Genomic DNA, 52,160 nt, shown 5'->3' with positions numbered 1-52,160 from the left:
GGCCTAAGATGTTGCTGATGACCACCTTCTTGCCGGCAGCGTTAGCGATGGTTACTTGGCCTTCGCCTGCGATAACGGCTACTTCAGATACCTCCACGCCTTCGTTTGCGGTAGGAGCTTCTACAGAAGTCAATTTGATCAACTGGCTGCCTGTTTTAGCAGAAGTCAAGCAAAGAACATCGTTGTAAGTAGCCAGATAACCGGCTGCATTTTCTACGATATATTCACCGTCAGTATTTGTGTACTGGATTTTGAACTGGAACTGGTCGATACCAGGTTGTTTGCCCTTGTAACCTACGCTATCTTCCTTAGTAAATTCTTCATTCTGATAGTTTACCAACAGAGAATCGCTTGTAGCAAAGCGTTTTGCAGGAACAAATGCCAGACGGATCAGACCGTTTGCAGCTTTGTAGCCTTCTACATCAATAGAGTCAGACATCACACGCAAGAAGTTTCCTTCCAATACAGAAGTTCCTTCTTCTGCTTTAGCACCAGACAAGATGAAGTAAGAAGGTTCAATTGCATGAATTTTAGCAGTATCGATAAACAGAGCGAAATCAGCTTTTTCGTAAGCAGCTTTCAATTCGCCCTCTTTGCGGAACATACCGAAACCTTCTGCATCAGCAGCCAACATATCGCCACGCAGGTTTTCGATGTTGTAGTGGCCCTTAGCATCCAATACATATTCAGGAGCCGGTTCAACCAGGATATCGAATGCGTTGTTAGCAACAGCAGAACCCACTTTAACAGGTCTTACGGCACCGGACTTGATGTCGATGATCAATTCTTTGGAATCAGCCAAAGCAGCAACAGAGTCGATCAGAGAATAAGTATTTGCACCTACGTTTCTGAACAGGAACTTAACAGGTTCAGCCGTTTCAGACAACTTATAGCCAGTCTTGGCATCGTTGTAAGCAATGAACTTCTTACCTTCTCTATCAGAGATGTAATAAGCGCTTCTTACCAATGTATCAGCACCAAAGCCTTTTTCAATTGCAGGAACAGGAGACAGTTTGAAATATACGCTTTCATCAGATGCTTTCAATACAGAGTCAGCCGTATTGACATAAGTCGTGATGTCGTTATAATCTGTGAAGCTGATAGAGTAAGCATTATTACGATAATCTTCTTCTTCCAGGTTCAGGTAACCCAGATATTTGTCGTTTGCCTGAGCAGGAACTTTGATAAATGACAATGTATCTGCACTTCCAACAGCAACTACATCGCCTTCACCAGTGTAGAAAATAGAACCATTAGTTGCATCAACGCCTGTTAATGTAGCACCAGTTTCACGGTTTTTCACTGTATAATAACCTGTCGCAATTTCTTTTACTGTCCACTGTGTAGCCGGCAGATAGTAAGCAGAGTCGGCATACTGTGCATCTCCATAGAAGCTATTTCCGTAGAACTTGCCGTTAGCCACGTTGGCAGCCTTGTTGGCACGCTGGATATAATAGCTTGCGCCATCTTCGAAAGAAGCAACGCCACCGCCCGGCGTGATATCGCCGAAAGTGTATTTAGCAGTTTTAGAAACTTCTGCAACAGGAACTACTGTAAGTTCTTTTGCTGTAGAGAATTGTTTGATAGCTAGAACTTTACCTGTAGCAGCATTTGTAGCAATCGTTACAGTTGCAGAATCAGACCAGCTTGCAGGATCAGCTGCTTTAGCCAATGTAAACTTCGGATAGATGGAAACAGAGTCAGCTGCATAATCGTAAGCAATGCCGAAAGCATAAGACTGCATAACGGCTTTAGGAGCGGCAACAATGTCATTACCGTCTTTCGTCAGGGTATCCAATTTCAGTTTGAAATAGTCACCACCGGCATATTTAGCAGTATCTACACGCAAATACAAAGCACGACCTTGGGCGTCTTTTGCTTTGGCACGAAGGACATCAATGGTTGTAGCAGTTGAAGATGTACCAGCAACAGTGCTACTATTTGCAGTTTCATACGCTTTTACCGTTAACTGAACATATTCAAACTCATTAGCAGCCAAAACATTTGTTCCGGAAGACTCCAAGCCTGTAAATTTGAAGCTTGTGAACTTTTTCGGAGCGATAACGTTTGCTAAAGTTCCAGGAGTTGAACCTTGTGTTGCTGTCAAAGCCATTGTATAATCAGGTATAAAAGGCTGAACAGTCAAACCATCATTGGCACCACTTACATTCAATACGATTTTCGTACCGGCAGCAACTGTTACTTTCTTATCTGCTGTAATAGCACCAGTAATAGCAGCATTGGCTGTTGTTGCAGAAATAATACCGGAAATAGTCTTATCAGCAGTAATCACAGTCGTATTATCCCAAGCACCAACAACAACTGAACCTTTAAATTTAACCAGCTGCAAAGATTTAGTACCTTTGTTGTCTAAATCCAGCTCATCCAGCGTTACAGTTCCTGCACCACCTGCTGCACCTTTTTCTTCATACTTTTCATTCAAAGTAATAACCTGACGGAACTCATAATGTTCCCCCTTCGTCAAATCCAGACCTTGAGTAGATTTCAGGATCGTTGCAGCAACAGCATCCGCAGGATTATTAGCAGCCGGTACACCAGCAATCCATTCAAACGCATTGACAGAACCATCAGCTAATAATGTTCCTGTGTACTTGTTCTCAAATGTCCAATGGCTCAATGCGCCTGTAGCCGGATTTTTAACCTCAACCACTTTCCATAAAGCACGGTCTGTAGCTTCAGAAGTTGTCAAGTCAGCATCGTCTACCACAGCCAAAGAATCCACGATGACTTTGCCTTTCAGATAAGTCAGATACTCAACACCACCTGTAATACCAGCTTTCGTCCCTTTCAAATAATAATATTCGCCCAGAACAAATGTAGCAGCAGCGCCAGTGTTACTGTCTCCGCCTTTCGCCACAGTACCAGCCCCCAGCAGGGCGGTAGCACTTGCAGACAAACTACCGGCTACCAGAGCGGCAGCCAAAAGAGTAGAAAATCTCTTGTTCATAATCATTAAAAATTAATTGTTAATAAAATAGTGTTTAAAAATCCAACAACTAATTTTACGAAGGGGAAAAACAACTCCCCGCGAATGATTATGAACGGGCATAAAAAAACGCGGGTCAATTGTCTATTATCAAACATGAGGCATCTGGAAAAGCCCGCTTAGCAATAATAGAACAAAAGCCCGCGCCTTATACGATATAACAATCCTCCCATAAAAATGGTAGACAAAATTATACGTAACCAGCGCAAGCATTTACTGTCCATTATTCCGCTAAACTCAAAAATTTTCCAGATTTTCATGTTAGGAATAATCTCCGTAAAATGCTTACAATATGTAATTGACCCCGCGCCCTGTGAGCCGCCGCCCACTACGGAATCGTTGCAAAGGTAAATAGGTTTTCCGAATCGACAAGAAAAAACACTCGTAATTTTCCAAAATATGTAGGTTACAGGACAAAACAATATCCTTTGGACAACATATTCACCTGGTTTAGGGATAAAATACAAGTACCTGATATACTTTGAATGAAGTAAAAAAACGGATCCCAAGACAGCGTGTTGATTAATATTGATAATCAACCTATTACAGTTTCCCTCTGAAGGGAACGGAAATTTCCCTTGCAGGGAACCAGAGTTTCCTATGCTGGAAACGCAAGTTTCCTCGGTAGGAAACGGGAGTTTCCCAGTAAGGAAACTTCATGAAAGTAAAAGGGCAATGGTTAGAAAGACCTAAGCGGACGGGCGTCAAGCGAAGGACGTAGACGAAGCGGCAGGAGCCTGCACTGTTTGGGCGAAGCGAGTTTCGCAGACGAGAGCGGAGTCTTTGTCCGATAAAAGAGGCGGAAGGTATCTATATATAGATAATTATTGCTATTTTTGCAGATAAGTAGCAACAAATAAATAATAATGGAACAAGCGGAGCATACTACAAACAGCGACATCTTGCTGCTTTTGGCAAAGCGGTTGAAGGATTACAGGCTGGCCGCACGCATGAGCCAAAAGGAACTGGCGGAAAAGTCAGGCGTGAGTCAGGCGACTATCAGCCATTTCGAGCAAGGCGTGAACCGAAACCTGACATTGGGAAACTTTATCTCCCTGCTGCGTGTCCTCGGACTGGAGCAACGTATCGGGGAGGTTATGCCTGAACTGCCGATGCCGCCTATGGCACTCCGGAAAATCGAGAAACTGATACCTAAAAGAGTACGGAGGAGCAAATTATGATTGAGAGCATGGATGGCAAGGTATAAAGGGACAGCACATGCGGTTTCCCACCCGAAAGTCCGGTATTATATAGATACGCTTCCCGCTGCTTTTGGAACAATACCGGCTACCCGTTTCAATCTGAGGTGGTGATACAAGTGTGACACAGGAGTGATACATGAATCCGGCATGTATCACTCCTTGTACATCCTATTTATCAACGCCTATAAAGCAAAGTGTGATAGAGTGACAGAGAATCCTGCAAAACCGTAAAGGGAAGCCTATCGTCTTTAATACCGTTCCAGGCTGAATATTCCGTGCTAATCCGCACGCGGATTGTGCGGATTAGCACCCTGTTCCCATAACTTGATTTCCCTATTCACATCAGTACCAAGCTTTTACAAGAATGGCATATTATTTGCTTCATTCTTGTCATGAAACACACGATATACATAGCGATACTCCTTCTGTTCCCCTTCCAGCTCCGGGCGCAGAAAACACTTACGCTGACATTGAGCGAAGCGATCGAAATGGCGCGTCGCAATTCTCCTGAAGCGATTGCCGCCCGTCACGCCTTCAGGGCTTCTTACTGGAACTGGCGCTCGTTCCGGGCAAAACAGCTACCGAGCCTGACACTCACATCCGATCCGAGCCTGAACCGTTCCATCCAGTCGGTCACATTGGAAGACGGCAGCGACAAATTCGTGCACCGGAACCAGCTCTCGGTCGATGCCGGACTTGAAATCCAACAGAACATTGCCCTTACAGGTGGCAAGGTCTTATTGAAAACCGGACTTGAAAGGCTGGATATGTTCACCGACAATGTCTCGTCCTACAAGAGTACTCCGGTCGTCGTAGGATACGAACAAGACTTATTCGGCTTCAACGACCTCAAATGGGAACGCCGCATCGAACCGATCAAATACGAAGAGGCCAAAAAGAGCTACGTCGAGACGCTCGAACTGGTTGCCGCCTATACGACCAACCGCTTCTTCAACCTGGCAACGGCGCAGACCTCGCTGGAAATCGCAAACTATAATTTCGCATACGCCGACACGCTTTACCGGTATGCGCAAGGACGTTACAATATCGGAACGATCACCGAAAACGAAATGCTCCAACTGGAACTCAACAAACTGACCGAACAGACAAACCGCCTCAACGCACAAATCGAGGTCGACGATTATATCCAGTCGCTCCGCAGCTATCTGGGTATTTCCGAGAATATCACCCTGGTCGTGATTCCCGACGACAGCATCCCTCACTTCACGGTCGATGTAAACGAAGCCATGCAACTCGCTTTCCAGAACAACCCCGATATCAGCGCTTTCGAACGCCGCCGGCTGCAAAGTGAAAGCAACGTCGCCGAGGCAAAGGCCAACCGGGGTTTTAAAGCCGCCTTATACGCACAGTTCGGTCTGACGCAAAGCAACGAAAAGCTGAAAGAGTCCTACCGCGACCCGATGGACCAGCAATTGGTGACATTGGGCATCCGCATACCGATACTGGACTGGGGCGTAGGAAAAGGCCGGGTGAAAGTGGCCAAAAGCAACCGCGACAAGGTCTACACCGAACTGGAGCAGGAACGGATGGACTTCGAACTGAACGTAGCGAAGATCGTCAAACAGTTCAACATTCAGGCCGGAAAAGTCGCCATAGCCTATAAAACAGACCAAACGGCCCAACGCCGTAACGATGTGGCACGCAGGCTTTACCTGTTGGGCAAATCGACGATTCTCGACCTCAATGCCGCCATAGCCGAAAAAGACAACTCCCGACGTGCTTACATCGCGGCTTTATATAATTATTGGAATCTCTATTACGGCCTCCGCAGCCTGACCGGTTACGATTTCGAGAAGCTGATCCCGATCACGGAAGACTACGAACTCCTTTTAAACAATTGACAATTCATAAATTATAAATCATACATCATACATGGACAAGCCCATTGCAAAGAAACCCGTTTATTACCGTTACCGCTGGCATATCGCCGGGGGAATCGCATTCATAGCCCTTCTCGTATATGTCGGGATCGCCGCCTCCGGTGGCAGGAAACTCCGTACCGAGGCCGAAAACCTGATCATAGGTGAGGCGACAAGCGACAAATTCCTGGAATATGTAGACGTCGAAGGAGTCGTGCAACCGATCCTCACCATCCAGATCAACGCCCGTGAAGCCGGTAGCGTGGACCGGATCATAGCAGAAGAAGGGACCATGATGGACAAAGGCGATACCATCTTGACACTCAGCAATCCCGATCTTCTTCGCACCATCGAGGACCAGCAGGATGAATGGGAAAAGCAGTTGATCTCTTACCAAGAGAAAGAGATCGAGATGGAACAGAAAAGCATCGACCTGCAACAGGAAACCCTGCAGACAACTTACGAACTGAACCGGCTCAAAAAAAGCTATGCACTCGACGAAGAGGAATTCAACATGGGTGTCAAAAGCAAAGCACAGCTCGAAGTGGCCCGGGACGAATTCGACTACAAGACCCGAAGCACAGCCTTGCAACTGGAAGGTCTGCGCCATGACAGTGCAGCCACGATCCTGCGCCGGGAGTTGATGAAAAACGATCTTGAACGGGAACGTAAGAAGTTCGAACGCGCCCGGGAACGCATGGAGGATCTGGTCGTTCGCGCACCTCTCTCCGGCCAGCTCAGTTTTGTCAAAGTAACTCCCGGACAACAGGTACAGAGCACCGAAGCGATCGCCGAGATCAAAGTCCTCGACCAGTTCAAGATCCATACTTCCCTCAGCGAATACTACATCGACCGGATCACCACCGGCCTGCCCGCCACCATCACCTGGCAAAACAAGAAGTTCCCGCTCCGGATCACCAAAGTCGTCCCGGAAGTCAAAGACCGTAACTTCGACGTCGACCTGGTCTTCACGGAAGCAAGCCCGGAAAACGTACGCATCGGCAAAAGCTTCCGTGTCCAGATCGAACTCGGACAGCCGGAAGAGGCGCTCGTCATCCCGCGTGGCGACTTCTTCCAGACCACCGGCGGCCAATGGATCTATAAACTGAACGAATCCGGCACGAAAGCCCGGAAAACACCGATCAGCATCGGCCGTCAAAACCCGCAGCAATACGAAATAACCGGTGGCCTCCAACCGGGCGACAAGGTGATTGTCACAGGATATAGTACCTTTGGGGATGCGGAAGAGTTGATTTTAAAATAAAAGGAAAATAAGCCTGACAAGGCAACATGAATATGAAAATAATACGATTAGCGATACGATCACTGACACGTTTCAGGCTCTACAGCGCCATCAGCATCATGGGGTTGGGGCTGAGTCTGGCGTGCGTCATCACACTATCCCGATATCTCTATCAGGAAACTACGGAAGACCATTTCCACACACACTTGGACCGTCTCTATTTCACGACCATCCAATACCGGAATTCTCCCATGATACGCTTTTCAGGCAGTTTCAATCTGAATCACGAACCCGACTACAGGGAACCGTTGGAAGACAGGGCAGTAGAACGAAGCACCACATTCATCCCCATGCAGGATCAGGACACCTATTATGGGAATAAAAAGTTCACGGCAAATCTGTTTGCCGTAGACACCTGTTTTCTGCGAATGTTGGATTTCCCCATCCTCATTGGCAACCGGAATACGTTGCTTCTAAAACCGGGAAGTGCGGTAATTACACAGGAGTTCTCAAAAAAACTGTTCGGGAATGAGAATCCGGTCGGCAAAACCCTTTCTTTCACATTCGGGCAACCGGTGACGATCGAAGGCATTATAGGAAATCCGGGGGGTAAGAGTTCCTTGCACTTCGACATCCTGATCTCCACGTCTATGCAGAAAAAATGGTCAAGAATGCCTCAAAGCATTGCATTGCTTTATCCGGAAAGCGACCTGAAACAGGTAAACAAGCGATTGGACTATTACATGTACATGAAAGCGGGAGATCGCTATCAACGATATCAATTCTTTCCCATGAAAGACATTTATTTCGACCGTACAATCCACGACTTCAATTTATTTCATAAAGGAAATAAGACAAACGTCCGGATATTGACAGTCGTGACTTTTCTAATCCTGATCATCGGACTTTTCAATTTCACCAATATCTATACCGTACTTGTACAAAAACGAGCCCGGGAATTCGGTATGAAAAAAGTATTCGGGGCAAAACGACTGCATCTGTTCGGGCAGATCTATATAGAAAATATATTCATTATCGCTTGTGCCCTGTTTATCGGATGGGTATTTGTTGAACTAACACAAGATTATCTGAGCGATCGCCGGGATATCTCCCAATCAAACGACTGGCATTTGAACCTTATGCTCGCGCTCATATTGTTGGTCTTCTTGCCTGTGTTGACCTCTTCCTATCCTTTTTTCAAATATCAATATGCGACACCGATTCATACATTGCAATCCATAAACAGAGGGGGAAATTCCGTCGCTTCAAGAAATATATTCCTGGTTATCCAGTACGGCATATCGATCGCCCTTATCATCGTATCGCTGTTTTTCATCAAACAACTGCATTTCATGTTGAACTACGACAACGGATACCGTACGAAAGACATCATCAAAGTCCAATTTCTCCGTAGCGATTATGCATTAGACGATACATACGAGCAATCAATGGCTAAAAGCAAGAAACAAAAACAACTCGACCATATTATTACGACAAGGATGAACGAATCTCCCCTATTCACGGATTGGGCTTACGGAGAAAGCCCGTACGAATATGGAGAGCCACATATACAATTTGAATTCCAAGGGAAAAAACAATTGGTTATTTATAACAATACAGACGAAAAGTACATGAATATATACAATCTTCAAATAATAGAAGGACGCAATTGGAACGACTCGATCGACCATTTCGGGACATACAACTTGATTATCAATGAAACGGCAAAAAAAATATTCGGCATCACCGATATTACAACAGCTAAGTTACAACCCGAAAGTAGATTATGGTGGAGTTCCGACATGCCTAATATGGACAAAAACCCTGCTTACAACATCGTTGGCATAGTCAAAGACTTTCAAACAGGACATTTGTCTCAGGCAACGCTTCCACTCGTTTTCGCTTATGACATAGGATACCGCTATGAACGTTTGACAGCTCACATCGTTCCGGGCAAACGCCAAGAAGCAATCCGTTTCCTACAAAAGTTACATGAAGAAACCGTTGGAGGAGAATTCATCTATTCTTTTGTGGAAGATGAGATAAAAGCCATTTACAAAGAAGACCAAAAGGTGTCCAGTATCTATACGGTTTTTGCACTGATAGCGATCCTGATCTCCTCATTAGGTCTGTTCGGGCTATCCCTGTTCGACGTACAGCAGCGCTACCGCGAAATAGCCATCCGCAAAGTCAACGGAGCGACCACTTCCGTCATCATGCAAATGCTATTACGAAAATATTACGAACTGCTCGCAATCGCATTTGTCGTGGCGACTCCCGTCACCTGGCTTACGATCCACAAATATCTGGAAGATTTCGCCCACAAGACCGACATCTCCTGGTGGTTATTTGCCATCGCTTTATCACTTACGGGAGCAATCTCTTTGCTGACTTTGATTTGGCAAATACGCAAGGCCGCCCGGACCAATCCGGCGGAAGCAATCAAATCGGAATAAAAATATCTTTGAACAAAATTTCAGAACAAACAAACAGATCATGTTATCGCATTATATCAAAGTTTCTTTCCGGGAACTACTGAAATACCGGACTCAATCGATCATCAGCATTATCGGTCTGGCCATAGGATTTACAGCCTTCATCTTAGGTGGTTACTGGCTATGGTGGGAGACACATTTCGATAAATTCCATCCGGAAGCAGACCGGCTTTACTGCCTGACGACGGAGGGACTTGTCAAGCGTGCCAACGGGACACAAGCCGATCTGGACCAGTTACACATTAACGACCGGGAAGAATTGTTCAAGCTGCTCCCCGAAATCGAAGTCTCCTGTTCATTCAACCTCCTCAACTTTACATTGAAACAGGACAACGAGGCGATCCAACTGCATGGGATGGAAAGCGGGCAGTCCTTCTTCGACCTTTTCCGGGCGGATTTTATCGAAGGGACTCACAAAGGGGTCGTCCCCGACGGCAGTTCTGTCATTTTAACGGAACGGACAGCCCGCAAACTGTTCGGGACAACCAACTGCATCGGCAAGGAAGTCGTATTGGATGACAAGCTCCGTCCCTCGGTAGCCGGTATCATCCGTGACTATCCGGATAATACAGATCTGTTGTTCGACTTCCTGTTGATCCGGACACCCCAGCCCAATCATGTCAAACGCATGACGACCTACGTGCGACTCCAAAAGAACGCAAACGCGGCAAACGTACGGAACAAACTGGCGCACTATAAAAGCCATGCCGAAGACAAAAGGAATCGCGAACAGGTAAAAAACTGGAAAATAAACCTGCTGACAGCCTCCGAGGTACATCTCCGGTGCCATCCGGAATTGACAGACCGCATCCGCAATATTCATATACTGGCTTTGGCCGGGGGAATGGCTTTCCTTAGCGCCCTGATCAACCTGCTTGTCCTTTTTATCGGTCAACAGCAACGGAAACAACAGAAAAACCGGACTTACCTCTGTGTAGGAGCTTCAACCACAAGCATGATCATGAAAGGTTGTACCGAACTGGCACTCCCTTTGACGATTGCCTTCCTGATCGCTTTCTGCCTGATCGAAAGCCTCTATCCTTACTATGAGAGCTATACGACCTGGAACCGGTACGGTATCTATGAGAACGTCAGTCGCCACCTTTCACGGACTTCGCTTTTCGGCAATACGCTGTCGCTCGCCGGAATCAGTATCCTGGCGTTCTTGCTTATCTGTTATTATCCGATACGCAATTTTTTGGAGCATAAAATACGGAAACCGGCTCTTTTCAAACAGGGCTTGATAGTCGTCCAGATATTTATCGGTTCGTTGTTCTTTATCATCTCTCTGGGATTATTCCGGCAGTTGCATTTCATCCTTTCAAAAGACAAAGGGATCGATTACGAACGAGTCATACAGGTCGATTTAGGATACGATACGGCTTTTCAGACGGATTTGAGCGTCTTGAAACCGGAAATGGCCAATCATCCGTATGTAGAAGGAGTCACATACACCTGCGGGAACGCTCCGGTCTTTACGGAACAGGGGGATTGGTACGGTTCCTTTTACTCGCAGTTCTGTTTCGATCCGAATGAAGCCGAACCCAATAGTTACAGTCCGGTAGTCGTTGCCGACAAAGACTTCTTTTCGTTCTTCAGGCTGCAACTGATATCGGGCAACTGGCCGACGGATGCAAACCCATATAGCTATATGGTAAATGAAACTTGCCTGCAAACATTAGGATACACGGACCTGCTTGAACGGCCTATATACAAGAAAGGACAGGCAAGCCAGGCCAAAGTCTGCTGTGTCATAAAAGACTATCTCTATGCTCCGATGCAATATCCTATATTGCCGCTGTTCTTTACCACCTACGATAATCCGATGGTAAAAGACTTCGAGCGTCCTTACCTTATTTATGTACGCTATGCAAAAGGACATAAAAAGGAAGTGATGGAGCATCTTCGTGAGATCACATCACATATTCAGAATGACAATGTCAACCGGAATAAAATGTTTACGGAGCTATCCGACCTGGTCGATATTTTCAACCGTCCGGAAAAAGTGATTTTTACCATCTTTAGCATCCTTTCTCTGGTTTGTATCCTGATCTCCACTTTCGGTATCTACTCGCTGGTCAGTCTCGCCACCGAACAGCGGCGGAAAGAGATTGCCATCCGCAAAGTGAACGGGGCGACGTTTTATCACATCCTCCAACTGTTCTTCCGGGAGTATTTCATGTTAGTGGCAGTAGGCAACGCTTTTGCCCTTCCGGTCGGCTATTTAGTAACGAACCGTTGGCTCGAAACGTACGCCAATCACACCACATTGCCGGTATGGTTGTTCCTGTTGGTTTTCCTGATCACCAGCGGAATCGTACTGCTCTCTATTTTCCGCCAGGTTAAAAGAGCTGCCGCTACCAATCCGGCGGAAGTAATCAAAACAGAATAAAAACACGATACGATAGTATAAAGAAAACAATAAAAAAGAAAAGCAAAAACTAATTAAGTCAACACATCCCAAAAACAATTAACATTTTAAATTGATAAGACAAATTACACTAATTATATCATATAGCACCATAAGTTGTTTTATATTCGCTCTATAAATTATTTACATTAATATTTCACGAATTTTATGCTTGAGGAATGGGAACCGGCCTATATAGCCATGTTGACCGGCTTCGTCAACAAGAATCAGGACGATTATGTAGGAAAAGGGAAACACACGCAGGTTGACTTTTGGACAAGCTGGTGCGGACCGTGCCGGGCTGAAACGCCGCAACCTGAGAGGTGAAGAGTTAAAAGCAAGAGTCAAAAAGGTGATGCAATAATATAACATGCACAAACAGCTACTTATAGTGATGTTGATTTGTCTGAAAGGCGCCGATTATATATCTGCACAGCAGTGGACAAAAAAGGATTCAGTCTGGCTCCAGAACGTTCTGTCCGGCAAAGAAAAGCTGGAACTGAATCCTGAGACGATGAAAGCGATTCAATCAGGTTCTTTTCTAAACCTGGATGAACCGGCTTCCGATATGAAGATGTCGCCGGTAACCCCGTTGCCCATCCTCAAAGATTTTACCGAATACATACAAACGGATTCGGTCCATCGTAAAAAGGCATTAAAGGACCTGCCTCCCGGCGTTTTCTGGTTGTACACTCCTCCTCCCGGTAAATTTTTACCGGTCTACAAGAATATGCTCGAAGCATGGAAAAGCGATCCTATGAACCGTTCTCATAACACAGGCTTCGTCACTTTCGACTTCGCAGAAATGACCAGCAGAAAGAGTTATATACACAAACGTAATGCCAAAAGAGACGGGACATGGAAGAATTACAACAATCTGCCAACCCCCGACATCATCAAAAAGAAGAAGAAATTCGCTAAAGATAATCCGGATATAGCCGGACAGGATACGCTTTTATTGCGCAAGGACTCGTTACAGTTAAAAGACACGACGCACGTAACCGCCTCTGCTCCGATGAACTAAACAGCCCATAGCATAACTTTATTAAAAAAAGTCGTATTATTTTGCAACAATTCAGTGTCAAATAACGTCTTATAGTTATACAAGAAACATTAATCGAAAACAGATTATGACAAAAATACAACTATTAGCTACGCTGTTGGCATTTTTCATCATTGCCATGCTGGGAGCATGCAATAATGAAGACTATTCGGAGCCGGATGTTTTCAAGGTAACACCTGACCTCCGCACCCGCATCAACGCAGGGGTAAAAATGGCTTCCCGCACGGAAAAGAGACTGTTCAATGAGAAATTCAATTCCTTCCTCACCAAGTGCGATGAAATGGGATTGGAAAATACTCCCTATCAGTATATGGAAACGGAAGAGTACGCCGACTTGAAAAATCAAGTCTTGTCATCCTCTCCCGCTACCTGCTATCTGTTAATGGACCGCTATCTAAAGCGGAATCCACCTTTCTTCTCTTTCATCCTGAACGATCTGATCGAAACAGCCTATCCCAATACGGCAGACGAGATTGCCAACCGGATGAAATCATCGACCACCGTACAGGAAACAATGGAGCTGTTTCCTCAGGTTTGCCTGGAGATCTGGCTGGATGAGATAGAGAACCGTTAGGCTACTCCCACTCCGGCGGCTCCTGCCCCAACAAGTTCTTGACGAAGAAATCGTGCATTTTGTGCATTTCGAACGGGCCGCCGAGGCTGTGTGTCTTGCCCGGCAGGTAAAGCTGTTCGAAGTTCTTGTTCGCTTTCATCAAGGCGCTGACAACCTGCAAGGTGGAAGCCGGATCGACGTTGTCGTCCAGTTCGCCGTTGATCAGGAGCAACTTGCCTTTCAGGCAGTGAGCATTGTCGACATTGGAGGAGGCGCTATAAGAGGCGTCGATCGGATAGCCCATCCACTGTTCGTTCCACCAGATTTTATCCATCCGGTTGTCATGGCAACCGCAAAGGGCGACCGCAACCTTATAGAAATCGTTATGGAACAGCAGAGCCGCCATCGCATTCTGACCTCCGGCCGACCAGCCATAGATGCCGGCACGATCCAGATCCATGTACTTGTACTTCGCACCTGCCGCTTTCATCCAGGCGATACGATCCGGGAAACCGGCATCTTTCAGGTTCTTCCAGCATACATCATGGAAAGCCTTCGAGCGGTTGGATGTCCCCATCCCGTCGATCGAAACAACGATGAAGCCGAGTTCCACCAGTTTGGAGACCAGATGATGGGCCGGCTTGAAATCCTTATCCACATGCGAATCGTGCGGGCCGGCATAGATAAACTCTACGACCGGATAGGATTTGGAAGCATCGAAGTGCATCGGGCGATAAATGTTCCCCCAGATATCCGTCTGTCCGTCCCGGCCTTTCGCACAGAACACTTCCGGTATCTGCCAGCCTTCCGCCTGCAACGCACTCACATCGCACTTCTGCAATCCGGCAACCACAGACGCATCCGAAGTCCGCTTCAACTGGCTGACAGGCGGCAGGTCGGGACGGGAATAGACATCGGTAAAATAAGAACGGTCGGCAGAGAAGGTCACACGGTGATTCCCGTTCTCAGGAGTCATATCGGTAAAGCCCGTTCCGTCCAGGTTAACCCGGCAGTAATGCAGGTTGTAAGGATCTTCGCCTTTGTTGAAACCCGAAGCGGTGAAGTAGACAACCCGGTTCGCCTCATCCACGTGATCGACCTGGCGAACCACCCATTCGCCCTTCGTCACCTGTCGTTTCACCTGCCCGTTCGTGCCGTCTATCAGGTAAAGATGACGCCATCCGTCCCGCTCGGAGATCCAGAGCAGTTCTTTTCCGTCGTCGAGGTCGTATCGGTAGTTGTTATAATAATAGATAAAAGTCTTTGTCTGCTCGTCCACCAGATGGCGGATAGAACCGTCGGCCGCACTCACTTCGCCAATCACATAACGCTGATGGCCGCGCTGGTTGAACTCGAACGTAAAAGCGCGGCTGTCTTCACGCCAACCGGTCAGGTTCAGATAGAACTGGTTTTCATAAGGAGCGACATTCAGTGCCACCTGTTTGCGTGCCTCTACGTCAAAAAGGACAGGCAGGTAAACAGGCAATACATCCCCCGGCTTCGCGTAATCGCGCCATTGCAGGATCGGTTGCTTTTGGCTGGACGGACTGGATTCGACCAGCGGAATACGGCGTTCCTGTACGTCGCGCACCTTCACCGTCGCCAGCTTGCGGGAGTCGGGCGACCAGATGATCGACCAGGCATCATAGCGCAGGTTAGTCGTGCCGTCCATCGTCAGGGCAATCTCTTCTTTCGGCTTATCCTTCTCTTTCTCATCCCGGACAGGAGAGATATAGAGGTTGTTGTCTTTCACATACGCTTCCCATTTCTTATCAGGCGAAACGACAGGAGCCGGAGCTTCTCCGCGGCGGCGCCAGCGGTCCGGCCTCTTCTCTTCCTCTTTCAGCAGGGATTCGACCAAATTCTTTTGCTTTTTGGAGAAAAATGCCGCCAATCCTTTCTTATCTGCGGCACGTTGCTTCTTTCCGCTCTCCGCATTGACAAGATAGTAGAAATCTCCCTCCTTCTCATGGTTCTTATACCAGAAATAGTGGGAGCTGTCTATCCATTCGGGACGGATAGCGGGAGAATAGACCCGGTCGGAACATTTCAGGATCGTGTCGGCACGCTCATAATCGGCACGCGTCACCTGCGAAGCGGCGCTTTCTGCACCGAACGCCATCGCCAACAGGCACAGGCAAGAGATAAACAAAGTCGTTCGTTTCATAATAAACAGTGATTTATGATTTAATCCCAATTTTTTAATTCTTAATTTTTAATTCTTAATTTTCCAACCACCAGTCAATCATCCTCCGCGCCAAGCTCAGTTTGCGCGGTATCTCCGGCAGGTTGTCTTTCGAGAAGAACGAACCGGAGCTCAACTCCTCATCCTGCAATTTGATCTCCCCGCTGACATAATCGGCAATAAAACCGATCATCAGGTTGCTCGGATAAGGCCAGGGCTGATTGCCGAAGTAAGTGATGTCGCGGATCGTCAATCCGGTTTCCTCCCGCACTTCACGTTCCACGCACTGCTCCAACGTCTCGCCCGTTTCCAGGAAACCGGCCACAAGCCCATGGAACGTCCCCCGGAAATTACGTGCATGCACCAACAGGATTTCCTCGCCTTTCCGGATCAAGACAAGAATAGCGGGCGACACTGCCGGATAGATCTCATATCCGCAAGCGGGACACTTCTTCACGATCGGTCCCTTCTGTTCCGTCGGCGTCCCGCAAGCCGGACAGAAGCGGCTGTGCCGGTCCCAATAGAGTATCTCGTAGGCCTTCCCCGCCTGGTCATAGAAGTAGCGGTCTATATGATCGTAAGAGGCCCGAAGTCCCATCGGCAGGTAAACGTCCGTCTCTTCCAGCGGCTCGTCGGTCGAAACAGCCATCGCCACCGTCCCGTCCTGCATTTCGACCCTCTGGAGTAGAGACGCACGGCCATACGTCTCTACAGGCGATTTATCCATAAAAGGAATTGCATAGCCACCACCGGCTTTCTTTTGCAGCAAAAGTTGGTCATTGTAGAAAACATACCAATATAGAGGAGCGTTATTTGTCATTTCCATACGTCTGATTCTTTATATCGGGGACAAACATACGAAAAAAACCCCCACATTGGTATCTCTATTGTTTCCTATCGCACAAGAAAACGTATCGCATAAGTAATAAATCTTCGCCAAGTGCCTTATTATTCTATAATCAGCGGCGGCGATTACATAATCAGCACCGACGATTATAAAATCACCGCCGCTGATTATAAAATCGCCGGTTGTGATTAAAGAATTATACGGCATCTAACGATCTTTTCCTATAAGGAACAAAAAGATTTTCTTATGAGGCCCGGGAGAATAATCGTGCGTTTCCGAACTCCATCCGTGCGGACAAGCACAGTTGCAGGATTCCGATCAAGCGATAATCCATTACATATAAGAAACTTATGATTATGGCACGACTTTTGCATCACTACTCATAAACAAAACAGTTGAAAACCATGATTAAAACAGTTGCATTAGAAAAGATCTTCCGGACGGAAGAGGTGGAGACGTTGGCGCTGAACAAAGTAAGCATAGAAGTCAAAGAAGGAGAGTTCGTTGCCGTTATGGGACCTTCCGGATGCGGTAAATCTACGTTGCTGAACATCTTAGGACTACTGGACAACCCGACTACCGGAGAATATTACCTGAACGGGATCGAAGTTTCCCAATATACGGAAGCCCAGCGGACGAAGCTGCGCAAGGGGATTATCGGTTTCGTCTTCCAGAGTTTCAATCTGATCGACGAGTTGAACGTGTACGAGAATATTGAACTACCTCTGCTTTATATGGGTGTTTCGGCCACCGAACGGAAAAAGAAAGTGCAGGAAGCGATGGAACGGATGGCTATCGTGCACCGCGAAAAGCATTTCCCGCAGCAGTTGTCCGGCGGCCAGCAACAGCGTGTCGCCATTGCCCGCGCCGTAGTGGCCAATCCGAAATTGATCCTTGCCGATGAACCTACCGGTAACCTGGACAGCAAAAACGGGCAGGAAGTGATGAATCTGCTTAACGAACTGAACAAGGAAGGGACGACGATCGTCATGGTGACGCACAGCCAGCACGATGCCGGATTCGCATCCCGCATCATCAACCTGTTCGACGGACAGGTGGTAACGGAGACCGTGATTTAAGCCTGAAATGTTATAAAAGGAGAAGAGGAAGCCGTAATGTATTAAGATATGTTACGGTTTACGAGATTGTCGTATTCCATATGATTCCAAATCAAATAAACTTGTATATTGCCGGCACTAATCATAAATCGAATGAATATGAAACACGGACTTTACTTACTTATGTTCCTTCTTTGCTTCACTGGATTGCAGGCACAGGAACGCGTAGTCGAACAACCGGCTTTCGACGCTTGGAACTCGACGACACTGGAAATAGATAAAATCGTACTGAGCGATACCGCCACGGTCTTTTATATCGACGCTTACTACCACCCGAAATACTGGATACAGGTCGCGAAGGAAACTACCTTGCAGGCCGACGGCAAAACCTATCCGATCAAGGCAGGCGACGGCATCAACCTGAGCGAAAAGTTCTGGATGCCGGAATCGGGAGAGGCCTCTTTCCGCCTGATATTCCCGCCATTGCCGAAAGGGACGAAAGCCGTTGACTTTTCCGAAGGAGACGTAGAAGGCGCCTACAAGATATGGAACATCCGGCTGGACGGTTCACCAGCCTACTCTTCCCTGGCAGGGAAAAAGAACCCTGTTGAAACCCCGGTACTGGAAAAGCCGGAATTCAAAAACGGCACGGCTGTACTGAAAGGACATATCGCCGACTATAAACCGGACATGAACCTGAAGGGACGCGCTTGGAATTTCAACTTGTTGAACGGGGGCACGGAAGAATATAATATTACGGTACAACCGGATGGGAACTTCACGTTGGAAGTCCCACTGTATTATTCTACAAGCCTGAACATCTCCAGCAACTTTATGAACGGCCTGATATATCTGAAACCGGGAGAAACGACTTCCGTAGAAATCAACATGCCGGAGATTTGCCGTTCACAGTCCAAAAAGCAGAAAGACAAACCGTCATTAGGCGAGAAATATTATTTCACCGGGGCTTTGGCGGCGCTAAACAACGAATCCAGCAATTCTTCCCTTCGTTTTGTATCCGTCTCCCCCAAATCCCAGGAAGACTATATGCAGATGTTTTCCGATATCAGCACGATGGATGCAAATCAGTTCAAGGCTTACTGGATGGATCGTTACCAGAAGGAAAAAGCCGTACTGGACAGCCATACGGAATTAAGCGACGCTTACCGCACGCTCCTGCATAACAGCCTGAAAAAAGACTTGGCGGAACAATTGCTTGGCATCAGCGGAATGATGGAGTACGCTTATCGTACTGTCAACCAGATTCCGCGCGACTCAGTGATACCCAAAGACAAAAAGGTGATACCGGCTATAGAATATTACGATTTCATCCCGGAGTTGATAAGCAACGATCCGTACCTGCTGTATGACGGCTCTTTCACTTATCTGATCTCCTACCTGCAATATACGAACTTCACCGGAGAAGACAGGGCCGCCGGAGAGAAAGCCCCCGATAACACCGCCGATCTCATCAAGGTTATGGGGACAGACAACGGGATTCTTTTCGACCTCCTTGCCGCACAACGCCTATCCCAACCGATAAAAGAATTCCGTCCGCTAAGCGACGAGGAGATCGCGCAGGCCGGGAAAATATCCCCGGTCATCCAGGAAGCACTCACGCAGATGAACAACAAGGTCAAGCAGACAATCGAAGAAAACAAAAAGAAATCCGGCTACACCGTCAACCGTGTGAACATCGCCGACATCCCGGCCGAGGAACTGTTCAACGCCATCACCACGCCTTACCGGGGCAAAGTTGTGTTTGTCGATTTCTGGGCGACCTGGTGCGGCCCGTGTAAAGCCGCGATGAGAGCGTCCGAACCTGTCAAGAAAGATTTCGCCGGCAAGGATATCGTCTTCCTCTACCTGGCAGGCGAGAACTCCCCGAAAGGCACTTGGGAACAGATGATACCGGATATCAAGGGCGAACATTACCGGATGACGGATGCACAATGGACGTATATCTGCAATAAATTCGGCGTGCAGGGTGTTCCTTCTTACATGATCATCGCCAAAGACGGTACGCCGACCCATTTCCAAGTCGGATTCATGGGAGCGGATAAGATGAAGGAAATGCTCATGAAGGAATTGGATAAATAAGAACTGTTACTATGTATAAAACGTTGCTTGCTCTATTGTTTTCAGGGATCGGCCTGTTGTTGCATGCTGATAATTCCTATCTCATACAGGCCCGCATACGGGATGTGAAAGACGGAACCGTATTCTTCCTGAAACAATTCAGCACGCAGCGGATTATAAATGCGATGCGACTCGAAGACGGCAAATTACAGATGAAAGGCGAGCTGTTCGACACGCCCCAGCATCTCTGGCTTTGCACGACCATCAAAGATGAATTCTATTACTGCGACCTGCTGGTAGACACGGGGAAGATCGTTGTCGAAGGAAGCATCCATGATTTTCCGAACGGCTTGCATTTCGAAGGGGCTCAAACACAAATGCAATATGCCGCTTATCTGAACCGGACGCAGTCGTTTACACAACAGATCGACAGCCTGAACCACATAGCCAATCGCTTGCATAACCGGAAAACGGATGGCATAGTGTATAACAGTCATATCGTTCCGGGCACTTACAAATTAGACGTAGAGGTGGAAAGAGATAGAATCACAGCCATACGCGACTCCATCCGTTCCAAATTTATCCAGAACCACATGGACCAGTATGCCGGGCAGTTCCTGCTGACCCGTGTCATGAAAAATCTTTCGCCTGATTCCCTGAAAGCCCTTTACCGCCTCATCCCGGTCGAGATGAAGAAAACCAAATTCACCCGTTTGATCAGCAACCAGATCAACCCGTATGCCGACAGCTACATCCGGGAGGCGGACGACCTGCTGCGCCAGACAAGCCACAAAGAAAAGGAAATGCACAGCTATGCGGAAGAAGCCTATAAACTCTATGCGCAAGCGGTGCAGCTCGACTCTACACGAACGGACGGCTACATCGCACTGGCATCCATGTCCGAACGCCTGCTCCCATTCAAAGATGTGGAAGCTTACGACATTGCGATCCATTACCTTCAGAAATTCATGGCAAGCGACATCCGGGCAAACGAATACGAGGCTGCCGTGAAGAAAATGGAAGACCTGCAATTCAAGAAATGGCTGAAGCAGAACGAAGAACCGGAAATGGTAACCGTCAATGGCGGAAGTTTCGAAATGGGGTCCACTTATAAAGAAGACAACAATCCGCCTCACAAAGTAAAAGTAGACAGTTTCCTAATCAGCCGGTACGAGATAACGAACTACCAGTTTGCCGCCTTTCTCTCGACACTTAGTCCTGAAAAGATAAAAGACGACCCGCCTTTGTATTACCCCTGCAACTGGGGCATCCAAAACGGAAAGCCAATGCCGGGTTACGAGGCTCATCCGGCAATCTATGTCACCTGGTACGGCGCACAGGAATATTGCAAATGGGCCGGAGGACGCCTGCCGACCGAAGAAGAATGGGAATTCGCCGCACGAGGCGGCAACTACGGGAACCACGACCATCTTTATAGCGGCGGCATGGAACTGGACAGCTTAGGTTGGTATGCCGGAAACTCCGGTGGAAAGCCGCACCGGGTAGGGACGTTAAAACCCAACGAATTAGGTTTACACGATATGAGCGGTAACGTATGGGAATGGTGCAGCGACACCCAGATAAAAGACGGCAAAGAATATGTCGCCGTCCGTGGCGGAACCTGGTTCAACGAACGCGCAATCTGCCGCCCGACCTGCCGCTATTACATCTTCCCGAACAGCAAGCATTTCAACAATGGGTTCCGGCTGGTAAAGGATTTATAATTGCCTGGCAGGAAATACGACTTTAACAGCTCTATAGATCAGGGACCATACATAATTGTACAATCTTAAAACGTATATATTGACATTGAGCAAAAATAAGAAGCCGACTACAACATAAACCAATTGTAAAATAAGATGATCGGCAATAATCTGATTTAACCCCAAAAACCGCTTAAATACTCCTAACAACAATGTCGAAAAGGCATGGACAAAGTAGATATCATACCCCTCTTTCGAGTAGATATCTATATATCGACGGACAATTGCGGATTTATCATATAAAGAAACAATCCCTTTCTTCATATAAGAGCCTCCAAGACCCAAAATGACCATACAGTATGAAACAAACAACAAATTCGGAGGAAATTTATTTGCTTGTATATCAAACGGAATCTTTTCTACTCCAAACATATAAACCAAATATCCGGCGGCAGCGATCACACACACGATATTCTGCCAACCTAAATTTTGTTTATAATACAATCCCCAAACAGTAAAAAGCATATATACTATAGCCGTCTGAATCAATTCCGAATAATATTGATTGGACGACAATAGCAAAACCACACAGACTGCATAAAAGATAAACGGAATCTTATACCGGCGAATCCCATTGAATAGCATCGGAAGGAAAAGACTGATCAATAAATAAGGAGATAAAAACCAAAGATGGTCAAATATGCGATGTTCCACCGGAGGGGTAAATAGGACATACGATAAAAAATCTTTTAACGGTATGATACCACCATGATTCCTGTAAAAAAAACAGACAGCCGGAAAACAGAATAGTGCATACTTCCAATAAGGAATTACAATCTTTTTCACCCTCGTCCGGATATAGACCCAATAAGGTTTCTCGGATGTTAATGAAAAAGAAGCACCCGCTATATAAAATATAATTGCCATTGAAAACAAAGCAGCGGAAACCCATCCTCTATCGAAAATCCCCACCTTTGCTCCTTCCCACCACACCAAATGAGAAAAACAAGTAATATAAATTCTAATTCCCCCTCTGCATATATCCAGATTCCGATCTCTCATGTTCTATTTATTTCCTATAATCAATTGAAGGTTGCAAAGATACTTTTTCCTTTTAATAAAAAAGAGTAATATTGCATACTAAAACAAATCAATCAAATTAATGAGCAATTCCATACATTTAATCAGTCTCTTACTTCTAACTTCCGGTCTATCCATACAAGCCCAGGAAAAGAGAGCGATGACATTCGACGAGATGGTCGGATGGGAACACATATCCGAACAACGTATTTCCGATGACGGCAAATGGGTCTTCTGTAAAATGGAGCCTTGGCGGGGAGATGCCTCCATTCAGTTATACAACGGCAAAGGAGAAGAGAAAGCGGCTTTCAAGCCAGCTTCGAAAGCACAATTCAGCGCTTCATCCGAATATCTGTTGGTAACAAAAGTTCCTTCCTTGGAAAAAGTAGAAGCCGAGAAGCTAAAGAAAACAGACAAGGACCAAATGCCGATGAACAACCTTGTCATCTCCCGGCTGACAGGCGGAGAGGAGACGGTAGATTCACTCAAAACATACAAACTCTCGGAAACGGCCGATTGGCTGGCTTATCAGCGCGGAAGTAAAAAAGACTCCACTCTTTACATCCGTTCGCTCGACGGAATGCTGAAAGATTCGTTTCCGGCTGTAAGCGATTTCGGATTTGCCCAAAAAGGGAATGTACTATACATCGTATCCGATTCTGTCTTATATACCTATATTCCAGAGAAAGGGAACAGCCGGATATCCGCCGGAAGAGGAGTATTCAAAAAGATCGCTTTCAATGAAAACGGCAGCAAGCTCGCCTATCTGTTCTGTGCAAACAAAGACTCCGCCTCGACCCGGAGTAGCCTGTATATAGCGGAAAACAATACCCCCGGCAAACTGATCGCGCAACGGGGAGACAAAGCCTTTCCCTCATCGTGGATAATCAGCGAAAACGGAACTCTCCATTTCTCCGAAAACTCTAATCGCCTGTTCTTCGGCACAGCCCCGGAGCCCCGGCAGAAAGACACGACCGTACTGGCCGAAAACCGGCCGGACGTACAAGTATGGAGTTGGGACGAAAAGGTACAATACACGCAACAGTCTTTCAACAAGGCGTCCGACTTGAAACGGTCTTATACGGCAGTTTACAACATCGGTTCCGGACGTCTCTTCCAATTGGCGACCGAGGAACTTCCCTCGTTGCAAACCGCTGATGAAGGGAATGCATCACTGGCACTTCTCTCGACCTCAAAGCCATACGGCACACAAAGCATGTGGACGGCTAAAAACTTTTATGACCTTTATACGATCGACCTGGAAACCGGAGAACGACGGCAAATCAAGGAAAAGAGTCCTTCTTACATGCGTTTCTCCCCGAAAGGGAAATATACATACTGGTATCAGGAACAGGACAGTTCTTGGTACACCCGTTCCATGGCCGACGGGAAAGAATACCGCCTGACCACACCGGAGACCTTCATCGCCTGGAATGAAGATAACGACGTCCCGGACTATCCTTCCCCGTACGGAATCGCCGGTTGGACAGACGACGACCGGACGATCCTGATCCGGGACCGCTACGATATCTGGGAGTTCAGCCCGACAGCCTCCTCCTCTCCTGTCAGCCTGACCGTAAACGGCCGGAAGGAGAAGATCACCTATTCGCTGATCCAAATGGACCGGGAGAAAAGATCGTACAACCTGAACGCTCCCCAGTATCTCAACGGCTTCAACGAAGTCACCAAAGGCTTCGGGTATTATACCGCCCGTCTGAACAAACCGACCGCCCCCAAAGCACTGTTGGCCGGCGACTTCAAACTGGCCGCTCTGTCGAAAGCCAAAAACACCGATGCCGTAATCTACACGCAGGAAACATACGAGCAATATCCGGATGTCCGACTATCCGACCTCAGTTTCAAGAAATCCATCCGGCTGACAGACGGCATCCGCCAGCAGGATTCCATCATTTGGGGGACAGCCGAACTGACTTCCTGGATCTCCCTGGATGGCCGGCCTCTGGAAGGTGTCATCTACAAACCGGCCAATTTTGACCCGAACAAGAAATATCCGGTAATCGTGAATTTCTACGAGCGCAATGCCAATACATTATACAACTACCATATGCCCAGTCCCGGACGTTCTACGATCGACTATCCGTTCTACCTCAGCCACGGCTTTATCATTTTCAATCCCGATGTCCGCTTCACAGACGGCTATCCGGGTGAAAGTTGCTATAATTGCGTAATGCCGGGGATCACTTCCCTGATTGCGAAAGGGTATGTCGACGAGAAAGCGATCGGCGCACAAGGCCATAGCTGGGGAGGTTACCAGGTTGCTTATTTAGCCACCCGTACCCGGCTCTTTGCCGCAATCGAATCGGGTGCGCCGGTAGTCAATATGCTGAGTGCTTACGGCGGAATCCGTTGGGGCTCCGGCTTAAATCGTTCCATGCAATATGAACACGGGCAAAGCCGTATCGGGGGCAATATCTGGGAAATGCCGTTGCAATATATCGAAAACTCTCCCCTCTTCAATATGGATAAGGTGACTACCCCGATCCTGATCATGCATAACGATGCAGACGGGCACGTGCCCTGGTATCAGGGGATCGAATACTTCATCGCCCTCAAACGCCTCCAAAAGCCGGCGTGGTTGCTCAACTATACAGGTGAACCCCACTGGCCGACGCGTTTGGCAAACCGTCTCGATTTCCAGAAACGCATGTTCCAGTTCTTCCACCACTACCTGCAAGGCGCCCCCATGCCTAAATGGATGAGCGAAGGTGTTCCGGCCGTAGACCGGGATTTCGAGTTGGGATATTGATATCTCTTTTATATTTATTCTTAATATATTATGGATAAATATTCATATCTTTGTATATTAATTGGAATGTAAACAATGAAAATAACAGGTAACACATTAAGTTTATATGTTGATATTCCTATATCAGAAATATCCATATTCAAATATCTTGCCCATAAAATGGGATGGAAAGTTCATGTTGCTAAAGAAAATGAAGATACATTAAGTCAGGAAGAAGAAAAAAAACTATTTTTCGAAAACTCCAAACGCTCTATGGCGAAGTGCATGGAAAAATATTTATCAGAATGAAAATACACCAACGAGATATTATCGAAGTTAATTATTTATTTCCTGACGGAACAACAAAACCACATATGGCTATTGTGGTATCCAATGATGAACTTCAGGAGATAGAAGGATTCTTTTATTTGGCAATGATTTCATCTAAGAACTATAATCCACAATATACTTATCCATTGAATAATGAAATGTTAAGCAAGCCTTTATCGAGGCAAAGCTATGTCATTTGTCAACTAATAGGCGGATATACAGAACGCGATGTAGTCAAGATATGTAGCCGAATCAAGAATGACTTTTTCGTCGAAATTGTCGAGAAGATAAAACAAACGATCTTTTAAAACTCCATCTTAAATGTTGTCCGGACATTCGGAACAGACAAGACGGAAAGTTGGCCGCCATGCAATTGCATGATGCGCTGGGAAATAGGCAGGCCGATGCCGCTACCACCGGATTTGGTGGAATAGAAAGGAGTAAAGACGGCGGACAACCGTTCGGGAGGAACCCCCGGGCCGTTGTCTGTTATCGTTATAAGAAGACGTCCGGTTACCCCGGCACATGCATCGACCTTCACAATTCCATCCTTTTGTCCCTCTACCGCCTGCAATGCGTTCCGGATCAGATTGATCAATGCAAGAGTAACCAGATTGGCATCGCCATATATTTGAAGTTCCTTACCCGCCGTATCAGCCTTTCCACCGGAATAAACAATCCGTTCACTTCCCGGTTCGGCTTGTAGTAACTGTTCCAACTTAGTAAATAACGCCCGTACGGGGATTTTTTTATATTCCGGTTCCGGCAAATGCGTCAAACGATGATACGAATCGAGAAAAGCAGTCAGGCTCTTTGCCTGGCTGTTGATGACTTCAAGCTCTTCACGTTGCTGGGATAGGGAAGTACGGTCCATATATTTTAGCAAATCTGCCGAAAGAGAAGCAATCGGGGTGATAGAGTTGCGAATCTCATGCGTCATCACCCGTAGGATACTATCATAATAAAGGCTTTTCTCTTCCACCTCAAGATGTTTATCCCCCAATTGCCGGAGAACATGATTCATATCGGCGTATAAAGCATTCATAAAGGGATCATCCGGATTAGCAGGGAAATGTTGCGTCGTATCCTCGTTCCGCATCGCCTCGAAAAAGACGGACAATTTATAATTAAAGTGGGTTGCCAACCGGATTATAAACAGAGTTATCAACAGGATAAACAACAGGCACACAAACGATAATGTAAATGACAACTGTGTTATTAACAACCAGGAGCCAATGAGGGATAAAAGCACGATCAATACTACGCTCCCTACCATCTTAGCATATAACCTGCGACTATACATAGGGCAAAGGTACATTAATTACGACAAACCCACAAAAAGACAAAGAAAATACGAATCTCACGTTTATTTACGAATTAATAGTAACAAACTTGTTTTTAACAAATTAAATCGCTTTATTTGTATCGGACAATCGAACACAAATAAAATACGAACAATTAATCCGGAGATTATGAACAAGACAACGAGACTTTTAGGAAGTTTGCTTATTGCCACAATAGCAACATCCTGCGGAACGGGAGGTAAAAATCAATCCGCACAAACAAACGATCCTTTGGCCAACAGCCCGATAGTCGGTCAATATGTACAGGTAGGAACTGACAAAGTCATGTCGTGCGACCAGAAACTACTGGCCGATACCGTACGCATACCTCTCAGTTTCTTCACGGAAGAAATGGAAATCGTAAAACTGGATAACCGGGATGAGGCATTGGTCGGACAAACCGGGGTGACGATTTCAGATAATTACATCTTGGTACATGGCCGCCGGCCAAATCCATTCAAACTATTCGACCGCAAGGGGAATTTCCTGACCAACATCGGTGCGATCGGACAAGGCCCCGGCGAATACCAAATGGTGTATGATGCCAAATTGGACGAGGCAAACAACCGCATCTATATCCTGCCTTGGAATGCATCGCAACTTTTAGTGTACGACTTGCAAGGAAACGTCTTAGACCCGATTCCTCTTTGCTTGCGTTGTCCGAAAGCAAAATTCGATGTCGATCTTACCGGAGACAAGGTTTCGATAGTCCTGTTACCATTCAAAGGCTATGCGGCCGTTGCCTGGACACAGGATTTGAAAGGGAACAGGCTCAGCTACATAGAACCGGGACATTTGGAAGCGCCTCAGGACTTCAGTAATGAAGTGATATCAGGATTCAATATCCCCGGCGCGTTCGATGTCAATATTTTATGTATAATGCCGACCCGCGTCGATTCGCTCTACCGATATGACGGAGACAATAGCCGTTTGATCCCGACATTCACACTCAACTTTGCCAATACGGATAAAATCCCCTGGCACGGATACGGAGAATGGCCGCACCATTTCATTGGAGATTTTTCAGAACCGCCGGTTGAAGTCGCTCCCGGATCATGGACCAACGGAAAGACTTACCATTACATCGTGGACAAAAAAACAGGAAAAGGTTCTTTCTTTAAACTCTATAACGACTATTTCGGCAATTTGGAAATCGGCTATCCCAGTTATGCATTCTCCAATGGCTATTATATCCGGAATATCGAACCCGGCAACCTCATGACCGACATCGAGAACGCGTTGAAAAACCAGGATATCACCGACGAGATGCGTAAAAAGTTGGCCGACCTGCAAGCCTCTATCGGTGAGAACGACAACAACATTCTATTTTTAGCTAAGTTAAAACAATAAATGCACAAACAGATGAAAACACTTCTTCCCCTCCTATTCCTTTTCCTGTTCACAACCTGCAATAGCAAAAGTTCACCGGTTTCCGGAGAAGGCGACAATGGACAAATGCCTTGCATCGACCTGGCCGGGAACCTGAACAACACCGTTCCCTCCCTGCCCCTGAGCGAAGCGGTGGGAAAGGTGGATATTGTCCCGTTGGAAACGACAAGTAAGTCTTTTATCCGGAGGATCGAAGATATCAAAGTAACCGCCCATGATATTTTCGTTTTCGACATAAACGAAGGTGTATTCCGGTTTGACCGGCAAGGCAAGTTTCTGAACAAAGTCGGTAAAAAAGGAGAAGGGCCGGAAGAGATCCTTTCGATATGGCAAATGATGATTAAAGAAGCGGAACAGGAAGTTTATCTCTATTCCATAACCGATAAGAACTGCATCAAAGTCTATAATTTCGACGGTTCTTTCAATAGAGTTGCTCTTCAGGGTCGAATGGAAAATGTATTTTATGGGCCAAGCAATCAGATTTTCTCTTTTAAACATCATTTCTTCCTACAACAGGTACTCCCTGTCCTATTTTTAGAAAACAAACATGAAATATGGTCGTTTGCACTCACCGACAGTTATTTCAATATCCAAAAAAAATTCTATAATCCAAGTCTGGCAGGGAAAGATGAAGAAATTATCGAGAACTGTGCTCCTCACTACGGTTGGAAGAAATACTGGTCGGAAGGCAGGACTGCCATAGACACCTATAACCAGCAACTTGTCATGAAATATGCGGGAGTAGACACCCTCTATCGATACAACGAAAGCAATCAGAATTTCGAACCGCACTACACGCTTTTTTCAGGCGAACAACCTCCTTTCGATATGGCACATGTATGGGTTAAAGATGCGGCATTCTTTAAATATCTATGGGTCTATGACTTCTATGACACCCAAAAGTATTTATATCTCCTTGCCGGTAAGTCCAATGTCATCCACACGTTTCGATATGATAAGGAAAACAGGGAGGTTAGGGTTTCGAAAAAAGAAAGCGCCATCATTGAAAGGCCTTTCCCCGGCTCCCCCAACTTTGTCTTCCGCGAACTAAAGAAGCGGTTCGAATTGCAGAACGACCTTTCCGGCGGAATCGTTTTCACGGTTGACTACAAATCACAAGGCAAGTATTGGATCGATGAATGTAATTCTTCCGATTTGCTGGAGCAGATCGACCCGGACGAACTGAAAAAAGAAGAAGTAAAAGACAAACCGGCACGCGACAAGCTCGTCCAAGTGCTAAGCAAAGTTACGGAAGAGGATAATCCGGTCCTCTTCATTGCCACTCTGAAATAAATCATTACATTCGCTACAAATACAGATTCAAGATGAAAAAGCACCTTTTTGCCATAGGCATCCTATCCGTTTTACTGATAACGACCGGATGCAAGCAGACGGAAGAAAAAGCACGGCACATCCCGACCGCCCCACAGATGGAAGCCCGGATAGACCGTTCCGAACCCGTAAAAATCGTAGATGTGGAACAAGCCTACGAAAATCCCGCCCCGTTGAAGTTGAGCCAGATCGCCTCCTCGATCGAATACTATACCGTCGGAGATGCCCGGTTCACCGTCACCCAGGCGATCGAGTTGCCGGACAGCAATGCCTTTATCACTTTCAACAACCCGCGCATCTATTACCGCAAACAAGGCATTCCGAGCAAACGATACGGTTTCAAGGCGTTGGCCTATAAATGGAACAACGAGATGAACGGACAGAACATGTTCTACGACAAGAAAACCACCCGCATGTATGTCGCCCTCAGCGGGAAGACACAGGAGACGCGGAGGACCGGGACGGACAGCGTCCCCTGCATCAGCGTCTTGCCGCCATTGGACACGATGCTGACGATCCAAAGCTACATCTTCCCCGAAAGTCCCATCGAGAAATATCCGCTCGGCCGGCGCGACGACAAATTGTTGGGTTTCTCCTCCACCGGTTACACCTTGTGCCATTACAGAGATACGTTGGGGGAACCGGACGGGATCACGACGTTCAACCTCCAAGGCGATACGCTCTGCAAGTTCCGGTTGAAAGACGGGGAACCGGCCCCGCGCACGTTGACCGACAACATTCCGTTCTTCCATACGTCCTACTGGAACACCGGGCAGGACCGGATGACCTTCATGATGCCCTATTGCGACACCGTCTACCAGCTGCGTGACCCGCAAACCGTCGCCCCGCTCTACGCCATCCGTTACGGGAAGCAAGGACTTGACCTGAAAGAGATGAAGGAGGCTAACATCCCGAACGGCAAAATATGGTTGAAAACCTTTTATGAGAATCCCAAAGGGCTGTTCATGGGGCTTTACCAAAAAGGAGAACGGAAGATCGCGGATTGGATCGGTTGGGAATACACCTACAAGCCGACCTTGACCCACCAGGCGGTCTACCTGAAAGAAGAAGGACGGACGGTCATGCTTCCGGCCGACAAAAACAGGGGCTTCATCAACGACCTGGACGACGGGCTGCCTTTCTGGCCGGACGGACAGACGGACGATTGCCTGTACATGCTCCGCACCGTCACCGAGATGCGCGAACTGGTGAAACGCACCGGCTCGCCCAAGCAAAAGAAACTGCTCGAACTACTGGACAACCCGAAGGTGCCCGAACGCGATTATGTGATGATCATCGTACGATAGAGCATCGCTACAAACCGTATTTCCGCATCTTGTTATATAGCGTCTGCCGGCTGATATCCAACCGTTGGGCACAAAGAGTCAGGTTGCCGTTATTCTCGCGCAACACTTCCCTGATGAACTGCTTCTCCATCTCCTCCAACGTCACCGGCCGAGATGCGGAAGCCGTTTTTCCGATATACGGATCGTCCGCCCCGGGCGAAGGCGAGCCGGTCGGCAAGACAGCCTGCCCCTTCCGCCTCCGCCGGAAAGCCTCTTGCAAAACCGCCACCAACTGATCGTTATCCCAAGGTTTGACAACAAAATCAGCCGCTCCCTTTTTCAAGGCGGAAACGGCCAGTTCGATATCCCCGAAAGCCGTGACCAGGACCACCTGAGGCGGGTCGGGCCGGTCGACGATACGCTCCAACCAGAACAACCCTTCGCTTCCATCCTGCCGTCCGATCCCGAAATTCATATCCAACAAGACGATATCGACATCATTTTCACGCAACAGAGCCGGCAAAAGCGTCGGGACGGAAACTCCCACCACCGTTTTGAACTCGCGTGCCAAAATCACCTTCAACGTTTTCAGCACCGCTTCGTTATCATCCACAAGGATTATTTTCCCATCCAGCATAGTTTCATTTTTTTTCTGATTACAAAATTATTATTTTCTGCCAAGAAATCCGCAATCAGATGCAAGTGTAATTTGTTTCCCACAATGTCGCATATCTTTTCGGCAATGCCGTATATATTCTTGACGTTGCCGTGTATATTCTCGACATTGTCGAAAACAAATTACACTTGCATAAAAACAAAAATGCCCTTTCATCCGATGACGATCCCATTGTCCAATAATTAGACAAATTTCCGGTTTCCCCGAAGAAAAAAGAACGATCTTTTGCGGCATCCACAGAAAGGGGATAGCTTTGATCCGTATTAAAAGCAAAAGTCATGAAAGCCGTAGCACTCAAACTGGTCCTCCGTAGCTGGTGGCGTAATAAAACGTTTTCCATCATTTCGATTGTCAGCCTGGCGATCGGGATTGCCTGCACGAATCTGTTGGCCGCCTTCGTCATCTATGAATTCAACATCGAGGCGGATAATCCGAATAAGGAAAAGATCGTCTATATGGCGCAAGACTCGCCGATGAAGTCAGGAGAAAAGGCTGCTTTTATAGTTGGAAAAATCCCCATCCAGCTGAAAGAGCAATACACGGAAGTGGAGGAATACCTGCGCTTCAGCTCGATCGATTGCAACTCCGTCACCATAGGAGACAAGAAATACGACCCTATCCTGATTACCATAACAGACACTACTTTCGACCGCTTCTTCGAATATGAAGTGCTGTACGGCGACCTGCATGACGCCCTTTCCGCCCCTGGCAAAGCCGCATTAAGCGAATCGTGCGCCCGGAAACTGTTCGGAAAGACAAACCCCGTAGGAAAGATCGTCCAAATAGACCTGCCGGACGGTGGCATGCGGTATGAGGACGAAACGACGCCCCTTTCCCGTCCTTTCCAAATTGCCGCCGTATTGAAAGAATATCCCCAGTCCTACCTCAAGTTCGACATGCTTACCGGTATCGGACAGGATTATTACGGTGGAGGAGTCACCCTCCTGAAAGTCTCCCCCACGTTCGACAAAGAACAATTCGCCCAAAAGATAAAAGCGGACGGAGTCCCTACCCTGCAAAAGGAGAAAGGGCGTTACTATTTCTACACCTTGCAGGAATCCTATTTCCAGCACTACACGCAGGAGTCGATTCCTTATGTCGCCCGTTCCCAACAAACGTTGCTGCTCATCGGGCTGATATCCGCCTTGCTGATCCTGCTGATCGCCTGCTCCAACTATATCAACCTCAGCTTTTCCCGGGTTCTTCAACAGATACGGGTCATACACACGCAAAAGCTGATGGGAGCCACGCAAGCGGAGATGAACTACCAATTGTTCCTGGACACATTCCTCACGGTCGGCATCGCCTTCCTGCTCTCGTTGCTGATCGCCCACGACCTGATCCCCGTTTTCAACCGAATCATGTCCGGAAGGATCACCACCGGATTTTTCCTGAACAGGCAGGTGCTACCCGTTATCTGCGGACTGATCCTGATCCTGTCCGTTATCCCCGCTTGCTACATGAGCCGGAAAATCGCGAACCTGACGGATAGCAACTACCGCCTGTTCTTCACCGGAAACAAAAAAAGAAGGATCGTCACCGCCCTCTCCGTCATGCAGTATATCATCTCCATCGGACTGGTGATCGGAACACTCACCATCCATGCGCAATTGAAACTGACGCAAAAGAAAGGGGAATGCTACCGCAACCTGATCGAAATCGGAAGCTGGAAAGGGGGGAACCTGGATGCCAGCACATTCGCGGCAGAGCTGAAGAACAGACCGGAAATAGCTTCGGTCACACGTGCCGGCGGCTCCATCCTCTTCGCCTGGCTCCAACAGATCACGATCGAAAACAAGGACGGATCAGAGTCTTACTACTCGTCCGTCCAATATATGGGTGAAGAGAACCTCCTGCAAACCCTGGGCCTGCAAATACTCCAGGGGGTGACTCCTCAGGAAGCGATGCGGAAATATGACCGGCCGGTCTATATAAACCGGAGATATGCGGACATCCTGATCCCTGCCGGCGAAAACCCTGTCGGGCAACCGGTCAGCCGGTACGACAAGTTTTCCTACGGTGACCAGGCAGACGACCCGCAACAAGCCTGCACGATCTGCGGAATCGTCAGCGATCACTATATCAACACGCTGGAAGAGGAAGCGATGCCGTCCCTGATCTACCTCAACAATGCCGGTGCAAAGAATTACCGGATGCTCTATGTCAAGCTGAATGAAAAACAGAAAAAGAAGGGGCTGGAAACGATACGGGAAGTGTGGGAAAAAGTAAATCCGGGCGAATACTTCACCTACATAGATGTATATGACGTATTCATGCAACGCAACCGGAGGACGACCGATATGGGTAACCTGCTCTTGATGTATTCGGTCATCAGCCTCTTACTGACCTGCTTCGGCCTGTTCGGAATGGCTTTGTACGCGACCGAGCAACGGACGAAAGAGATCGGCATCCGGAAGGTGAACGGGGCCAGTACCCGAAGCATCCTGTTCCTGCTGATCCGGCAATTCATCACATGGATAGCGGTAGCATTCGTGATCGCAACGCCGCTTGCCTGGGTGCTGCTGAACCGTTGGCTGGAAAGTTTCGCCAACCGGGTGAGCATCTCCCCGCTCTATTTCTTGCTGGGCGGCGTTATCGTCCTGGCCATCACATTGCTGACGGTAGGCTGGCATAGTTACCGGGCCGCCTCGAACAACCCGGTAAGGAGTCTAAGGAGTGAATAAAGGGGAAATTATCCGTTCACCTTCTTATAGTCGGCCAGGAAAGCCGCCAGGCCGCTATCGGTGAGCGGGTGTCTCAACAAGCCTTTGATGGCGGAGAGCGGGCAGGTCGCCACATCGGCGCCGGCTTCCACGCATTGCATGATATGTTGGGTGGAACGGATGGAAGCCGCCAGCACTTGCGTCTCGTAATCGTAGTAATCGTACATCTCGACGATCTTGCGCACCAGTTCGATCCCGTCACTCGCGATATCGTCCAAACGGCCGACAAAGGGAGAGACATAGGTCGCACCCGCTTTGGCCGCCAGCAATGCCTGTCCCGGAGAAAAGACGAGCGTACAATTCGTGCGGATGCCTTTGCCTGAAAAATACTTGATCGCCTTGATCCCGGCTTCGATACAAGGGACCTTCACTACGATATGCGGGTTCAGTCCGGCCAGCTCCTCACCTTCCCGGATCATGCCTTCGTAGTCCGTGGCAATCACTTCGGCGCTCACATCGCCGTCTACCATTTCGCAGATCTCGATGTAATGCTTACGCTGGTTTTCCACTCCCTTAATGCCTTCCTTCGCCATCAAAGAGGGGTTGGTGGTAACGCCGTCGAGCACACCCAACTCGTTTGCTTCCCGGATCTGATCCAGATTAGCCGTGTCAATAAAGAATTTCATCGCCTGTTTTTATTTAAGTAATTATTATGGTATAACAAGCGGAACCGCATGATAGTTCAGGCATTTCCATTGACGTTCAGAACTCGAAGCGCACACCGGCTCCGACGCCTATCAAGGTCGTGTTCTCGGTACGATAGCTCACCGGCTGGTTGTTGTCGAAATAATAAGAATAACGAGGTTCCAGGTACAAGCTCCAATCCCGGTAGAAACGGTATGCAACGCCGATAGAAAGGTTCAACGACCATTGCAGGCCGCCAATGCCGGAACGGCAGGTAGCCGATTCAGATCCGTGCAAGCCATACGCTTCCACATGATAAACGGAACGCAGGCCTTTTTCCACCATAAAGCCGCCGGAGAGATACACGTTCCAATCCGGATGGTCCCATAGCTTGACCACCAGGTTGACCGGAATACCCAAATAGTGAAGCCCCAATGTTGCACGGCGGCCGGCCATCCGCCCCTCGTTCATCTTCGAATACAAATAGGTATAGACCAGACCGCTTTCCAAGCCGATACGGTCGTTCAGATTCTTGCGGACCATTAACCCGAACGACAAGGGCGGCGCACAATCCACATGCGAGAAAGTCTCCGGGCCGCCCTTCAAATCCGGATCCGGCTTCTCATCTACAGACGGTCCGGGAGGAAGAGGCAAGCCGGGCTGAGGATCATTGACCACTTCGTCTTGAGGACTGTTATCCAACCCCATACCCAACGAAAAATGTCCGCCCGTTCCCATACTGGCCCCGATCTGCCATTTGCCGTCTTTTGCTTTTGGCCGGTCCGCCCTTGCAATCAGATTGCCGGCACGGTGTTTTTCCGGTTCCGGCCCTCGATGTCGTACGCCGGGAGTTTCCACCTCCGGTTGTGCGACCTCCGCCTTATCCGGGAGTTCGACTTCTTCCACCTCGACCCGGATTTCCTCGTAGGCAACCATCCGTCCCCGCGCTTGAGGCGGGATCGCAAAGGAACTGCCTTTTCCCGGTTGTTGCTTTTCAATATCCTTTTTCTCAGGATTCGTCCTTTCGGCCACCTGTTCGTTCTTTTGCGATCCCGCGTCAAACGCGGGAACAGGATCGGAGTCGGGTTGGTACAAGCGTATCACGAGCAACAAGGCAAGTACCGCGGCAACGGCACTTATCCAGCCCCCGATCCGCCAGGCGGAAGGACGCGGACGTCCGGCCACCTCCGCCTCGATCCGCTCCCAGCATCCCGCATCGACGGGCAACCGGTGATCTTCCAGCTTCTGCTTGACCTTCAAACTGAACAGGTCTAATTGCTTATTATGTTCTGTTTCTGCTGACATTGTCCTGCGCTATTAAAGATTGAACCATTTCCTGTAATGCTTTCCTTGCCCGCGTAAACTGGGAGCGGGAAGTGATCTCCTGGATATGAAGCATAGCCGCTATTTCCTTATGCGTATATCCTTCGATGGCATACAGGTTGAAGACGGTCCGGTAGCCATTGGGCAACCGGGAGATGCATTCCAACAGCTCGTCGGCCGACAAGCGGTCCAGCACGGAAGCATCCACATCTTCAACCTGTTCTCCATATTCATCAATCGGGGCACTCGACCGGAGAGCATCGTATTTACGGAGGTATTCGAGCGCCGTCGTCACAAAAATCCTTCGGACCCAGGCACCGAACGGGCCTGTCGCCGAATAGGTCTGTATCTTGGTGAATACTTTGATAAATCCATCCTGGAGCAAGTCGCGGGCCACCTCTCTGTCGCGGACGTAACGGGCGCATACGCTCATCATGGCAGGTGCGTACAACTCGTATAATTCCTTACGAGCCGATGCTTCGCCACGCTTACATCCGTCGATTAACAGTTGTTCTTCCATAAATACTTGCTACTCTCTGATTATATGATGAAACAGGTTTCCGGATAGTTGCACCTATCTTCATTATTTATACACAAATATCTAAATTTATTTTTATCTTCGCAGAAATTAAATGAGTTGCTGTATGAAGCGGGGAATAAGTTTAATCATCTTGTTGTTGTGCGCATTATGTATGCAGGCACAATCCGACCTGACTTGGATCAGAACCAGAGAAGGCAAAATGGTGGCAGTGCCCAAACGGGCGGTTTTCGACTTGAACCTGCCCAAACTCGCATACAAAAGTTACACGCCATCGGACAGGCAACTGATCGAAGCCAAGCTGCGTGAATTCATACCCGACTTTCCGGTCCGATCCGCCTATAAACAGGAGCGCCCGATGGACATGATTATTTCATCCGCCGCCTATCAGCCATTTTTCAATCCGTACACACCGATGCTGAGACGCGTTTCGCCTATGGCACTGGACTTCCACGAAGTATCGGTCGTTCCCGTCAGCGAACAAGTGGACTTTATCACAAGCGGGCAACAATACACATGGCCCGGTGTCGGCGGCCTTACCCGGATCAATACGGAACTGCTATGGACACACGGCCGGTTCTCCCTGTCGGGAGGCGCTTTCGGCGGACGCTACTTCACTCCGTTCAATCCTTCCCCCAAATTCATGGGCGGGTTCAATGCGATGGCCGGCTACGATGTGACCGATTGGATGACGGTCAAAGGCTGGGGACAATATACGTTTTACGACCACAACGAAAGAAACAACCCGCATATGCTGATGAACCCGTTCTACAACCATACAAACGTAGGCGGAGCATTCGAATTCAAGGTGAACGATAGCGGCTTCAGGGTCGGGGTAGGGATCAACTACGAATACAATCCGATCCGTGGAAAGATGGAACGCCAGTTCATGTTCTACCCGGCAGGCAAGATCGGGACGTTCCGGATCGGTAACTGAACGTAAGGGGTTCGAGAGAGCCGAAAAAGCGGGCATTCCCGTCCGGCTGACAAAAATAAGCGATACGGAAACATTACGGGAACGATCCGATAATCTCTCTTTCGTCCCACTCATAGATACATTCCGTCGCGCTTCCCAGCACTCCCGCTCCCCCTTCTACGTTGGAAGGGAGGCGGATCGGTTCGGCAAAGCCGGATGACGCGAGATCGCCTGTAAAAGAGCCGGTCCGAAGTTCTTGCAATGTCTTCAGATAGTCATAGTAATCCTTCGAGATGGCTTGTAGATAAAAACGAAACGTTTTAGGATAAAGGATCGACAGGTCTTCCTTATTCAGATAAAGAGTATGGCCATACGATCCGAGAGGAAGGTGCATGGTATAAGTCCTTCCGTCTATCAACTCGTCGGAAAAAGCCCCCCAATAGTCGTCCGAAGTAGCTCCCGTACCGAAAATATAATCGAAAGCGGTCACCTCGTTCTTGAACAACGGTTCTTCGGAAAAACGGATGTATGAAGAAGTCCAATAAACGGTATCACCCTCATTTATTTCGATGCCGTCACATCCGCCTCCATATCCATATCTGCCATGCCAGAATTCTTTTCCATAAATCAGATAATAATTGCCGACATCCGGCACATCTTCAATCGTCAGTTCAAACGTATAATCGACATCATACAAACGGACCGAATCATCCTCCATTATAAATGATTTCTGCGCCAGCAACCGACAATTGGCAACCGGCATAGGCGGCGGAAGTTCCGAAACTACGGCTATGTCAGGATAGCCGGGGGCCGAAGCCGTGATACGGATACGGTCACCTGCAGAAGGAGAATAGCCCGCCTCATAAGAACCGGACTGATCCTTTCCGGCAGGAGCGACAAATGCCAACTGTTCATGCAAAACATCGTTCACATATAATTTCACATCTGCACCCGGGATCGTCAGGTTCGGTTTTCCATCCGTATAAAACCAGGTACGGGAAAGATTTGCACGTACCGGTTCACCGGCTTTTACGACTCCGTTAAGCACTAACTTCGGATCGGGCTTGAGAGAATCGAGGTCAACGATTTGTTCGCAGCCCTGAAAGAAAGCTGCCCCCAAAAGCAGGAACGGGAATATCTTGTTCGTCTTCATCTTCATTTAAAATTTATAGGTATAACTGACAGACGGGATTATCGGTAAAAAACTATATTGCTTAAACACGGGATACGACTTCATTTCAGCCGGATCATACTCGTCCGTCTTTTCTATCATAAAAGGGTTCATCCGGCAATAAGCATTGTAGAGGCTGACATTCCAGATCCCCATACGTCCCTTTTTCTTCGGGCGATAAATATTGATTCCCAAATCAAGACGGTGATAGGCCGGAAGCTGGTAATTGTTGCGATCGCCATAAAGGTCGAACTCTTCTTGCCCCGAACTGCCATAATATGGGTCTTTGGACGGCGGGTTCAGCCCCTCGTAATTCTCGGTCGAGAGCGTGGTATAGTTACCGGACGTAAAGGTCCAGGCGGCCGAAAGTTCCACGCGCTCCGAGAGTTTATGCATGACGACAATATTCAACTTATGCCGGTTGTCGTAGCGGGAAGGGAACCGGCGTCCTCCGTTCAGCTCGTCAAACCGGCGGTCCGACCAGGCAAGGGAATATCCGATCCAGCCGGTCGTACGTCCAGCAGGCTTCCTCACCATCCATTCCACCCCATAGGAACGTCCTTTTCCGGCAGCCAACTTCCGGTCCCAGGCGATCGACGAGGGGACCAGGCTGTGCCCGTCCTTATATTCGAGCAGATTGCGGCTGTCCTTATAATATCCTTCCATCGAAAAATCCAGTTCCTTCCAATTGTAATAGGCACCCAACGAATACTGGTCGCTGATCAGCGGCTTCAGGTTGCGGGTGACAGGCATCCACGAATCGGTCGGCAAATTGAGGAAACTATTGCTGATAAGATGCACATATTGATTCATCCTCGAATAGGAAGCCTTCAAACTAAGGTCTTTGCCAAGCAGCCAGCGCAGAGAGACACGCGGCTCCACACCGGTATAGGTCTTCCGGTCGATATTGAAAAGGCTCAAACGGACTCCGGCGTTCAGGCGGAGCGCAGGCGTCAATGTCCAATCGTCTTCTGCAAACGCCGACAACTCGTGCGCCAGCAATTTCTCGTTGCTGAACACTTTGCCGATCTGCATGGAATCCGGTTGATCGCTCTCCTCCGTCAGGAAACGGTTATATTCGGGACGGAAATCATGCCGGACATAATCGCCTCCGAAACGGATATGATGGTTGGACACCGGCTGATAGTCGAACGACGTGCGGACACCGAAATCATTGATACCGGAAGCGCTGACCGTTTCATCGAAACTCAAGGAGTAGGCTTCGTTATTATAATCCCACTCCTTCTCTTCTTCGCGGTAGGATATTTTCGCATTATAACGGGTATAGAAACCGGCAATCTTACCGAACAGGCGGTTATTGAACGCATACGTCCAACCGGCGGAAGCGACGAGATTCCCCCAGCGCATGGAAACATGCGTTTTATCCAGATAGCTACTGATAGAACCATCCTTTCCCGGCTTGTCTTCACTTGTGGCCTTCAACACATCGTTACCATTGTAAATGCTGACGAAGAGACGGCTCCGGTCGTTGACACGGTGGTCCACGCGGGCATTCAAATCATGAAAGGCGTAACGAAAATTGAAGTCATAACTCTTATCTTTTTTCACGGCATTGAAGATCGCCAGTGCCGGCGCGGTAATCACATCGAACCAAGTACGGCGCAGGGCGATCGAGAAAGAAGTACGGTCTTTGACGATCGGGCCTTCCAAGCTCAGGTTCCCCGCAATCAACCCGAGCGACGCGCTACCATGATATTCCTTCATATTCCCCTCCTTCGTCTGCACATCGACAACCGACGAAAGGCGGCCGCCGTAACGGGCGGGAAAGCCCGCCTTATAAAAATCCATGCTTTTGACCGCTTCGCCGTTAAAAGCGGAAAATATTCCTCCCAAATGATTAAGCTGGTAAACCGGGTTGCCGTCTATCAGAAACAGGTTCTCATCGGCATTTCCCCCACGCACGTATAAGCCGGAGACACCTTCTGTCCCCATCGACACACCCGGCGTCAACTGCAATGTCCGGATAATATCCGCCTCGCCCAGCAAGGCGGGAGTGGCGCGGATCGTTGCCTGGTTTACCTCCAAAGCCCCCATCTGCACATTGTGGACGGGCGAACGCAACGAACGCTCATTGCCGGTCACCACCACTTCGCCGATCGAAGCATTCGTCTGTAAGAACAAGGTGAGCATCGTATCGCGTTCCAACGCGGGAAAGCCGAGTTTGCGGTTTTCATACCCGATATAGGATACCGAGATCCGGAGCGAATCATCGGAGGCAGGTATCGTAAGACTGAAAAAACCGAAAGCATTCGTTGCGATCCCTAACCGGCTGCCGATATCATACACAGAAGCCCCGACCAGGGATTCTGCGGAAGTCTTATCCCGCACAAAACCGCTGATCGTGACCTGCCTGGGTTTGCGTTTCAGAACGACGATGTTTCCTGTCCTCTTGTACACGAGCGGATAACCGGCAAAAAGTCGTGCCAGGCAATCGTCCAATGCTGCATCTTCCACTTTGAAACTCGTCGTCCGAAACTCTTTCAACAAAGATGATTCATACGAAAAAGTCACTCCGGCCTGTTTCTCGATCTCTGCCAGGATCTCTTTCAAAGAAACGTCCCGCATGTTCAATGTAACCGTTCGAACCTCATCTCCACCGTTTACCTCTGCCGACAACTTCTCCGACATCAAAAAACAACTCAGACACACAATAGCATAGGTAAACCATCTCTCCAACACAAACTTCTTCATCTTATCTTTATTGACTTTTCATTCATAAGACAGGAAAAACGAAAAAACCCCTATCGGAGAATGGGAAAAATAAAAAAGAAATCAATCATATGAGGCAAACGGATTCCAGTAAGGTTCCTCCTCCCGGCAAGGCATCGTGAAGCGGCGGTGATAAAGCTGGTAACCGGCAACGATACCGAAGCCGTCTTTCACATTCGTATAGGTGGCCGAGGGTTCGACCAGCCCATCCAGATAAGCATCGCCCAACGAGATGGAAAAGTTCTGTACAACCGTCAGGTAATGGTAATAATCTTCCGAAACAGCCAGCAACCGGACATCATAATGTACGGTCGTCACAACCGAATCGCCCGCATACGAATAATCGACGGGATAAAAAGACGAACGGACGGTATATTCGTTTCCGTCAAACATGTCATCGGTAAACGTGCCCCGGCAGGTCTTCCCGTTCAACTGGTCTATAGCCGGATTCGTAACGGTTGTGCGGAACACCGGGTCTTCATAGACCAAGCCCAGGGAAGAATATAAATCATAATCCGTACGATACATGGAACTGACGACTATCACACTGTCCCCTTTCTGATATTCCGTAATCTTCTCCACCATCAAACGATAATAATTCCGTTTATCCGGCTCATCCCGGAAGCGAATGTATAAACGAAGAGAAGGATATTCATATCCCTGGTAGCCGAACTTGAAAAAGCGGACCGTATCGACCGAAAGTACTTCTATCGGATCAGGAATAAGCGTTTCCCCTTCTATAGGATCGAATCCCGGTGCAGCCGCTTCCAGCCGCAGGCGGTCTCCGGAAGCGACACGGCATCCGGGTAAAGCATATTGCCCCGTATACCGGTCATTTTCTACGGGTTGCATCGTTCCTTGCAGACGGTCGTTCACATAGACCCGGATTGTCCCGTCCGTAATACCGTCGTCCGTAATCGTGTCCAATATAAACCAGCTTTTCGACAGGAAAGCCGTCACATCCTCATCCGGCGAGACAGATGAATTAAGCACCAGGAGCGGAGGCACAGACGGCAGTTCCAACACCACATCGCGGGTACAGGCGGCAAGCAAAAGCAAGTATAACAAAAACAGGCAATTCTTCATGACTTCAGAATTTAAAGGTATAAGAGACGGAAGGGACGAAGAGGAACAACAAGGTCTGCTCCAATACGACCTCACGCCCGCTTTCATTTTGATAAGTCCGGGGACGGACGGTAAACGGATTCGGCTTAAAATAAGCATTGCACAAGCTCAGGTTCCAGATCCCCATACGCCCGTTCTTTTTGTAACGATAGAAATTAGCTCCCAAGTCCAAGCGATGGTAAGGTGACAACTGGTAGTTATTCCGGGAACTGGCACTCGCACCTCCCGTCCATTCGAAAGCCTGTCCGGGCCTGTCATCCGTCAAATCCGGCGATGGACGGTAATTCACATCCTGTATGGTGATATGGTTACCCGATTTATACATCCAGGCGGCCGTCAGCTCTACCTTTTTGGATAAGCGGTAGGAGGCCACAACATCGATCTTATGCCGGTTGTCGTACCTGGAAGGGAAACGTTGCCCTTTATTGACCGTTCCGTCCGGGAACCAGCGGTCGGAGCAGGAAAGCGTATAACCGATCCAGCCGTTGAAACGTCCGGCTTTCTTCCGAACCATCAGTTCCATCCCATAGGAACGTCCTTTTCCCACTCCTACCCGGTCTTCCCAACCGGCAAAAGCAGACAAGGCGGGACCGTTATCCTTATATTCCACCAGATTATTCATCCGTTTATAATAACCTTCCGCCGAGAAATCCAAACCTTGATAGTGCCAGGCCAGGCCGCCCGTCACCTGATGGGCATTCATCGGGCGGATATTTCCCGTCACCGGAACCCAGATGTCCGTCGGCTGGCTGATATAACTGTTGGACAACCGGTGGACATACTGGTTCATCTTCGTGTAGGATACTTTAGCTGACACCCTCCGTCCCAACAGATAACGCGCAGAGAAACGGGGTTGAAAGGACTGGTAAGTCTTCCCCTCCACATGGAAAAGCGTAAAACGCAGGCCGGCATTCACCCGGAGCCGGTCGGTGAGCGACATCTCGTCTTCCGCATACGCCGAAACCTCATGTCCATGGATCAGTGAATGCGAAAAGACGGTGTTGTTCACCTGCGTAATGACCGAATCCTTATACCAGGAACTCATATTGCTCTGTTCAGGACGAAAAATATGAAACAGATAATCCCCTCCCATCCGGATACGGTGGTCCACATTCGGACGATAGTCAAAAGAGGCCCGCAGGCTTACATCTTCCATCGCCGAACGGTAATGCCCCTCCTGGAAGTAGAGCTGTCCGCCCAAATCCTGAAATGAGACAAACGTATTCTGTTTCTGGATAATATGAGAGCGATACCGGGTATAGCCGCCCGTAAAAGTGGCAAACAATTTTTTATTGATCAGGTAGTTCCAGCCGGCAGAACCGATCAGGTTCCCCCAACGCCAGCAAAAATCCCAGTCTTGTCCATGCATGTCTTTCGCTTCTTCCCCATTCCGGTAGCTGTCGCTTCCCATATAAAAACTAAGATACGCACGGCTCCGGTCTGTAAAAGAATAATCGACTTTTGCATTCATATCGTAAAAATGATATCCTCCTTTTACCTTCGTATCGGATTTCTTATTGAAAGCAGTCATTATCGGCCAGGTTATCAACTCCATCCAGGTACGGCGCACAGAGACGTTAAACGACGACCGGTCCTTGATGATCGGCCCTTCCAGATTAGCACGTGCTGCCAGCAGACCGACCGAAATATTCCCATGGTACTCTTTCCGGTTTCCTTCGTTCGTACGAACGTCTATAACGGAAGAAAGTCTCCCGCCGTACTCCGCCGGAAAACTTCCTTTATAAAAAGTGGCATTCTTTATCGCATCCGGATTGAAAGCCGAAAAGAAGCCTAAGACATGATCCGTATGGTAAATCGGGTTTCCGTCCAGCAGGAACAAGTTATCGTCGCCATCCCCTCCCCGCACGAACAGGCCGCTCATCCCCTCCGTACCGACTGTCGTACCCGGCAGGCGCTGCAAAGTCTTGACAACATCCGCTTCTCCTAATAAAGCCGGCAAGGACTTCACCCGGCTCGCCGAAATATCCGATACGCCGATCCGGCTTTTCAGGACTTCCGACCGGGGAGAAATTCCCCTGACCACCACCTCTCCCAGTGTGCCGGCTTGTTTCAGGGACAGATCGATCATCGTGTCCCGTGTCAACTCGAAGGTGACGGTACAACGTTCATACCCGACATAAGAGGAAGTCAGCACCACTTTCCCCGGCGGCAACGTTATGCTGTAAAACCCGTAATTGTTGGAAACAGACCCTTTCTTAGAAACCCGGTCTATGACTGTCGCCGAAATCAAGCTCTCGTAGGAAGCGGAATCGCGCACAAAGCCGCTGATCGTATACAACTTGGGCTTTCGTTTCAGGATCACATACTGCCCTGTCATCCGATAGACAACCGACAGAGGATCGAATAACCGTTTGAGGCAATAGGAAAGAGATTCGTCATGCACTTTCAGAGACACTTTTTGGTACTCTTTCAACATAGACGATTCATAAGAAAAAAATATCCCGGTCTGCCTCTCTATTTCCAGCAGGATATCCTGCAACGGAACCTGCCGCATATCCAACGTAACAGTCGGAGTCGGATCAGCCGGAAGAGGCAAAGGCTCTTTTGCACGGATCAGCGGGCAACACAAGCAAATCCCGAAGACAAACAGGTAAACACGATACATATATTATTCTTATTTTTCAGCCTGAGACACCAGCCGGATGTCCAATGTCTGATTGATAACCATCAGTACTTCATCAAGAGGCAGGTCATTGAATGTGGCTGTCAACCGGGAATCCGGCGAACCCGTCTTATTCGTGATCTTCACATGATAATAATCCCCCAGGTCTTCGATCACCTTTTCCAAAGGCGTATCATTGAAACGCAGTTGTTTCGTTTTCCACGAAAGATCATTCGGTTTTTCTTCCGTTCCGATATTTATTTCTTTCTTCTCATCCGAATAAGAAGCAGACATTCCGGCTGTCAGGATAGCCGGTTCCAAAGCTTCTCCAGCAGCAAAACGGACTTTCCCGGTTACGACATTGACCTGCGTAACGCCCGGTTGCTCGTTTACTTGGAAACTGGTTCCCAACACCGTCACTTCCGTCAGAGCCGTATGAACGGAAAAGGGACGTGCCTCATTCCTCTTCACTTGGAAAAAAACTTTCCCTGTCATTTCCACAACACGCCTTTCCTTTCCATATTTCTTCAAATCATACCGGAGTGTCGAATTTCCGGCCATCGAGACCAGCGTACTATCCGGCAGATAAACATCTTTCAACTGTCCCGATGCAGTAACGACAGACACCCATTCGGGATTATTCCGATCTTTCATATAAAAAGTACCGAATCCAATAAGCAAGAGCACAACAGAAGCTGCCGCCATCCAGTAACGGCGGAAAGCGACCTGGCGGCGGATTCCTTGCCGGGCGGCAAACCGCTCCCAGGCCTTATCCTCATCCAGGCTTCCCTCTTTGTAGCGCCGGGCTACAAAACGAAGGCGTTTTTCAAATCTATCATCTTGCTCGTTATTCATCATTCTAATTGACAATTGATAATCGACAACGGACAATCGCTATAAAACCCTCCATTGTCTATTTTCCTAATTTAAATTTATACCCGACAGACAAGCTGAAGGTATGGTATTTCAAGTCGACCGAATCATACTGATACTCTTTGCCCAAAGAGGCATCGTATCCGACGTTCATCACACAGGAACCTATTTCCAATCCTACCTGAAACGATAGTCCCCAGTCGAAAGTGTTATCGTGTGTCCAACTTTCATGGCTAAAGCCTTGCCCCAACCATCCGCCGCCATACACGTTACCACCATAATAATAGGAGCCAGAACCATAACTTCCATAACCATAACCGTCACTATCACCCGGCGTATATTCGTTATACTTACCTATATTCTTATCTCCCAACGAATAAGCGACATAAGGACCGGCAGCCAGATTCAACCGTACATTATCCGCTAAACGGAATGATAAATTCGCCATCAACGGAACCTGCAAAAAATGCCGATTCGTCTTATAATAACTCTCATTAAAAGTGGGCTTCGATTGATTGTCTGTCATCGGGTAAATACTCCCAAACGAAATCGTATGTCTCGAATATCCCCGCTGGGTGTAATACAAACCCGATTTCAATGAAAAACGATCCGGTTTGACGGCAAACTCCACACCAACTCCCATTTTCCAACGAGCATTCCAAGCCGGTTTCTGTTCGTTGACATAGAAATTTCCACCTCTCTTGACAGCCGTCATCCCAATTTCCGGCGTCAGCGACCACCGCTGCGCACTCACCGATGCCACACTCATCATCAACATCACAAATAATACGAATTTCTTCATTTCCCTTTTTGCATTAGTGATACATAAACATTTTAACCTTTCTATCACTAAGACAGGAAATTTGAAAAAACCCCTATTCACTCAAGAAAAAAAGAAACAATAAATCCGCACGGCAGTTTCCCGCAAAGTCTTTAACGCTTTTCCGATCTGGTTTTCAACTGTTTTAATAGAAATATGCAACTCCTCCGCGATCTCCTGATATTTCAATCCGTCCCGCTTGGAAAGCAGAAATATCTTCTTCCGTTCGGCTGGCAGCTCGTCGATAGCCGCCCAAAGGCGTGCATCCCGTTCCGATTGATATATCTGTTCCTCTTCCGACAGGTCCTCCATATCGGCAATGCATTCTGTCGTTTGTAACGTATCGGAAGATTGGGCGATAAGCGTAAGGGAACGGTTCCGTACCGCCTGATAAAGATAGGATTTAAAGTTCGCAATTACCAGATTATGGCTGTTTTTATCCCAAACATCGGCGAAGGCCTGCTGCACGACATCCTCGGCATCTTCCGTTTTTTCGGTAAAACGGAGTGCAAACAGGCACAGGGGCCTATAAAGCTCCTTGAAAATACGTTCAAACTCTCCCGCAGATATTGCCGCCATACATTTGTTACTTGTCTCTATTCACTGCAAAGTAAAGTAGTTTTCCATTTAATAATCCGATTTTCAGGTTCTTTATTATGTTTTTAATAAATTATATCGCACAATATCATCCTCATAGACACATAAAAAAGACACGAATTACACCGACTTCACGATTTTCATTCATCCGTGAGTTCCGTGTAATCCGTGCCCCAAATATAGAAAGCCGGAATATGCTTATCCTCTGAATCCGATAATCTCGCGCACTTCACGCAATGTTTTTGCAGCGCTCTCGCTTGCTTTTTCGGCACCCATGCGGGCTACTTTCGCCAAATAGTCTTCGTTGGAACGGATATCCAGGATACGTTCACGAATCGGGGCGCAGAAAGTATTGATATCTTCCGCCAATTGCTTTTTCAGATCTCCGTAACGGATCTCGCAATTGTTATATTTCTCATTGAAAAAATCGAAAGTATCTTTTGATGATACGATTTCCATCATAGTGAACAAGTTGGCAATCGGTTCGGGCTTCACGCTGTTCGGTTCCGTCGGACCGGCATCCGTCACGGCTTTCATCACCTTCTTCTTGATTGTCTTTTCATCGTCGATCAAGTAGATCGCATTTCCTTCGCTCTTCCCCATCTTGCCGGACCCGTCCAGTCCGGGCACTTTGATCGCCTTACTGGAATAATAGAAAGAAGCGGGTTCCGGGAAACATTCGACTCCGTAAGTGGCATTGAAACGGCGGGCAAAACGGCGGGCCATCTCCATATTCTGTTCCTGGTCTTTCCCTACCGGCACCTTCACCGCCTTATGGATAATGATATCGGCTGCCATCAAGGTCGGATAGGTCAGCAAACCGGCGCTTACGCTATGTTTGTTGCTTTCGTTGAAAATTTCCCTTTCCACATCGCCTTCCGTGGTGTTGACACGGTCGATGTGCAACTGCTGACGAGCCTTATCCTTGAAAGAAGTAGTACGCATCAACTCGCCGATTCCCGCATTCATATTCAGATACAGATACAGTTCGGGAATTTCGCGCACATCACTCTGCAGGTAGATGGTCGCTTTTTCCGGATCGATGCCGCAAGCCAGATATTCGGCCAGGATTGTCTTTACACTGTTACGGATGTTATCGGGATGCGGATGCGTAGTCAACGAGTGCCAGTCTGCAATAAAGAAAAAGCAATTATACTCATTTTGCATTTGCAAAAATCCTTTGACTGCTCCGAAGTAATTCCCCAGATGCAAATTACCCGTTGGGCGAATGCCGCTTACTACTGTTTCCATTTTCTTTCTTAATTATTTATATCAAATGGCGACAAAGATAATAATTATTTTGACAGATTCCGAATCTTTATGTCTCCGGCGAATCCAATTTCGAACCGCAATATTTACAATATCCTGCTTCCTCTTCATGTCCGGTCCGATGGCAATGCGGACATTCCAGCCTGCTTCTTTTACGTTGTTCCCCAACCATTGTGGCAGACACAATGCCCGTCGGGACCGCGATAATCGTATAACCGATCAACATCACGATTGCCGACAGGAAACGTCCGACAGGTGTCACCGGCGTTATGTCTCCGTAGCCGACAGTCGTCATCGTCACGATCGCCCAATAGATGCTGTTCGGAATATTATCGAACTGCGTACCGGGCCGGTTTCCTTCCACCATATACATAACCGTACCGATCGAAGTCACCAGGATCAAGACAAAAAAGAAAAACACGAATATCTTCGGAGCACTGATCCGGAGCGACTTCAATAGCATATTACCTTCTTTCAGGAAGTTAAACAGTTTAAAGACACGGAAAACACGGATCAGCCGGAACGCACGGATCACAAGCAGGTAACGCGTACCGGCAAAGAAAAAGCCCAGATAGACCGGCAATGTCGACAACAGATCCACAATCCCGAAAAAGCTGAAAATATACTTTTTGGGCTTTGGCGAGCAATAAATACGAACCAGATACTCAAAAGTAAAGAAAGCCGTAAACACATACTCCAATATCCGTAGCCCCAACGTATAATGGTATGAAAAAGACCGTATGCTCTCCAATACCACCACCAACACGCTTGCGATAATAAACCCGATCAGGCAGGTGTCGAACAGTTTACCCATCGGAGTATCCGATTCGAATATAATGATATACAGCTTCTTCTTCAACTTCTCATCATGAAGAAAAGCATCCACACGCTCCCGTATTTTCGAAAAAAATGCCATAATCCGAATCTTTACTCTACTAAAACAGTAGAAGTTTATTAATGTTACAAAAATAGTAAAAACAAAAATCAATAAAAGGGAGGAACACTCAAAACGAAGCGTCGTCCACATGCCGCAGGCTCTCTATTTAGCGGGCATTCAGTCATTTCAATCGGGCAGGCTTGGCTATAAGAAGAAACATTACTATCTTTGTTGTATTACGAACTGAATACACAGTTCGGATAGATAAAAAGAATAGTTATGAGCAATAAAATTTATCCCATAGGCATACAAAACTTCGAAAAGCTTCGTACCGGCGGTTATTTCTATATCGATAAAACCGAACTTATCTATCGCATCATTAAAACCGGCAGCTACTATTTCCTGAGCCGCCCGCGCCGCTTCGGGAAAAGCCTGCTCATATCTACTATCGAAGCCTATTTCCAAAGCAAGAAAGAATTGTTCGAAGGACTTGCCATGGAAAAACTGGAAAAAGACTGGATCGAGCACCCGATCCTGCATTTAGACCTGAATGCAAAAAAATTCGATACGGAAGACGACTTGCTCCGGCTGATAGACCGCCAGTTTCTCATCTATGAACAGAAATACGGTTCTGCCCAATCAGACGAAACGATAGACGACCGCTTTGTCACACTCATCCGGAAAGCCTATGAAAAGACAGGCCGCAAAGTGGTAATCCTGATAGACGAATATGATAAACCTTTACTGCAAACCATAGAGGATGACGTTTTACAAAAAGAGTATCGTGAAACCTTAAAAGCATTCTATGGAGTAATGAAATCGATGGACGGCTATATTCAGTTCGCCATGCTGACAGGAGTGACAAAATTTGGAAAAATCAGCGTATTCAGCGATCTGAACAACCTGGACGACATTTCCATGCGCGAACCCTACGTAAACATCTGCGGAATTTCCGAGCAAGAGATACACGACAACCTGGAAGAAGAACTTCATGAGCTGGCAGACATACAGGGCATGACATACGAAGAAACCTGCGCCAAACTCAAAGAGTATTATGACGGTTATCATTTTGCAGAAAATACCATCGGCATATACAACCCGTTCAGCCTGCTCAACACATTTAAATACAACAAGTTCAGCAATTATTGGTTCGAGACCGGAACTCCTTCCTATCTGGTTGAGCTATTAAAGCGAAGCCATTATGATCTGGAGCGCATGGCAAACGAAGAGACCAGTTCGGATGTACTGAATAGCATTTATGCAGATTCGTCAAGCCCTATTCCGGTAATCTATCAAAGCGGGTATCTGACTATCAAAAGTTATGATGAAGAATTCGGGATCTACCGGTTAGGTTTCCCCAATCGGGAAGTGGAAGAAGGATTTGTACGATACTTGATGCCATTCTATACAAGTATAAACAAGATAGAATCTCCCTTCGAAATACAGAAATTCGTCAGTGAAATCCGTAAGGGGCAACCTGACGCATTCTTGCGGCGCCTGCAAAGTTTCTTTGCCGACACACCATACGAATTGGCCCGCCAACTGGAATTGCATTACCAGAATGTACTCTTTATCGTTTTCAAATTGGTCGGCTTTTATACGCAAGTCGAATATCATACAAGTATGGGACGTGTCGACTTGGTTTTGAAAACGAATGATTACATCTACGTGATGGAATTCAAATTGGAAGGCACTGCCGAAGAAGCGCTGAAGCAGATCAACGAAAAGCAGTATGCACTTCCATTCGCTACCGACCCACGGAAATTATTCAGGATCGGAATAAATTTCAGTAACAGGTTGCGGAATATTGAGGAGTGGATTATTGAAGAGTGATTTTTTACATAAAAAAGAATAGTTATGAGTAATAAAATTTATCCGATAGGAGTACAGAACTTTGAAAGTCTTCGTAAAGACGGCTACTTTTATATTGATAAGACAGAGCTTATCTATCGTCTTATCAAATCCGGGCGCTATTACTTCCTGAGCCGTCCGCGCCGCTTCGGGAAAAGCCTGCTCATATCTACTATCGAAGCCTATTTTCAAG

The 52,160-nt window shown here is 47.7% G+C and carries 38 protein-coding genes and 1 pseudogene; 21 read left to right on the top strand and 18 right to left on the bottom strand.

Annotation, left to right across the window (positions count from 1 at the left end; all coding sequences use genetic code 11):
* On the bottom strand, positions 1 to 2,968 hold a 2,968-nt coding region (locus RDN79_RS14125; protein ID WP_308573243.1), incomplete at its 3' end, for a DUF6383 domain-containing protein.
* Positions 2,969 to 3,873: 905 nt separating this feature from the next.
* Between RDN79_RS14125 and RDN79_RS14120 the strand changes: the two genes are divergently transcribed.
* The 8 genes and pseudogenes from RDN79_RS14120 (at position 3,874) to RDN79_RS14085 (ending at position 13,874) form a co-directional block, all read left to right on the top strand.
* Positions 3,874 to 4,188, top strand: coding sequence for a helix-turn-helix domain-containing protein (locus RDN79_RS14120; RefSeq protein ID WP_298551263.1), 315 nt, complete (start codon positions 3,874 to 3,876; stop codon positions 4,186 to 4,188).
* A 413-nt stretch (positions 4,189 to 4,601) separates the two neighbouring features.
* Positions 4,602 to 6,071 (top strand): TolC family protein, encoded by a 1,470-nt coding sequence (locus RDN79_RS14115; RefSeq protein WP_298551265.1) that lies wholly within the window; start codon positions 4,602 to 4,604, stop codon positions 6,069 to 6,071.
* Positions 6,072 to 6,102: 31 nt separating this feature from the next.
* Complete coding sequence (locus tag RDN79_RS14110) at positions 6,103 to 7,353, top strand: efflux RND transporter periplasmic adaptor subunit (protein WP_298551267.1); 1,251 nt, start codon at positions 6,103 to 6,105, stop codon at positions 7,351 to 7,353.
* 32 nt (positions 7,354 to 7,385) lie between these two features.
* Complete coding sequence (locus RDN79_RS14105) at positions 7,386 to 9,788, top strand: ABC transporter permease (RefSeq protein ID WP_298551269.1); 2,403 nt, start codon at positions 7,386 to 7,388, stop codon at positions 9,786 to 9,788.
* A 40-nt stretch (positions 9,789 to 9,828) separates the two neighbouring features.
* Positions 9,829 to 12,219 (top strand): FtsX-like permease family protein, encoded by a 2,391-nt coding sequence (locus RDN79_RS14100; protein ID WP_298551271.1) that lies wholly within the window; start codon positions 9,829 to 9,831, stop codon positions 12,217 to 12,219.
* Positions 12,220 to 12,459: 240 nt separating this feature from the next.
* Positions 12,460 to 12,549: pseudogene (locus RDN79_RS14095) on the top strand (TlpA family protein disulfide reductase); the annotation flags it as partial.
* A gap of 82 nt (positions 12,550 to 12,631) precedes the next feature.
* Positions 12,632 to 13,261 (top strand): DUF4858 domain-containing protein, encoded by a 630-nt coding sequence (locus tag RDN79_RS14090; RefSeq protein ID WP_308573244.1) that lies wholly within the window; start codon positions 12,632 to 12,634, stop codon positions 13,259 to 13,261.
* A gap of 106 nt (positions 13,262 to 13,367) precedes the next feature.
* Positions 13,368 to 13,874, top strand: coding sequence for a hypothetical protein (locus RDN79_RS14085; protein WP_298551275.1), 507 nt, complete (start codon positions 13,368 to 13,370; stop codon positions 13,872 to 13,874).
* Position 13,875: 1 nt separating this feature from the next.
* On the opposite strand, the gene RDN79_RS14080 is transcribed toward RDN79_RS14085, so the two are convergent.
* Entirely contained in the window at positions 13,876 to 16,020 is a 2,145-nt protein-coding gene (locus tag RDN79_RS14080; RefSeq protein ID WP_298551277.1) for a S9 family peptidase, read from the bottom strand.
* 55 nt (positions 16,021 to 16,075) lie between these two features.
* Positions 16,076 to 16,864 carry an NAD(+) diphosphatase gene (nudC, locus tag RDN79_RS14075; RefSeq protein ID WP_298551279.1) on the bottom strand — a complete coding sequence of 263 codons (789 nt, stop codon included), beginning with the start codon at positions 16,862 to 16,864 and terminating at the stop codon, positions 16,076 to 16,078.
* A gap of 425 nt (positions 16,865 to 17,289) precedes the next feature.
* On the opposite strand from nudC, the gene RDN79_RS14070 reads away from it, so the two are divergent.
* The 3 genes from RDN79_RS14070 to RDN79_RS14060 all read left to right on the top strand — a co-directional run bounded on the left by RDN79_RS14070 (position 17,290) and on the right by RDN79_RS14060 (position 21,746).
* Complete coding sequence (locus RDN79_RS14070) at positions 17,290 to 17,964, top strand: ABC transporter ATP-binding protein (RefSeq protein WP_298551281.1); 675 nt, start codon at positions 17,290 to 17,292, stop codon at positions 17,962 to 17,964.
* 138 nt (positions 17,965 to 18,102) lie between these two features.
* Positions 18,103 to 20,043 (top strand): TlpA disulfide reductase family protein, encoded by a 1,941-nt coding sequence (locus RDN79_RS14065; RefSeq protein ID WP_298551283.1) that lies wholly within the window; start codon positions 18,103 to 18,105, stop codon positions 20,041 to 20,043.
* An 11-nt stretch (positions 20,044 to 20,054) separates the two neighbouring features.
* Entirely contained in the window at positions 20,055 to 21,746 is a 1,692-nt protein-coding gene (locus tag RDN79_RS14060) for an SUMF1/EgtB/PvdO family nonheme iron enzyme (protein ID WP_298551285.1), read from the top strand.
* Here the strand turns inward: RDN79_RS14060 and RDN79_RS14055 are convergent.
* The gene (locus tag RDN79_RS14055) at positions 21,741 to 22,787 is read right to left on the bottom strand and encodes an acyltransferase family protein (RefSeq protein WP_298551287.1); all 1,047 of its coding nucleotides are present in this window, start codon (positions 22,785 to 22,787) and stop codon (positions 21,741 to 21,743) included. The genes RDN79_RS14060 and RDN79_RS14055 overlap by 6 nt on opposite strands.
* 100 nt (positions 22,788 to 22,887) lie before the next feature.
* On the opposite strand from RDN79_RS14055, the gene RDN79_RS14050 reads away from it, so the two are divergent.
* The 3 genes from RDN79_RS14050 to RDN79_RS14040 all read left to right on the top strand — a co-directional run bounded on the left by RDN79_RS14050 (position 22,888) and on the right by RDN79_RS14040 (position 26,189).
* Entirely contained in the window at positions 22,888 to 25,572 is a 2,685-nt protein-coding gene (locus RDN79_RS14050; RefSeq protein WP_298551288.1) for a prolyl oligopeptidase family serine peptidase, read from the top strand.
* Between the two features lie 75 nt (positions 25,573 to 25,647).
* A complete protein-coding gene (locus tag RDN79_RS14045) occupies positions 25,648 to 25,860 on the top strand; it encodes a hypothetical protein (protein WP_298551290.1) in 213 nt (70 codons plus the stop codon).
* Positions 25,857 to 26,189 carry a type II toxin-antitoxin system PemK/MazF family toxin gene (locus tag RDN79_RS14040; protein WP_298551292.1) on the top strand — a complete coding sequence of 111 codons (333 nt, stop codon included), beginning with the start codon at positions 25,857 to 25,859 and terminating at the stop codon, positions 26,187 to 26,189. Before RDN79_RS14045 ends, RDN79_RS14040 begins: the two co-directional genes overlap by 4 nt.
* Here the strand turns inward: RDN79_RS14040 and RDN79_RS14035 are convergent.
* Positions 26,186 to 27,184, bottom strand: coding sequence for a HAMP domain-containing sensor histidine kinase (locus RDN79_RS14035; RefSeq protein WP_308573242.1), 999 nt, complete (start codon positions 27,182 to 27,184; stop codon positions 26,186 to 26,188). The two genes, RDN79_RS14040 and RDN79_RS14035, sit on opposite strands and share 4 nt — an antisense overlap.
* A 169-nt stretch (positions 27,185 to 27,353) precedes the next feature.
* On the opposite strand from RDN79_RS14035, the gene RDN79_RS14030 reads away from it, so the two are divergent.
* The 3 genes from RDN79_RS14030 to RDN79_RS14020 are packed head-to-tail and all read left to right on the top strand — an operon-like array spanning position 27,354 to position 31,252.
* Positions 27,354 to 28,574, top strand: a complete 1,221-nt coding sequence (locus tag RDN79_RS14030) for a 6-bladed beta-propeller (protein WP_298551296.1) — start codon at positions 27,354 to 27,356, stop codon at positions 28,572 to 28,574.
* Between the two features lie 12 nt (positions 28,575 to 28,586).
* Positions 28,587 to 29,906 (top strand): 6-bladed beta-propeller, encoded by a 1,320-nt coding sequence (locus tag RDN79_RS14025; protein WP_298551298.1) that lies wholly within the window; start codon positions 28,587 to 28,589, stop codon positions 29,904 to 29,906.
* A gap of 32 nt (positions 29,907 to 29,938) precedes the next feature.
* Complete coding sequence (locus tag RDN79_RS14020; RefSeq protein ID WP_298551300.1) at positions 29,939 to 31,252, top strand: DUF4933 domain-containing protein; 1,314 nt, start codon at positions 29,939 to 29,941, stop codon at positions 31,250 to 31,252.
* A gap of 7 nt (positions 31,253 to 31,259) precedes the next feature.
* On the opposite strand, the gene RDN79_RS14015 is transcribed toward RDN79_RS14020, so the two are convergent.
* Positions 31,260 to 31,868 (bottom strand): response regulator, encoded by a 609-nt coding sequence (locus tag RDN79_RS14015; RefSeq protein ID WP_298551302.1) that lies wholly within the window; start codon positions 31,866 to 31,868, stop codon positions 31,260 to 31,262.
* A gap of 317 nt (positions 31,869 to 32,185) precedes the next feature.
* On the opposite strand from RDN79_RS14015, the gene RDN79_RS14010 reads away from it, so the two are divergent.
* Entirely contained in the window at positions 32,186 to 34,591 is a 2,406-nt protein-coding gene (locus RDN79_RS14010; RefSeq protein ID WP_298551304.1) for an ABC transporter permease, read from the top strand.
* 8 nt (positions 34,592 to 34,599) lie between these two features.
* On the opposite strand, the gene fsa is transcribed toward RDN79_RS14010, so the two are convergent.
* The 3 genes from fsa to RDN79_RS13995 all read right to left on the bottom strand — a co-directional run bounded on the left by fsa (position 34,600) and on the right by RDN79_RS13995 (position 37,097).
* Positions 34,600 to 35,256, bottom strand: coding sequence for a fructose-6-phosphate aldolase (gene fsa, locus RDN79_RS14005; protein ID WP_298551306.1), 657 nt, complete (start codon positions 35,254 to 35,256; stop codon positions 34,600 to 34,602).
* Positions 35,257 to 35,332: 76 nt separating this feature from the next.
* On the bottom strand, positions 35,333 to 36,559 hold the full coding sequence (locus RDN79_RS14000; protein WP_298551308.1) for an outer membrane beta-barrel protein: 1,227 nt from the start codon (positions 36,557 to 36,559) through the stop codon (positions 35,333 to 35,335).
* On the bottom strand, positions 36,537 to 37,097 hold the full coding sequence (locus tag RDN79_RS13995) for an RNA polymerase sigma factor (protein WP_298551309.1): 561 nt from the start codon (positions 37,095 to 37,097) through the stop codon (positions 36,537 to 36,539). Before RDN79_RS13995 ends, RDN79_RS14000 begins: the two co-directional genes overlap by 23 nt.
* A gap of 124 nt (positions 37,098 to 37,221) precedes the next feature.
* Here RDN79_RS13995 and RDN79_RS13990 point away from each other — a divergent pair, with 124 nt between their 5' ends.
* Complete coding sequence (locus RDN79_RS13990; RefSeq protein WP_298551311.1) at positions 37,222 to 38,052, top strand: hypothetical protein; 831 nt, start codon at positions 37,222 to 37,224, stop codon at positions 38,050 to 38,052.
* A gap of 73 nt (positions 38,053 to 38,125) precedes the next feature.
* Here RDN79_RS13990 and RDN79_RS13985 read toward each other — a convergent pair whose 3' ends face one another.
* The 9 genes from RDN79_RS13985 to RDN79_RS13945 form a co-directional block, all read right to left on the bottom strand.
* Positions 38,126 to 39,184, bottom strand: coding sequence for a DUF4249 domain-containing protein (locus tag RDN79_RS13985; RefSeq protein WP_298551313.1), 1,059 nt, complete (start codon positions 39,182 to 39,184; stop codon positions 38,126 to 38,128).
* Positions 39,185 to 39,190: 6 nt separating this feature from the next.
* Positions 39,191 to 41,914, bottom strand: a complete 2,724-nt coding sequence (locus RDN79_RS13980; protein ID WP_374044519.1) for a TonB-dependent receptor domain-containing protein — start codon at positions 41,912 to 41,914, stop codon at positions 39,191 to 39,193.
* Positions 41,915 to 41,995: 81 nt separating this feature from the next.
* Positions 41,996 to 43,018 (bottom strand): DUF4249 domain-containing protein, encoded by a 1,023-nt coding sequence (locus tag RDN79_RS13975; RefSeq protein ID WP_298551315.1) that lies wholly within the window; start codon positions 43,016 to 43,018, stop codon positions 41,996 to 41,998.
* A 4-nt stretch (positions 43,019 to 43,022) separates the two neighbouring features.
* Positions 43,023 to 45,683, bottom strand: a complete 2,661-nt coding sequence (locus RDN79_RS13970) for a TonB-dependent receptor (protein ID WP_298551316.1) — start codon at positions 45,681 to 45,683, stop codon at positions 43,023 to 43,025.
* 9 nt (positions 45,684 to 45,692) lie between these two features.
* The gene (locus tag RDN79_RS13965; protein ID WP_298551318.1) at positions 45,693 to 46,538 is read right to left on the bottom strand and encodes a FecR family protein; all 846 of its coding nucleotides are present in this window, start codon (positions 46,536 to 46,538) and stop codon (positions 45,693 to 45,695) included.
* 55 nt (positions 46,539 to 46,593) lie between these two features.
* Positions 46,594 to 47,355 carry an outer membrane beta-barrel protein gene (locus tag RDN79_RS13960; protein WP_298551319.1) on the bottom strand — a complete coding sequence of 254 codons (762 nt, stop codon included), beginning with the start codon at positions 47,353 to 47,355 and terminating at the stop codon, positions 46,594 to 46,596.
* A gap of 81 nt (positions 47,356 to 47,436) precedes the next feature.
* Positions 47,437 to 47,952 carry an RNA polymerase sigma-70 factor gene (locus RDN79_RS13955; RefSeq protein WP_298551321.1) on the bottom strand — a complete coding sequence of 172 codons (516 nt, stop codon included), beginning with the start codon at positions 47,950 to 47,952 and terminating at the stop codon, positions 47,437 to 47,439.
* A gap of 216 nt (positions 47,953 to 48,168) precedes the next feature.
* Positions 48,169 to 49,221, bottom strand: a complete 1,053-nt coding sequence (trpS, locus tag RDN79_RS13950; RefSeq protein WP_298551323.1) for a tryptophan--tRNA ligase — start codon at positions 49,219 to 49,221, stop codon at positions 48,169 to 48,171.
* A gap of 67 nt (positions 49,222 to 49,288) precedes the next feature.
* A complete protein-coding gene (locus RDN79_RS13945; protein WP_298551325.1) occupies positions 49,289 to 50,155 on the bottom strand; it encodes an ion transporter in 867 nt (288 codons plus the stop codon).
* Between the two features lie 240 nt (positions 50,156 to 50,395).
* Here RDN79_RS13945 and RDN79_RS13940 point away from each other — a divergent pair, with 240 nt between their 5' ends.
* Both RDN79_RS13940 and RDN79_RS13935 read left to right on the top strand, forming a co-directional pair.
* The gene (locus RDN79_RS13940; RefSeq protein WP_298551327.1) at positions 50,396 to 51,949 is read left to right on the top strand and encodes an ATP-binding protein; all 1,554 of its coding nucleotides are present in this window, start codon (positions 50,396 to 50,398) and stop codon (positions 51,947 to 51,949) included.
* Positions 51,950 to 51,973: 24 nt separating this feature from the next.
* A partial coding sequence (locus RDN79_RS13935) for an AAA family ATPase (RefSeq protein ID WP_298551329.1) occupies positions 51,974 to 52,160 on the top strand: 187 nt, incomplete at its 3' end.

It is taken from the genome of uncultured Parabacteroides sp., from assembly GCF_902493135.1.
In the GTDB taxonomy this organism is placed as follows: Bacteria; Bacteroidota; Bacteroidia; order Bacteroidales; family Tannerellaceae; genus Parabacteroides.
This window is presented reverse-complemented; position numbering and strand designations above follow the sequence as displayed.

Bases quoted from the DNA above. Each gene is read 5' to 3' on its own strand.
- RDN79_RS13940 (WP_298551327.1), top strand. From the start codon at position 50,396: ATGAGCAATAAAATTTATCCCATAGGCATACAAAACTTCGAAAAGCTT.
- RDN79_RS14110 (WP_298551267.1), top strand. From the start codon at position 6,103: ATGGACAAGCCCATTGCAAAGAAACCCGTTTATTACCGTTACCGCTGG.
- RDN79_RS14025 (WP_298551298.1), top strand. From the start codon at position 28,587: ATGAAAACACTTCTTCCCCTCCTATTCCTTTTCCTGTTCACAACCTGC.
- RDN79_RS13965 (WP_298551318.1), bottom strand. From the start codon at position 46,538: ATGATGAATAACGAGCAAGATGATAGATTTGAAAAACGCCTTCGTTTT.
- RDN79_RS14050 (WP_298551288.1), top strand. From the start codon at position 22,888: ATGAGCAATTCCATACATTTAATCAGTCTCTTACTTCTAACTTCCGGT.
- RDN79_RS13970 (WP_298551316.1), bottom strand. From the start codon at position 45,683: ATGTATCGTGTTTACCTGTTTGTCTTCGGGATTTGCTTGTGTTGCCCG.
- RDN79_RS14120 (WP_298551263.1), top strand. From the start codon at position 3,874: ATGGAACAAGCGGAGCATACTACAAACAGCGACATCTTGCTGCTTTTG.
- RDN79_RS14105 (WP_298551269.1), top strand. From the start codon at position 7,386: ATGAAAATAATACGATTAGCGATACGATCACTGACACGTTTCAGGCTC.
- RDN79_RS14045 (WP_298551290.1), top strand. From the start codon at position 25,648: ATGAAAATAACAGGTAACACATTAAGTTTATATGTTGATATTCCTATA.
- nudC (WP_298551279.1), bottom strand. From the start codon at position 16,864: ATGGAAATGACAAATAACGCTCCTCTATATTGGTATGTTTTCTACAAT.
- RDN79_RS14100 (WP_298551271.1), top strand. From the start codon at position 9,829: ATGTTATCGCATTATATCAAAGTTTCTTTCCGGGAACTACTGAAATAC.
- RDN79_RS13990 (WP_298551311.1), top strand. From the start codon at position 37,222: ATGAAGCGGGGAATAAGTTTAATCATCTTGTTGTTGTGCGCATTATGT.
- RDN79_RS14085 (WP_298551275.1), top strand. From the start codon at position 13,368: ATGACAAAAATACAACTATTAGCTACGCTGTTGGCATTTTTCATCATT.
- RDN79_RS14065 (WP_298551283.1), top strand. From the start codon at position 18,103: ATGAAACACGGACTTTACTTACTTATGTTCCTTCTTTGCTTCACTGGA.
- RDN79_RS14030 (WP_298551296.1), top strand. From the start codon at position 27,354: ATGAACAAGACAACGAGACTTTTAGGAAGTTTGCTTATTGCCACAATA.
- RDN79_RS14000 (WP_298551308.1), bottom strand. From the start codon at position 36,559: ATGTCAGCAGAAACAGAACATAATAAGCAATTAGACCTGTTCAGTTTG.
- trpS (WP_298551323.1), bottom strand. From the start codon at position 49,221: ATGGAAACAGTAGTAAGCGGCATTCGCCCAACGGGTAATTTGCATCTG.
- RDN79_RS14055 (WP_298551287.1), bottom strand. From the start codon at position 22,787: ATGAGAGATCGGAATCTGGATATATGCAGAGGGGGAATTAGAATTTAT.
- RDN79_RS14040 (WP_298551292.1), top strand. From the start codon at position 25,857: ATGAAAATACACCAACGAGATATTATCGAAGTTAATTATTTATTTCCT.
- RDN79_RS14020 (WP_298551300.1), top strand. From the start codon at position 29,939: ATGAAAAAGCACCTTTTTGCCATAGGCATCCTATCCGTTTTACTGATA.
- RDN79_RS13985 (WP_298551313.1), bottom strand. From the start codon at position 39,184: ATGAAGACGAACAAGATATTCCCGTTCCTGCTTTTGGGGGCAGCTTTC.
- RDN79_RS14115 (WP_298551265.1), top strand. From the start codon at position 4,602: ATGAAACACACGATATACATAGCGATACTCCTTCTGTTCCCCTTCCAG.
- RDN79_RS14070 (WP_298551281.1), top strand. From the start codon at position 17,290: ATGATTAAAACAGTTGCATTAGAAAAGATCTTCCGGACGGAAGAGGTG.
- RDN79_RS14060 (WP_298551285.1), top strand. From the start codon at position 20,055: ATGTATAAAACGTTGCTTGCTCTATTGTTTTCAGGGATCGGCCTGTTG.
- RDN79_RS13975 (WP_298551315.1), bottom strand. From the start codon at position 43,018: ATGAAGAATTGCCTGTTTTTGTTATACTTGCTTTTGCTTGCCGCCTGT.
- RDN79_RS14035 (WP_308573242.1), bottom strand. From the start codon at position 27,184: ATGTATAGTCGCAGGTTATATGCTAAGATGGTAGGGAGCGTAGTATTG.
- RDN79_RS13955 (WP_298551321.1), bottom strand. From the start codon at position 47,952: ATGGCGGCAATATCTGCGGGAGAGTTTGAACGTATTTTCAAGGAGCTT.
- RDN79_RS14010 (WP_298551304.1), top strand. From the start codon at position 32,186: ATGAAAGCCGTAGCACTCAAACTGGTCCTCCGTAGCTGGTGGCGTAAT.
- RDN79_RS14015 (WP_298551302.1), bottom strand. From the start codon at position 31,868: ATGCTGGATGGGAAAATAATCCTTGTGGATGATAACGAAGCGGTGCTG.
- RDN79_RS13995 (WP_298551309.1), bottom strand. From the start codon at position 37,097: ATGGAAGAACAACTGTTAATCGACGGATGTAAGCGTGGCGAAGCATCG.
- RDN79_RS13960 (WP_298551319.1), bottom strand. From the start codon at position 47,355: ATGAAGAAATTCGTATTATTTGTGATGTTGATGATGAGTGTGGCATCG.
- RDN79_RS14080 (WP_298551277.1), bottom strand. From the start codon at position 16,020: ATGAAACGAACGACTTTGTTTATCTCTTGCCTGTGCCTGTTGGCGATG.
- fsa (WP_298551306.1), bottom strand. From the start codon at position 35,256: ATGAAATTCTTTATTGACACGGCTAATCTGGATCAGATCCGGGAAGCA.
- RDN79_RS13980 (WP_374044519.1), bottom strand. From the start codon at position 41,914: ATGAAGAAGTTTGTGTTGGAGAGATGGTTTACCTATGCTATTGTGTGT.
- RDN79_RS13945 (WP_298551325.1), bottom strand. From the start codon at position 50,155: ATGGCATTTTTTTCGAAAATACGGGAGCGTGTGGATGCTTTTCTTCAT.
- RDN79_RS14090 (WP_308573244.1), top strand. From the start codon at position 12,632: ATGTTGATTTGTCTGAAAGGCGCCGATTATATATCTGCACAGCAGTGG.